Source organism: Pseudomonas sp. MWU13-2100, from assembly GCF_023242365.1.
Classification (GTDB): Bacteria; Pseudomonadota; Gammaproteobacteria; order Pseudomonadales; family Pseudomonadaceae; genus Aquipseudomonas.
The window spans coordinates 1-57,671 of sequence record NZ_JALLIX010000023.1 but is presented as its reverse complement, the minus strand read 5'-3'; the positions used below and the strand labels follow the sequence as shown (position 1 = coordinate 57,671).

General features: G+C 62.4%; 44 protein-coding genes (1 of these 44 running past the window's edge). 24 read left to right on the top strand and 20 right to left on the bottom strand.

What is annotated here, in order from left to right; all coding sequences use genetic code 11:
* From tssM to M5B99_RS17145, 3 genes are all read left to right on the top strand, one after another.
* Window positions 1-793, top strand: the 3' end of a protein-coding gene (tssM, locus tag M5B99_RS17155; RefSeq protein ID WP_248805155.1) for a type VI secretion system membrane subunit TssM. The gene continues 2,465 nt to the left of window position 1, outside the view; 793 of the gene's 3,258 nt are visible here — the last part of the coding sequence; its start codon lies off the left edge, out of view; it ends in the stop codon at window positions 791-793.
* Between the two features lie 316 nt (window positions 794-1,109).
* Window positions 1,110-1,805 carry a response regulator transcription factor gene (locus M5B99_RS17150; RefSeq protein ID WP_248805154.1) on the top strand — a complete coding sequence of 232 codons (696 nt, stop codon included), beginning with the start codon at window positions 1,110-1,112 and terminating at the stop codon, window positions 1,803-1,805.
* A gap of 104 nt (window positions 1,806-1,909) precedes the next feature.
* Window positions 1,910-2,881: a DUF2242 domain-containing protein gene (locus tag M5B99_RS17145; protein ID WP_248805153.1), complete on the top strand. Its 972-nt coding sequence runs from the start codon at window positions 1,910-1,912 to the stop codon at window positions 2,879-2,881.
* Window positions 2,882-3,401: 520 nt separating this feature from the next.
* On the opposite strand, the gene M5B99_RS17140 is transcribed toward M5B99_RS17145, so the two are convergent.
* Both M5B99_RS17140 and M5B99_RS17135 read right to left on the bottom strand, forming a co-directional pair.
* Window positions 3,402-4,442, bottom strand: coding sequence for an AraC family transcriptional regulator (locus M5B99_RS17140; RefSeq protein WP_248805152.1), 1,041 nt, complete (start codon window positions 4,440-4,442; stop codon window positions 3,402-3,404).
* Entirely contained in the window at window positions 4,439-5,578 is a 1,140-nt protein-coding gene (locus M5B99_RS17135; protein ID WP_248805151.1) for a carbon-nitrogen hydrolase family protein, read from the bottom strand. Before M5B99_RS17135 ends, M5B99_RS17140 begins: the two co-directional genes overlap by 4 nt.
* Window positions 5,579-5,790: 212 nt before the next feature.
* Here M5B99_RS17135 and M5B99_RS17130 point away from each other — a divergent pair, with 212 nt between their 5' ends.
* Window positions 5,791-7,827 (top strand): FAD-dependent oxidoreductase, encoded by a 2,037-nt coding sequence (locus M5B99_RS17130; RefSeq protein WP_248805150.1) that lies wholly within the window; start codon window positions 5,791-5,793, stop codon window positions 7,825-7,827.
* 202 nt (window positions 7,828-8,029) lie between these two features.
* Window positions 8,030-8,947 (top strand): 1-aminocyclopropane-1-carboxylate deaminase/D-cysteine desulfhydrase, encoded by a 918-nt coding sequence (locus tag M5B99_RS17125; protein ID WP_248805149.1) that lies wholly within the window; start codon window positions 8,030-8,032, stop codon window positions 8,945-8,947.
* A gap of 141 nt (window positions 8,948-9,088) precedes the next feature.
* Here the strand turns inward: M5B99_RS17125 and M5B99_RS17120 are convergent, their stop codons facing one another.
* Window positions 9,089-9,640 carry a cytochrome b gene (locus M5B99_RS17120; protein ID WP_248805148.1) on the bottom strand — a complete coding sequence of 184 codons (552 nt, stop codon included), beginning with the start codon at window positions 9,638-9,640 and terminating at the stop codon, window positions 9,089-9,091.
* A 185-nt stretch (window positions 9,641-9,825) separates the two neighbouring features.
* Here M5B99_RS17120 and M5B99_RS17115 point away from each other — a divergent pair, with 185 nt between their 5' ends.
* On the top strand, window positions 9,826-10,173 hold the full coding sequence (locus tag M5B99_RS17115; RefSeq protein WP_248805147.1) for a metalloregulator ArsR/SmtB family transcription factor: 348 nt from the start codon (window positions 9,826-9,828) through the stop codon (window positions 10,171-10,173).
* 40 nt (window positions 10,174-10,213) lie between these two features.
* Entirely contained in the window at window positions 10,214-11,500 is a 1,287-nt protein-coding gene (locus tag M5B99_RS17110) for an arsenic transporter (RefSeq protein WP_248805146.1), read from the top strand.
* Window positions 11,501-11,642: 142 nt separating this feature from the next.
* Here M5B99_RS17110 and M5B99_RS17105 read toward each other — a convergent pair whose 3' ends face one another.
* Window positions 11,643-12,593, bottom strand: a complete 951-nt coding sequence (locus M5B99_RS17105) for a DUF1853 family protein (RefSeq protein ID WP_248805145.1) — start codon at window positions 12,591-12,593, stop codon at window positions 11,643-11,645.
* Window positions 12,594-12,681: 88 nt separating this feature from the next.
* On the opposite strand from M5B99_RS17105, the gene M5B99_RS17100 reads away from it, so the two are divergent.
* The 10 genes from M5B99_RS17100 (at window position 12,682) to M5B99_RS17055 (ending at window position 24,031) form a co-directional block, all read left to right on the top strand.
* Entirely contained in the window at window positions 12,682-13,572 is an 891-nt protein-coding gene (locus M5B99_RS17100; RefSeq protein ID WP_103495792.1) for an NAD(+) kinase, read from the top strand.
* On the top strand, window positions 13,569-14,543 hold the full coding sequence (locus M5B99_RS17095; protein ID WP_248805144.1) for a metallophosphoesterase: 975 nt from the start codon (window positions 13,569-13,571) through the stop codon (window positions 14,541-14,543). The genes M5B99_RS17100 and M5B99_RS17095 overlap by 4 nt, the downstream gene beginning before the upstream one ends.
* Complete coding sequence (locus M5B99_RS17090) at window positions 14,540-15,412, top strand: rhomboid family intramembrane serine protease (RefSeq protein ID WP_248805143.1); 873 nt, start codon at window positions 14,540-14,542, stop codon at window positions 15,410-15,412. The genes M5B99_RS17095 and M5B99_RS17090 overlap by 4 nt, the downstream gene beginning before the upstream one ends.
* A gap of 26 nt (window positions 15,413-15,438) precedes the next feature.
* Window positions 15,439-15,699, top strand: coding sequence for a YeaC family protein (locus tag M5B99_RS17085; RefSeq protein ID WP_248805142.1), 261 nt, complete (start codon window positions 15,439-15,441; stop codon window positions 15,697-15,699).
* Entirely contained in the window at window positions 15,696-16,526 is an 831-nt protein-coding gene (locus M5B99_RS17080; protein WP_248805141.1) for a DUF2797 domain-containing protein, read from the top strand. The genes M5B99_RS17085 and M5B99_RS17080 overlap by 4 nt, the downstream gene beginning before the upstream one ends.
* Before the next feature lie 12 nt (window positions 16,527-16,538).
* Window positions 16,539-19,196, top strand: a complete 2,658-nt coding sequence (gene pepN / locus M5B99_RS17075; protein WP_248805140.1) for an aminopeptidase N — start codon at window positions 16,539-16,541, stop codon at window positions 19,194-19,196.
* A 546-nt stretch (window positions 19,197-19,742) separates the two neighbouring features.
* On the top strand, window positions 19,743-20,795 hold the full coding sequence (locus M5B99_RS17070) for a WD40/YVTN/BNR-like repeat-containing protein (RefSeq protein WP_248805139.1): 1,053 nt from the start codon (window positions 19,743-19,745) through the stop codon (window positions 20,793-20,795).
* 20 nt (window positions 20,796-20,815) lie between these two features.
* Window positions 20,816-23,200, top strand: a complete 2,385-nt coding sequence (locus tag M5B99_RS17065; RefSeq protein ID WP_248805138.1) for an efflux RND transporter permease subunit — start codon at window positions 20,816-20,818, stop codon at window positions 23,198-23,200.
* A gap of 172 nt (window positions 23,201-23,372) precedes the next feature.
* Window positions 23,373-23,648, top strand: coding sequence for a DUF5629 family protein (locus tag M5B99_RS17060; RefSeq protein WP_248805137.1), 276 nt, complete (start codon window positions 23,373-23,375; stop codon window positions 23,646-23,648).
* 203 nt (window positions 23,649-23,851) lie between these two features.
* Complete coding sequence (locus M5B99_RS17055; protein ID WP_103495784.1) at window positions 23,852-24,031, top strand: hypothetical protein; 180 nt, start codon at window positions 23,852-23,854, stop codon at window positions 24,029-24,031.
* Window positions 24,032-24,206: 175 nt separating this feature from the next.
* Here the strand turns inward: M5B99_RS17055 and M5B99_RS17050 are convergent, their stop codons facing one another.
* The 11 genes from M5B99_RS17050 to M5B99_RS17000 all read right to left on the bottom strand — a co-directional run bounded on the left by M5B99_RS17050 (window position 24,207) and on the right by M5B99_RS17000 (window position 38,014).
* On the bottom strand, window positions 24,207-24,815 hold the full coding sequence (locus tag M5B99_RS17050) for a glutathione S-transferase (RefSeq protein ID WP_248805136.1): 609 nt from the start codon (window positions 24,813-24,815) through the stop codon (window positions 24,207-24,209).
* Window positions 24,812-28,453, bottom strand: a complete 3,642-nt coding sequence (locus tag M5B99_RS17045) for an AAA family ATPase (RefSeq protein ID WP_248805135.1) — start codon at window positions 28,451-28,453, stop codon at window positions 24,812-24,814. Before M5B99_RS17045 ends, M5B99_RS17050 begins: the two co-directional genes overlap by 4 nt.
* The gene (locus M5B99_RS17040; protein ID WP_248805134.1) at window positions 28,450-29,694 is read right to left on the bottom strand and encodes an exonuclease SbcCD subunit D C-terminal domain-containing protein; all 1,245 of its coding nucleotides are present in this window, start codon (window positions 29,692-29,694) and stop codon (window positions 28,450-28,452) included. The genes M5B99_RS17045 and M5B99_RS17040 overlap by 4 nt, the downstream gene beginning before the upstream one ends.
* A 20-nt stretch (window positions 29,695-29,714) precedes the next feature.
* Complete coding sequence (locus M5B99_RS17035) at window positions 29,715-31,364, bottom strand: BatD family protein (protein WP_248805133.1); 1,650 nt, start codon at window positions 31,362-31,364, stop codon at window positions 29,715-29,717.
* Window positions 31,361-33,118, bottom strand: coding sequence for a tetratricopeptide repeat protein (locus M5B99_RS17030; RefSeq protein WP_412548744.1), 1,758 nt, complete (start codon window positions 33,116-33,118; stop codon window positions 31,361-31,363). Before M5B99_RS17030 ends, M5B99_RS17035 begins: the two co-directional genes overlap by 4 nt.
* Window positions 33,118-34,194 carry a vWA domain-containing protein gene (locus tag M5B99_RS17025; protein ID WP_248805131.1) on the bottom strand — a complete coding sequence of 359 codons (1,077 nt, stop codon included), beginning with the start codon at window positions 34,192-34,194 and terminating at the stop codon, window positions 33,118-33,120. The genes M5B99_RS17030 and M5B99_RS17025 overlap by 1 nt, the downstream gene beginning before the upstream one ends.
* Window positions 34,187-34,681, bottom strand: a complete 495-nt coding sequence (locus M5B99_RS17020; protein ID WP_248805130.1) for a DUF4381 domain-containing protein — start codon at window positions 34,679-34,681, stop codon at window positions 34,187-34,189. The genes M5B99_RS17025 and M5B99_RS17020 overlap by 8 nt, the downstream gene beginning before the upstream one ends.
* On the bottom strand, window positions 34,678-35,622 hold the full coding sequence (locus tag M5B99_RS17015) for a DUF58 domain-containing protein (protein ID WP_248805129.1): 945 nt from the start codon (window positions 35,620-35,622) through the stop codon (window positions 34,678-34,680). The genes M5B99_RS17020 and M5B99_RS17015 overlap by 4 nt, the downstream gene beginning before the upstream one ends.
* An 8-nt stretch (window positions 35,623-35,630) precedes the next feature.
* The gene (locus M5B99_RS17010; RefSeq protein WP_100942931.1) at window positions 35,631-36,590 is read right to left on the bottom strand and encodes an AAA family ATPase; all 960 of its coding nucleotides are present in this window, start codon (window positions 36,588-36,590) and stop codon (window positions 35,631-35,633) included.
* Between the two features lie 213 nt (window positions 36,591-36,803).
* The gene (locus tag M5B99_RS17005; RefSeq protein ID WP_248805128.1) at window positions 36,804-37,556 is read right to left on the bottom strand and encodes a CDP-diacylglycerol diphosphatase; all 753 of its coding nucleotides are present in this window, start codon (window positions 37,554-37,556) and stop codon (window positions 36,804-36,806) included.
* Window positions 37,557-37,657: 101 nt separating this feature from the next.
* On the bottom strand, window positions 37,658-38,014 hold the full coding sequence (locus M5B99_RS17000; protein ID WP_248805127.1) for a hypothetical protein: 357 nt from the start codon (window positions 38,012-38,014) through the stop codon (window positions 37,658-37,660).
* A gap of 352 nt (window positions 38,015-38,366) precedes the next feature.
* Between M5B99_RS17000 and M5B99_RS16995 the strand changes: the two genes are divergently transcribed.
* Window positions 38,367-43,226, top strand: coding sequence for an NAD-glutamate dehydrogenase (locus M5B99_RS16995; RefSeq protein ID WP_248805126.1), 4,860 nt, complete (start codon window positions 38,367-38,369; stop codon window positions 43,224-43,226).
* A gap of 217 nt (window positions 43,227-43,443) precedes the next feature.
* A complete protein-coding gene (locus M5B99_RS16990) occupies window positions 43,444-48,507 on the top strand; it encodes an NEL domain-containing protein (protein ID WP_248805125.1) in 5,064 nt (1,687 codons plus the stop codon).
* Between the two features lie 63 nt (window positions 48,508-48,570).
* Here the strand turns inward: M5B99_RS16990 and M5B99_RS16985 are convergent, their stop codons facing one another.
* Both M5B99_RS16985 and M5B99_RS16980 read right to left on the bottom strand, forming a co-directional pair.
* On the bottom strand, window positions 48,571-48,834 hold the full coding sequence (locus M5B99_RS16985) for a DUF4404 family protein (protein WP_248805124.1): 264 nt from the start codon (window positions 48,832-48,834) through the stop codon (window positions 48,571-48,573).
* 124 nt (window positions 48,835-48,958) lie between these two features.
* Entirely contained in the window at window positions 48,959-49,570 is a 612-nt protein-coding gene (locus tag M5B99_RS16980; RefSeq protein ID WP_248805123.1) for an HAD family phosphatase, read from the bottom strand.
* Window positions 49,571-49,767: 197 nt separating this feature from the next.
* Between M5B99_RS16980 and M5B99_RS16975 the strand changes: the two genes are divergently transcribed.
* Window positions 49,768-50,454: a VacJ family lipoprotein gene (locus M5B99_RS16975; protein WP_248805122.1), complete on the top strand. Its 687-nt coding sequence runs from the start codon at window positions 49,768-49,770 to the stop codon at window positions 50,452-50,454.
* Window positions 50,455-50,516: 62 nt separating this feature from the next.
* Here the strand turns inward: M5B99_RS16975 and M5B99_RS16970 are convergent, their stop codons facing one another.
* Window positions 50,517-50,813, bottom strand: coding sequence for a PilZ domain-containing protein (locus tag M5B99_RS16970; RefSeq protein ID WP_248805121.1), 297 nt, complete (start codon window positions 50,811-50,813; stop codon window positions 50,517-50,519).
* A gap of 277 nt (window positions 50,814-51,090) precedes the next feature.
* Here M5B99_RS16970 and rssB point away from each other — a divergent pair, with 277 nt between their 5' ends.
* Window positions 51,091-52,272 (top strand): two-component system response regulator RssB, encoded by a 1,182-nt coding sequence (gene rssB / locus M5B99_RS16965; RefSeq protein WP_248805120.1) that lies wholly within the window; start codon window positions 51,091-51,093, stop codon window positions 52,270-52,272.
* Window positions 52,272-52,754: an anti-sigma factor antagonist RssC gene (rssC, locus tag M5B99_RS16960; RefSeq protein ID WP_248805119.1), complete on the top strand. Its 483-nt coding sequence runs from the start codon at window positions 52,272-52,274 to the stop codon at window positions 52,752-52,754. The genes rssB and rssC overlap by 1 nt, the downstream gene beginning before the upstream one ends.
* Before the next feature lie 188 nt (window positions 52,755-52,942).
* Here rssC and dusA read toward each other — a convergent pair whose 3' ends face one another.
* Window positions 52,943-53,944 (bottom strand): tRNA dihydrouridine(20/20a) synthase DusA, encoded by a 1,002-nt coding sequence (dusA, locus tag M5B99_RS16955; RefSeq protein WP_248805118.1) that lies wholly within the window; start codon window positions 53,942-53,944, stop codon window positions 52,943-52,945.
* A 503-nt stretch (window positions 53,945-54,447) separates the two neighbouring features.
* On the opposite strand from dusA, the gene M5B99_RS16950 reads away from it, so the two are divergent.
* Window positions 54,448-54,726, top strand: a complete 279-nt coding sequence (locus M5B99_RS16950; RefSeq protein ID WP_248805117.1) for a DUF3077 domain-containing protein — start codon at window positions 54,448-54,450, stop codon at window positions 54,724-54,726.
* 69 nt (window positions 54,727-54,795) lie between these two features.
* Here the strand turns inward: M5B99_RS16950 and M5B99_RS16945 are convergent, their stop codons facing one another.
* On the bottom strand, window positions 54,796-55,440 hold the full coding sequence (locus M5B99_RS16945) for a hypothetical protein (protein ID WP_248805116.1): 645 nt from the start codon (window positions 55,438-55,440) through the stop codon (window positions 54,796-54,798).
* Between the two features lie 522 nt (window positions 55,441-55,962).
* Here M5B99_RS16945 and M5B99_RS16940 point away from each other — a divergent pair.
* Window positions 55,963-56,529, top strand: coding sequence for a hypothetical protein (locus M5B99_RS16940; RefSeq protein WP_248805115.1), 567 nt, complete (start codon window positions 55,963-55,965; stop codon window positions 56,527-56,529).
* Window positions 56,530-57,671 lie beyond the last annotated feature (1,142 nt).

Here is a 57,671-nt window from a genome sequence, read left to right as displayed (position 1 = left end):
GCAAGCGTTGGCAACGGGCTTGCCGAGCCCGTCGGTAGATGCCCTGGAACAGTTGAAACGTCAGGTCGACAGCCTGCCGCCGATATTGCAACCGCTGTTCGCCGATATCGTCAGCGTTGGCCGGCAACACCTGCACCAGCAGGCAGTGACGACGGTCGGCGCCAGCCTGAACCTGCAACTGGGCCCTGAGTGTTCGCGACTGCTCGCCCAGCGCTATCCCTTTGATCGGCAGGCCCGAGAGCAACTATCGCTGGTCGACTTCAACCGCTTGTTTGCCCCCTCCGGGTTGTTGGAGGATTTTCAACAGCGTCATCCGGACGTCACTTTACTGGAAGGTGCGGTGGCTACACAGTTCCGACGTGCGGAGCAGATTCGTCGGGCGTTTTTCCCCGGAAGGTCCGACGTCGCCCGGGTCGATTTCGAGCTCAGCCCCGTGTCCATGAATGAAAGCATCGCTCAGGTGCGCCTGACCCTGGACGACTTGCAACTCAACTATTCCCACGGCCCGATCCGCCCCAGCCTGTTTACCTGGCCGACCCGAGCCCTGGGCAGTCAGCTGAGAATGGTGGTCACGCTGATCGACGGCCGGACCCTGGTGCGCTCGGCTGAAGGACCCTGGGCCTGGTTCCGCTTTATGGAGCAGGGGCGCCTGGTGCCGGCCCCGAGCGGCGAGGGTTACTGGTTGACCCTGGGCTTCGAGGACATTGAGGTCGTGCTGCAGTTGCGCAGCGCCAGCCTTGACCACCCATTCGGTCGCAAGATTCTCAGCGATTTCCGATGCCCATCGACGTAGTGACTGTAGGTATTTGGTCTGTCCCGCAAGATGAAGGTCGGTTTCATAAAAGGCTTGTGGAAATGTCCTATGTCGGATGTGCCGAAGACTGTTTAGCATGACCTCCGATAGCCCACTCTTGGGGCGCCGGTTGCCACCGCGTCGAGGCTGGCCTGGTGGGAATCTGGCGCAGGGAGAGGGGCCCTGCGGATCAGGGGATGTATCGGTTGGGCAGGATGCCATTGTGAAGGGGTGGCGGTCCGCACAACGATTTTGCGTCGGTCGGACCTGACCACTGCCGAGTCAGTTTTTCATTGGCAGTTGTGCAGGAGAGTTCATGCTCGAGAAAAAGCCTACCCGCCTCATGATTCTGGACGACCACAGCCTGGTCCTGTGCGGCATGGAGATCAAGATCCAGGCCGAGACCGATCTCCTGCTGCTGGGCAGTTTCAGCCGTGGCGCGGCCCTGATGGCCGCCTTGCGCGAGCAGGACGTCGACCTGGTGGTTATGGACTACTCGTTGCGCTCGGGCGAGGTCGACGGCCTGAACCTGATTCGCATCTTGAAGATCCGTTTTCCGAAGCTGCGACTGCTGATCATTTCGTCCCTGTATGTGCCGGCGACGGTGGCCCTGGCGCTGCGCTGCGGGGCCAGCGGTTTTATTGGCAAGGAGCTGAATTCCGACGAGTTCGTTCTGGCCATTCGTCAGGTGGCGGCCGGTAAGGTCTACCTGCACCCGGACATGGTCGAGGCGTTGCAGGTGCATGAGGTGTCGCGGCTCGATATCGCCACGCCGGCCTCGGAGTCCGAGGTCGCCAGTCTCGACGTCCTGGCCAGGACCTCCGAATTGACGGTACGCGAGCACGAGGTGCTGCGCTGTTGCCTGGATGGCTTGTCGGTGACCCATATTGCGCGCAAGTTCTCGCGCAGCATCAAGACCATCAGCACCCAGAAGCAGGCGGCATTTCGCAAGCTGGGCCTGCGTGGCGATAACGAGTTGTACAAGGTGCGTTATCAGATGGAGGGGCGCTGATGTGCATTTTCCTGAAAATTTGCTGTCACAACCTGTTCAGTGTGCGCTCAGCGATATCGATCTGATGCACAATACGCCCCGGACTGTTTTTCTCAGGATTTTCAATGTCGACATCATTCCACTTGCGTGCCGTTGCATTGGCACTGATGCTGGCGGGCGCCGCGGGTTGCTCGTCGACCACCAAGACCACCGTTTACGAACGGGAAAATTTCGACGACGCCGGTACGTTCTCACGCAATTACGGTGTGAGCGACGCCGCGTCCTGTGAAGCGGCCCGGCGTGCCTTGCTCAGCCAGGGCTATATCATCACCAGCAGCGACCCGAAGCTGATCAGCGGCAACAAGAGCTTCCAGCAGACCGGCGATACCCATATGCAGATCAGCTTCAGCGTGGTCTGTGCGGCGGATGGCACGGCCAATCATCGCTCGACCATGTTTGCCAACGCCCTGCAGGACCGCTATGCCCTGAAGAAGGTCAACAACTCCGCGAGCCTCGGCGTCGGCGTGCTGGGCTCGGTGTCGATGCCGATCGGCTCGACGGATGACTCGATGGTCAAGGTTGCCAGCGAGACCGTGTCCTCGGCGACCTTCTATGACCGTTTTTTCACCCTGGTGGAACTGTTCCTGCCGCCTGAGGTGAAAAAAGAGAAACATACCGACGAGAAACCCAAGGTCGATCTGGGCATGCCTGAAGTGACGCCGGCCAAGGCCCTGAGCGACAAGGCGGCGGATCCCAAGCCGGCGGAACACAAGGCCGCCGATGTCAAAGCGGTAGAACCGACGCCTGCGCCGGCAGTGAAGGCGTTGGACGCTGTGCATAGCGTTCCTGCGGCCCCAGCCGCTCCTGCTGCTCCTGCTCCTGCCACGTCCGAACCGGTCGCCGCGCCCGCCGACGCCGCGCCGGTCACGCCGCTCGAAAAGACCCCCACAACTCCAGTCGCCCCGGCAACCCCTGCCGAGCCGACGCCTGCCCCGGCGCCTGCCCCGGCAACCCCTGCCGAGCCGACGTCTGCCCCAACGCCTGCCCCGGCGCCAGCGGCCAGCGAGCCGGCCGCTCCGGCGACTCCGGCTCAGTAAACCCGGCACAAGGTGGCGCGATCGGGTTTGTCGACCTCGATCCGTGACCTTGTGACGGGGGACGCCCCTGCAAAATAAAAGTGGGTAAATCCTGACCGTTCTGCTAGTTTTTTATTTCAGGCCCCTATTCAGGTGCCTGGGCAGACGGGGTGCTTCATTTTTCCTTCACATGGGACCCCTATGCTGGACCCAGCCCCGCTGCTGCTTGCAGGAGCCGGCTTCGGGGGGCGTGTGGCAATATTTTGCGCCGAGCCCCGATTTGTAGGCGCCGGCTTGCTGGCGATGACGGCCGAACAGTCGCCGAAAGACTCACGGGCCTGATCGTCAGCGAGCCGGCTCTACAAGGATCGTGTTGACCTGATAGAAATGGTGAGCAAGACAGCGGTTTTACCCATAAGCGAAAAAAGGAGTTTGACGATGGATGAGTATCAAGAAGAGCTGTTGGAGTTCAGTGCTTTCGAGCTGGACCCGGTTGAGCCGGCTGAAGACGCGACCGAGCTGTAAACGCCGGTTTCTCGGCTCAGGCCGAATGCCGCTGGCTGCGGCGGAACTCGCCGGGTGTCTGGCCGTTCCAGCGTTTGAAAGCCCGTTGAAAGGCCTCGGCTGAGGCAAATCCGAGCAGGTAGGCGATTTCGCCAAAGGCCAGTTCGGTGTCGCGGATATAGGTCATCGCCAGGTCACGGCGAGTGTCATTGAGAATGGCGCGAAATTGCGTGCCTTCCTCGGCCAGTTTGCGACGCAGTGTCCAGGTCGGCAGCTTCAGGCGTGCCGCCACTTCTTCCAGGTCGGGTTCCCGACCGCCATTGAGCAAAGGCCCCAGCAACTGAGTGATACGTTCACGCAGGCTGCGGGTGCGCGTCAGTTGTTCCAGTTCCCGTTCGCACAGTTGCAGCAGGTGCCGCCAGGTGCCCGGGCAATGTTGCGGGTTGCGCAGGCCCAGGCTGGCGTGGCTCAGGCGCAGTTGATTGTGCTCGGCGGCGAAGTGCACCTGGCAGTCGCCCAGGCCCTTGTAGGCCGCGACGTAGTCCGGTTCGGCGAATTCGATGTCGATACGCTCGGCGTGCAGCGCTTCGCCGCCGACACTGGCCAGTTGCTGCAGCCAGCCGGCGATGATCGAGTCCACCACGAAACGGTTGTAGGCGTTGTAGGGGCTGATGGAGTAGAAACGCAACCAGGCGCCGTCGGCGTCCTCGTGGAAACTCGACTGCCCGCGATAGTTGGAGCCGTAGAGCGCCTCGAAGCGGATCAGGGTTCGCGCCGCTTCGCGCACCGTCGGTGCCTGGGCGGCAGTGACGCCGGCGAGGCCCGCCTGGCTGAGCCGACTGAGGCGTCCCATGCGCAAGCCCAGGGCCGGGTCGCCGGTCAGTTGGATCGCCGCGTGCCCCAGGCGCATATAGCGCGGAATCGACAGTCGGGCGCCGGGCTCGGCCAGGCGTGCCGGGTCCAGCCCATATTGCTCCAGCAGCGCCCCCGCGTCCTGGCCGTGACTGCTCACCGCCTCGGCGAGGCTGTGGGCGAAGCTCACGGACAGGTCGCCCAGGCGCATCGATACCGGCTTCATGGCAGCCACAGGTTCAGCAGGCGGGCGCCGCGATCGCTGCCGTCCTGCCCGTCGATGGAGCGCCCGTCGTGGCTGATAAAGCTCTGCCCCGAATAACGCTGGTTCCAGAACTGGCCACGGAGAAACACGGTCATGCCGGCCGTGGACTGGCTGGTGGGGGGGCGGCTGACCAGGGTCAGGCGATGCCAGGCTTCGCCTTCGCCGAGTTCGCCGGGCCTGAGGTTGATCTGCGCCGGCGTGGCGGCGTTCTTGAAGCCGCGCCAGGACTGCTCCCAACTGTTCTTGCCGGGTAGCGAGGCGCTCACGGCGATCAGTGATACGCCGAGTTCGTCAAACCGGCGGTAGTTGTCCGGATACCAGCTGTCACTGCCGATCAACACGCCGAGGCGCCCGGCCGGGGTTTGCACGGCATTCAGCTCCTGGCGTCCACCGCCCTTGATATAACCGCGTTCGTCGAAGCTCGGGTAGAGCTTGCGTTGGGGCTGACCGAGGGGGCGTCCGTCGGCGGCGAAGACCAGGCTGACGTTGTACAGCGCGCCCTTGCCGATTTTCAGGGTGCCTTGCTCGACGCTGGGGTCCGGCAGGACGATGGAGCCGGCCACCAGGGTGACGCCGAACTCCTTCGCCAGGCCGCCGAACACCGCCTGGTAATCCTGGGCCATGCTCTTGGCCTTCATGCGCAGGCGGGCGTCTTCGAGGAAACTGCGGCCCTTGGCATTGAACAGGGCGCCGAGCAGCTTCAGCGGGTTGCCGAGCATCAGCCAGTTCATCGCCTCCTGCTGGTCGAGGGCCTGGTAGAGGTCGTCCTTTTCCCCGCGTAGCAGCAGCCAGGTGCCGATGTGCTCAGGCAGCACGACGATGGTTTTCTCGTTCAGCAGCCCGAGGCCGCGGGCCTGCTGCAGATAGGCGGCCAGCTTGCGGTGCAGCCGGGAGGTGCTCTGGTAGTCGTTGGGAAACAGCTCCGGTTGCAGGCCCAGCAGGTTGCCGTGGCCGCCCGCCACGCCCTGGTTCACGGTCAGGCGGATACGCAGGTCCGAGAGGTAGTGGCCGCTGCTGCGTTGTTGGGTCCACACGCCATAACCGGCGAGGGTGGCGAGCAGCAGGACCAGCAGGGAAAAGAGCAGGAATTTGCGCATGGGGGCGGATAACGAGCGACCGAGTGCGGGAGTCGTCGACTAGGGTAGGGCCCGCGGGCGTCCTTGCCAAGGGCCGTTGCACATTTGGATCAATAAGTTGTCAGTTTCGGTCATTGAGCCTGGGCCGGGGCGTCTTTAATGTGCCAGTCATACCACTGACGGGGGCCGAAGAGCTTCCCGCATCCCGTGATCTTGCTCGTTGTGGAGTTTCTATGACCGCCGCCCGTTACCCGCACCTGCTGGCCCCGCTCGACCTGGGTTTCACCACGTTGCGCAACCGCACCCTGATGGGCTCGATGCACACCGGCCTTGAGGAAAAGCCCGGCGGTTTCGAGCGCATGGCGGCCTACTTCGCCGAGCGTGCTCGTGGCGGCGTCGGTCTGATGGTGACCGGCGGCATTGCGCCGAACGACGAGGGCGGCGTGTATTCCGGCGCGGCCAAGCTGACCAGCCAGGCCGAAGCCGACCAGCATCGTATCGTCACCCATGCGGTGCATGCGGCCGGGGGCAAGATCTGCCTGCAGATCCTCCATGCCGGGCGTTATGCCTACAGCCCGAAACAAGTGGCGCCGAGCGCGATCCAGGCCCCGATCAACCCGTTCAAGCCCAAAGAGCTGGATGAGGAAGGTATCGAGAAACAGATCGCCGACTTCGTGACCTGTTCGACCCTGGCCCGGAATGCCGGGTACGACGGCGTTGAAATCATGGGCTCGGAAGGTTACTTCATCAACCAGTTCCTCGCGGCCCACACCAACCATCGTACCGACCGCTGGGGCGGCAGCTACGAGAACCGCATGCGCCTGCCGGTGGAGATCGTGCGCCGGGTGCGTGAGGCGGTGGGTGCGCAGTTCATCATCATCTTCCGCCTGTCGATGCTCGACCTGGTGGAAGGCGGCAGCACCTGGGACGAGATCGTCCAGTTGGCCAAGGCCATCGAGCAGGCCGGCGCGACCATTATCAACACCGGCATCGGCTGGCACGAGGCGCGGATTCCGACCATCGCCACCAAGGTGCCGCGCGCTGCGTTCAGCAAGGTCACAGCCAAGTTACGCGGTTCGGTGGGCATTCCGCTGATCACCACCAACCGTATCAACACCCCGGAAGTGGCCGAGCAGATCCTCGCCGACGGTGATGCCGACATGGTTTCCATGGCCCGGCCGTTCCTGGCCGATCCGGAGTTCGTCAACAAGGCGGCACAGGGACGTGCCGACGAAATCAATACCTGCATCGGCTGCAACCAGGCCTGCCTGGACCATACCTTCGGCGGCAAGCTGACCTCCTGTCTGGTCAACCCGCGGGCCTGCCACGAGACCGAACTGAATTACCTGCCGGTCACCCAGGTGAAGAAAGTCGCCGTGGTTGGCGCCGGGCCCGCCGGTCTGTCGGCGGCCACCGTGGCGGCCGAGCGCGGGCACCAGGTGACGCTGTTCGATTCGGCCAGTGAAATCGGTGGCCAGTTCAACGTCGCCAAGCGGGTACCGGGCAAGGAAGAGTTCTTCGAAACCCTGCGTTACTTCAAGCGCAAACTGCAGACCACCCATGTCGAAGTCTGCCTCGATACGCGGGTGGATGTGGCGCAACTGGTTGCTGGTGGGTACGACGAAATCATCCTGGCCACGGGCATCGCGCCGCGGTTGCCGGCGATTCCCGGTATCGACAACCCCAAGGTCCTCAGCTACCTGGATGTGCTGCTGGAGCGCAAGCCGGTAGGCCACAAGGTCGCGGTGATCGGGGCCGGCGGTATCGGCTTCGACGTTTCGGAGTTCCTGGTGCATGAAGGCGTGGCCACCAGCCTGGATCGCGAGGCGTTCTGGAAGGAGTGGGGTATCGACACCCGGCTTGAGGCGCGTGGCGGGGTGGCCGGAATCAAGGACGAGCCCCATGCGCCGGCTCGTGAGGTGTTCCTGTTGCAGCGCAAGGCTTCCAAGGTCGGCGATGGCCTGGGCAAGACCACCGGCTGGATTCACCGCACCGGCTTGAAGAACAAGCGGGTGCAGATGCTCAACAGCGTCGAGTACCTGAGCATCGACGAGGCGGGCCTGCACATCAGCATCGCCGGTGGCGAGCCGCAGTTGCTGGCGGTGGACAATGTGGTGATCTGCGCCGGGCAGGACCCGTTGCGCGAGTTGCAGGACGGGTTGCTCGCGGCCGGGCAGAGCGTGCACCTGATCGGCGGTGCGGACGTGGCGGCGGAGCTGGATGCCAAGCGGGCGATCAACCAGGGTTCGCGCTTGGCGGCTGAGCTGTAGTTTTTCGGGTCGACCGCGTTATCGTTCTTCGCGGCGCTGCGGCGTCCCGACAAGCTCCGCTCCCACAGATCTTGCGCCACACACAAAGTTCTGTGGTTGCCCTCAATCCTGTGGGAGCGGAGCTTGCCCGCGAAGAGGCCCTCGAACCCCCACAAGCCCCGAACTGTTAAACTGGCAGTCCCCTCCCAGCGGACTGCCTCGAATGCTCCCCCCCGCCGACTGGCACCCCCACGCCCCCCTCGAACCGCTGCACCTGGACTGGTTGACCCGGTCTGATGTCGAGGTGGCCGTGCTGCGCCTCGACCTGATCGATCCGCTGATCAGTGGCAACAAGTGGTTCAAGCTCACCGGACATCTGGCGGCGGCCCGGCAAGCCGGCGCCGAGGGCCTGATCAGCCTGGGCGGGGCGCATTCCAATCATCTTCACGCCCTGGCGGCGGCGGGCAAGCGTTTCGGTTTCCCCACCGTCGGCCTGCTGCGTGGGCATCCCGTGCAAACCCCTACCGTTTGCGACCTCCAGGCCTTCGGCATGGAGCTGCACTGGCTCGGCTATGGTGGTTATCGGGCGCGGCATGCGCCGGACTTCTGGGCATCGTGGCACTCACGCTATCCACACCTGCACGGTGTGCCGGAGGGTGGTGGTGGCTTGATAGGCGCGCGCGGTTGTGACGTCTTGCTGGATCAGGTCAGGGAGCAATTGCCGGCGCTCGGCTGGGGCGATTATCACGGCTGGTGGCTGGCTGCCGGAACCGGGACCACCCTGGCCGGGCTGGTGCTGGCCGAAACCGGACGTCGACCGGTGTACGGCGCCCTGGCGGTGCCGGCCGACCATGGCGTGGCGCCGCTGGTCACGACGATCCTGACGGAGGGTGGGGCGCTAAGCCCGGCTTTTGAACTGATCGACGCCTGCCGTGGCGGTTTTGCCAAGGTCGATCCGGCGTTGCTGGATTTTATCGAGCAAAGCGAGCAACAGAGCGCTGTGCCGTTGGAACCGCTGTATACCGGCAAGGCCTTGCTGGCGCTGCGGGAGCAGGTGAGCGCCGGACGCTTCGCACCGGGTACGCGCCTGGTGTTCGTGCATACCGGCGGTTTACAGGGTCGCCGGGGCGCGACTCTGTAAACCGATCCTTGTAGGAGCAGAGCTTGCTCGCGAAGGGCTCCTCACGATCGCCAAGAGCTTCGCCGGCAAGCCCGGCTCCTACAGGTTTCAGGGCGACAGAGACTCCGCGTTACCGTTGGCGTCCATTGTGAGCAAGAGGGCTCAAGTACGACGCTTGGGCAACATGCGCAGCAGGGTGTTATCCCCTACGAAATAGTGATGAAACAGCCCGGCCAGGGCGTGCAGGCCGATCAGCCAGTAACCGGTGCTGGCCAGCAGTTCATGCCAGCCCTTGACCTCTTTGGCATACGCCGCGTCCTCGGCCACCAGAGCCGGCAGCTCGATGCCGTAGAACATCACCGAATGCCCCTGCGCACTGACGGCCAGCCAGCCCAGGAGCGGCGTGCCGATCATGAACAGGTACAGCGCCCAGTGCATCAACGTCGACAGCAGCATCTGCCAGGTCGGTGGCGCGGGGACGATCTTCGGCGCCACACCGAGGGTGCGGGCCAGCAAGCGCAGCCAGACCAGCACGAACACGGTCAGGCCGAACATGTAGTGGGCCTCGACGATCAGCGTGCGGCCGCCGCTGCCTTTGGGGAATATCCCGCGAAACTCGATACAGGCGTAAACCACCGCCAGCAGCACCAGCATCAGCCAGTGCAATGCGATCGACAGGCTGCTATAGCGGCTGTCGGTATTCTTCCAGGGCATAGCGTATTCCTCGGTTCATCAGGGCTGGAACCTCCATTCTTGAGCGACGGAGTTTTTACACTTTAATGGTTTTTCCAGCGTTTTGTCTGCGCTAAGTCAGGGATTGTCTTGTGTTGTTCATGATTGGTACTTGCTTTCATATATGACTAGCCATATATTCGATTTTCCATATGTGAGGTGCCGCGATGTCCTGTTTTGCCTCCCCTGTGGAACTCTTCAAATGCCTGGCTGACGAAACCCGTAGCCGGATCGTGCTGTTGGTAGCCCGTGAAGGTGAACTCTGTGTGTGCGAATTGACCGCCGCCCTGGAGCTGAGCCAACCAAAAATCTCCCGGCATCTGGCGCAACTGCGTCAGGCTGGGCTGCTGGCCGATCGTCGTCAGGGGCAGTGGGTGTTTTATCGCCTGCACCCTGAGCTGCCCCAATGGGTCTCGACCTTGCTGCAAGGCACCCTGCAGGCCAGCGGACACTGGCTGGCCGCGGATATCCAGCGCCTGCAGGCCATGACCGACCGACCACAGCGCTGTTGCTGAACCTCCGTCCCCCTCTTGCTAACCTTGAAGGTTGTTGTGCATGTTGATTGCCGCGTTGATTTTCCTGCTGACCATTACCTTGGTGATCTGGCAGCCCAAGGGCCTGGGCGTGGGCTGGAGCGCCTGCCTGGGGGCTTTGCTGGCCTTGCTCTGCGGCGTGGTTCACCTGGCTGATATTCCGCTGGTCTGGGAGATCATCTGGAATGCCACCGGCACTTTTATTGCCCTGATCATCATCAGCCTGTTGCTGGATGAGGCCGGTTTCTTTGCCTGGGCGGCGCTGCATGTGGCGCGGTGGGGGCAGGGCAGCGGACGCAAGCTGTTCGCCGCCTTCGTGTTGCTGGGGGCGCTGGTGTCGGCGTTGTTCGCCAATGACGGCGCGGCGTTGATTCTCACGCCGATTGTCATCGCCATGCTCCTGGCCCTGCGCTTTTCCAAGGCGGCGACCTTGGCGTTCGTCATGGCCGCCGGCTTTATCGCCGACACCGCGAGCCTGCCGCTGGTGGTCTCGAACCTGGTGAACATCGTCTCGGCCGACTATTTCAAGATCGGCTTCAATGCCTATGCCTCGGTGATGCTGCCGGTGAACCTGGTCAGTGTGGCGGCGACCTTGCTGGTGCTGCTGTGGTTCTTTCGCCGCGACATTCCCCGTGACTACAATCCGCAGCAGCTGGAACTGCCGGCCAGCGCGATCCACGACAAGGCGACTTTCATCGCCGGCTGGTGGGTGCTGATCATCCTGCTGGTGGGGTGCTTTGCCCTGGAACCGCTGGGGATTCCCATCAGTGCGATTTCGGCGGTGTGTGCGGCCTTGCTGCTGGGGATCGCCGCGCGCGGTCACAAGATCTCGACCCGCAAGGTGCTGAAAGAGGCACCGTGGCAGATCGTGATTTTCTCCCTGGGCATGTACCTGGTGGTCTATGGCCTGCGCAATGCCGGGTTGACCACCCACCTGGCCGGCTGGCTGGATCACTTCGCCGGCTACGGGGTCTGGGGGGCGGCGATGGGGACCGGGCTGTTGAGCGCCTTCCTGTCCTCGGTCATGAACAACCTGCCCACGGTGCTGATCGGTGCCTTGTCCATCGATGCCAGCCAGGCCAGTGGTGTGGTGAAGGAAGCGATGATCTACGCCAACGTTATCGGCAGCGACCTGGGCCCGAAAATCACCCCCATCGGCAGCCTGGCGACCTTGCTCTGGCTGCATGTGCTGGAGCGCAAGGATATCCGCATCGGTTGGGGTTACTACTTCAAGGTCGGGATTGTCCTGACCCTGCCGGTGCTGCTGGTGACCCTGGCGGCCCTGGCGTTGCGTTTGTCGCTGGTTTGATGTTGTAGGTCTGTGCCGACGCTTTCGCGGGCAAGCTCCGCTCCCACATGGAGTTGTGCGTCGCACGCAAGTGTTGTGATCGACACATAACCTGTGGGAGCGGAGCTTGCCCGCGAAGAGGCCCGAAAGGACACCGCAGTCTTTAACCGGTACCCGGCACATTCGGCCAGAGATCGGCCACCAGGAACAATCGCTCGGCCTCTTCCCAGTCGCCTTGCGCATTCTGGGTCAGGCGCACCAGCAACTGCGCTGGCGCGTGCGGATCGAGTTCCTTCAGCCAGTGTTCCAACTGTTCCCGTGGCCAGGCGTGCGCCTCGGCATAGTGCGCCGGCGCCAGCCAGGCATGGCGGGGCAGCGGTTGCCAGCGGCCCGCCTGGCTGAGCTTGATGAAATCCACCCAGTCGCGCTGATGCAACCAGCGCCCGTGCAGATGCTGCGGATGAGCCCCCCGCGGAGGAAGTGCCGTCCCGGGCCACGGATACAACAGGTACCCCCCCAACCACAATTGCGCACTGAACTGGTGGATATCCAGCGTCGCCAAGGCCTCGCGGCTCTCCGGTCGGGCGGAAATCGGCAACTGGTGCTCGCTCAGGTGCGCCAGCTTGCGGTCCAGCCGGTCATGGCAACCCGGGCCGAGCCAGCGCGCCGGGTCTTCGCCGCCGCCATGCTGTGGGCCCAGGTACAGCTTGATTGCCAGCTCCAGGTGATGCACGCCATCGCGATCGCGCAACAGCAGATCCAACTCACCCAGGGTATGGCCCTCGCGACGGATCGGCAGGTTGGCGCCGATCAACTCGATCCCGGGCGCCTGTTGCACGGCGAACTGCCACAACCGTTCGTAATACAGGCCCAGTCGCCGGGTCGCCCCGCGCACCAGCCAAGCCTGCAGCTCGGCCGGATCGCGATCCAGCGTATGCAACCACTGCTCCAGCCGCTCCGGCGCCTGCACCCAGTCACTGCCGGCCAACGGGTGGCGTTGCGGCCACGGCGTGTCTGCCAGCATCGGTGGTGCCAGGATGACCCAGGCCAGGTCGCGCACTTCGGGATGGCGCAACTGTCGGGGCAGGTTGAGCAAGTCGGGGAAGAGGATCATCCTGCGAGCATAGCTGAAAGGGTTTTGTCTCGGGCCGGCTTTCGCCCATAATCTCCCCTTTGCCCGTCCCAGACCCCGCAGGAGCCCCATGGAGCAATTTCGCAATATCGGCATCATTGGCCGCCTGGGCAGTTCGCAGGTGCTGGAAACCGTTCGCCGGTTGAAGAGATTCCTCCTGGCGCGGCACCTGCACGTCATCCTCGAGGACACCATCGCCGAGGTCCTGCCGGGCCATGGCCTGCAAACTTCGTCGCGCAAGATGCTCGGCGAAGTCTGTGACATGGTCATCGTCGTCGGCGGCGACGGTAGCCTGCTCGGCGCCGCCCGCGCCCTGGCCCGGCACAATATTCCGGTACTGGGGATCAACCGCGGCAACCTGGGCTTTCTCACCGATATCCGCCCGGACGACCTCGAGGTCGAAGTGGCCAAGGTCCTCGACGGCCACTACCTGGTGGAAAACCGCTTCCTGCTGCAGGCCGAAGTGCGCCGGCATGCCGAAGCCATCGGCCAGGGCGATGCACTCAACGACGTGGTCCTGCACCCCGGCAAGTCGACGCGAATGATCGAGTTCGAGCTGTACATCGACGGCCAGTTCGTCTGCAGCCAGAAAGCCGACGGCCTGATCGTCGCCACGCCCACCGGTTCCACCGCCTATGCGCTGTCCGCCGGTGGTCCGATCATGCATCCCAAGCTCGATGCCATTGTGATCGTGCCCATGTACCCCCATACCTTGTCCAGCCGCCCCATCGTGGTCGACGGCAACAGCGAGTTGAAAATCGTGGTGTCCAAGGACATGCAGATCTATCCGCAGGTTTCCTGCGACGGGCAGAACCATTTCACCTGCGCCCCCGGCGATACGGTGACCATCAGCAAGAAACCGCAGAAGCTGCGGCTGATTCACCCGCTGGATCACAACTATTATGAAGTCTGCCGCACCAAGCTCGGCTGGGGCAGTCGGTTGGGCGGTGGAGGCGATTGATGCTCGATCCCGCGCGTGGCTACGATCTGATCGGTGATGTGCACGGTTGCGCCCATACCCTCGAACATCTGCTGGACATGCTCGGCTACCAGAAGCTGGGTGGCACCTGGCGTCATCCGTCGCGCATGGCGGTGTTCCTCGGCGATATCATCGACCGTGGCCCGCGCATCCGCGAAGCCCTGCATATCGTCCATGACATGGTCGAGGCCGGGCAGGCCCTGTGCATCATGGGCAACCATGAGTTCAACGCCCTGGGCTGGAGTACGCCGGCAGCGGCGGGCAGCGGCAAACAGTTCGTCCGCGAGCACACACCGCGGCATGCCCGGCTGCTCCAGGAAACCCTGACGCAGTTTGAACAGCACCCGGCCGACTGGCATGACTTCCTCGCCTGGTTCTACGAGCTGCCGCTGTTCGTCGATGCCGGACGTTTCCGCGTGGTGCATGCCTGCTGGGATGGCGGCTTGATCGCGCCGCTGCGGGCGCAGTACCCCGACGGGCGGATCGACGAAGCGTTCCTCAAGGATTCGGCGCTGCCCGGCAGTTTTGCCGCGACGGTGTTCGACCGCCTGTTGCGCGGCACCGATATGCGCCTGCCGGACGGCCTGACGCTGACCGGTGGCGACGGCCTGACCCGGGCGTTCTTCCGCACCAAGTTCTGGGAAGACGACCCACAGACCTACGGCGATATCGTCTTCCAGCCGGATGCCTTGCCTGAGCGGGTGGCGAGCAAACCGCTGTCCTCGACCGAAAAGAATGCCTTGCTGCGCTATGGCCTCGAAGAGCCGATGCTGTTCGTCGGTCACTACTGGCGCAGCGGCAAGCCCGCGCCGATCCGTCCCAACCTGGCCTGCCTGGATTACAGCGCCGTGCTCTACGGCAAACTGGCGGCTTACCGGCTGGACCAGGAAACCACCCTCGACCCGCAGAAATTCGTCTGGGTCGACGTCGAACGTCCCGAGGCTTTGCGATGAGTGCCACTGCTATCTTACGCCTGCCGTTGACCACTGATCTGAGTGGCTTCGTCAAACTGCTGGAGCGCATGCAGGTGCCGCACCGGGTCAACGAGGAGTCCGGCGAGCAGGTGTTGTGGGTGCCCGAGTCGATCAGCGCCGACGTGCTGTCGCTGTACCAGCGTTTCCCCGCCGGCGATCCGGATAACCAGCTGGAAGTCCCCGACAAGCCGCTGGCCATGACCCGGCCGAACTTTCTCACCCAGGTGCGTCAGAGCCCGACCACCGCCGGCATCCTCTTGTTGAGCCTGATCATCGCCGGCGTGACCCTGCTCGGTGACAACCTGCAGACCCTGCACTGGTTCACCTTTCTCGACTTCCAGGTCCGCGGCAACTACGTCCAGTTCACCCCCCTGGCCGACGGCCTGGCGGCGGGGCAGTGGTGGCGGTTGGTGACGCCGATGCTGATCCACTTCGGCATCCTGCATATCGCCATGAACGGCATGTGGTACTGGGAACTGGGTCGGCGCATCGAGCTGCGTCAGGGCAGCATCAACCTGCTGGGGCTGACATTGCTGTTCAGCCTGGTTTCGAATTACACGCAGTATTACGTCAGCGGCCCGACCCTGTTCGGCGGCCTGTCCGGGGTGCTCTACGGTTTGCTCGGGCATTGCTGGATCTACCAATGGGTGTCGCCGAACCCGGTCTATCGTCTGCCGCGCGGTGTGCTGGTGATGATGCTGGTCTGGCTGCTGTTGTGCCTGTCGGGCCTGGTCTCGATGATCGGCTTCGGCGAAATCGCCAATGGTGCCCATGTCGGCGGACTGCTCATCGGATGTTTCAGCGGTTTGTTGGGCGGCCTCTGGTCTCGTCGTAAACTGGCCATCTAGTCGAATTTTTCAAGCGTGGAGCGCGCATGTCCTCTTTTATCGAAATGATTGAAAACATCACCCCCGACATCTACCAGAGCCTGAAACTGGCGGTGGAAATCGGCAAATGGTCGGACGGGCGCAAGCTCAGCGCCGAACAGCGCGAGCTGTCGTTGCAGGCGATGATCGCCTGGGAAACCCAGAACCTGCCGGAAGACCAGCGTACCGGTTACATGGGCACGCAGGAATGCACCTCGAAGTCGGCCCCGGTGCCGAACATCCTCTTCAAGTCGGATGCCATCCATTGATCGAGCTTGGCCGCGGTGCAATCAGCAAAATGGCGACGCGCCTTGAAGGCGCGCAGGTGCAGTACGCCTTTCGCCTGGGTGACAGCGAGGTGCCGGTCAATCCGTTGATCGGCCAGAAGTTGCGCCTGGAGTTCCTCGGGGCGATTCATTGCACCCACTGCGGACGCAAGACCAAGACCAGCTTCAGCCAGGGCTATTGCTACCCGTGCATGACCAAGCTGGCCCAGTGCGACACCTGCATCATGAGCCCCGAACGCTGCCATTACGACGCCGGCACCTGCCGCGAGCCGTCCTGGGGCGAAAAATTCTGCATGACCGAGCACGTGGTCTACCTGGCCAATTCGTCGGGAATCAAGGTCGGCATCACCCGCGCGACCCAGTTGCCGACCCGCTGGCTCGACCAGGGCGCCAGCCAGGCGCTGCCGATCGTCCGTGTGGCGACCCGCCAGCAGTCCGGCTTCGTCGAGGACCTGTTTCGCAGCCAGGTGGCCGACAAGACCAACTGGCGCGCCTTGCTCAAGGGCGATGCGCCGGCGGTGGATCTCAAGGCGGTGCGCGATCAACTGTTCGAATCCTGTGCCGAGGGCCTTGCCGCCTTGCAGGCGCGTTTCGGCCTGCAGGCGATCCAGCCGGTGCATGATCTCGAACCGCTGGAAATCCGCTACCCGATCGAGCACTACCCGACCAAAGTGGTCAGCTTCAACCTGGACAAAGACCCGATTGCCGAAGGCACGCTGATGGGGATCAAGGGCCAGTACCTGATCTTCGACACCGGCGTGATCAATATCCGTAAATACACGGCCTACCAGCTCGCCGTGCATCAGTAAAAGGACGCCCTCATGCGCACCGAACAACCGAAGATGATCTATCTGAAGGACTATCAGGCACCGGACTACCTGATCGACGAGACGCACCTGACCTTCGAGTTGTTCGAGGACCATACCCTGGTCCATGCGCAGCTGGTGATGCGCCGCAACCCGGCCGCTGGCGCGGGTCTGCCGCCGCTGGTACTGGACGGCCAGTTGCTGGAGCTGCTGTCGGTGCAACTCGACGACCGTGTGCTGTCGGGCAACGACTACCAGATCGACGACAGCCACCTGACCCTGCACCCGGCCAGCGAGCGCTTCAGTGTCGACACCAGCGTGAAGATCCACCCGGAAACCAACACCGCCCTGGAAGGCCTGTACAAGTCCGGCGCGATGTTCTGCACCCAGTGCGAGGCCGAAGGCTTTCGCAAGATCACCTACTACCTCGACCGTCCGGATGTGATGAGCAAGTTCACCACCACGGTGATCGCCGAGCAGCATCGCTATCCGGTGCTGTTGTCCAACGGCAATCCGGTGGGCAATGGTCCGCAGGACGACGGTCGGCACTGGGCGACCTGGGAAGACCCGTTCATGAAGCCGGCCTACCTGTTCGCCCTGGTGGCGGGCGATCTGTGGTGCGTCGAAGACAGTTTCGCGACCATGAGCGGTCGTAACGTCGCGCTGCGTATCTACGTCGAGCCGGAAAACATCGACAAGTGCCAGCACGCCATGAACAGCCTGAAGAAGTCCATGCGCTGGGATGAGGAGGTCTATGGTCGCGAGTACGACCTGGACATCTTCATGATCGTTGCGGTCAACGACTTCAACATGGGGGCCATGGAGAACAAGGGCCTCAACATCTTCAACTCCAGCGCCGTGCTGGCCCGCGCCGAAACCGCCACCGACGCTGCGCACCAGCGGGTCGAGGCGATCGTCGCCCACGAATACTTCCACAACTGGTCGGGCAACCGCGTGACCTGCCGCGACTGGTTCCAGCTCTCGCTCAAGGAAGGCTTCACGGTGTTCCGCGATGCCGGTTTCTCCGCCGACATGAACTCGCGCACGGTCAAGCGGATCCAGGATGTCGCCTACCTGCGTACCCACCAGTTCGCCGAAGACGCCGGTCCCATGGCCCACGCGGTGCGTCCGGACAGCTTTATCGAGATCTCCAACTTCTACACCCTGACCGTGTACGAGAAAGGCTCGGAAGTGGTCGGCATGATCCACACCCTGCTCGGTGCCGAAGGTTTCCGCAAAGGCAGCGACCTGTATTTCCAGCGCCATGACGGCCAGGCCGTGACCTGCGACGATTTCGTCAAGGCCATGGAAGATGCCAACGGCGTCGATTTCACCCAGTTCAAGCGCTGGTACAGCCAGGCCGGTACGCCGCGTCTCGCCGTCAGTGAAAGTTACGATACGAGCGCCAGGACCTACAGCCTGACCTTCCGCCAGAGCTGCCCGCAGACTCCGGACAAGCAGGAAAAACTGCCATTTGTGATTCCGGTGGAGATCGGTCTGCTGGATGCCCGGGGTGCTGAAGTCGCCCTGCAACTGTTGGGTGAAGCGACCCCCGGCACTAGCAGCCGCGTGTTGTCGGTGACCGAGGCTGAGCAGACCTTCACCTTCATCGGCCTTGATGCCAAGCCGTTGCCGTCGCTGCTGCGCGGTTTTTCGGCGCCGGTGAAGCTGAGCTTCCCCTACGACCGTGACCAGTTGATGTTCCTGATGCAGCACGACAGCGACGGCTTCAACCGTTGGGACGCCGGCCAACAATTGTCGGTGCAGGTGTTGCAGGAATTGATCGGCCAGCATCAGAAGGGTGAAGCGCTGGTGCTTGATCCGCGTCTGGTCACGGCCTTGCGCAGCGTGCTGGGCAACGAGCAGCTTGATCAGGCGATGGTCGCCGAAATGCTTTCGCTGCCGGGTGAGGCCTATCTTACCGAGATCAGCGAAGTGGCGGATGTCGAGGCGATTCACAGCGCTCGCGAGTTTGTTCGCCGGCAGTTGGCCGAGCAGTTGTTCGACGGCTTGTGGCAGCGTTACCAAGTCAATCGCGCGGTATCGAAAACCACCCCTTACGTGGCCGAGAACGAGCATTTTGCCCGGCGCGCGCTGCAGAACATTGCGTTGTCATACCTGATGCTCAGTGGCAAGCCTGAAGTGCTGGCGGCGACGTTGGAGCAGTTCGAGACGGCCGACAACATGACCGAGCGCCTGACCGCCCTGGCGGTATTGGTGAACTCGCCGTTCGAGGCCGAGAAGGCGTTGGCGCTGGCCAGTTTCGCCGAGCACTTCAAGGACAATCCGCTGGTCATGGACCAGTGGTTCAGCGTCCAGGCCGGCAGTCCGTTGCCCGGTGGCTTGCAACGGGTCAAGGCGTTGATGGCGCACCCGGCGTTCACCATCAAGAACCCGAACAAGGTGCGGGCGCTGATTGGTGCGTTTGCCGGGCAGAACCTGATCAACTTCCATGCGGCGGACGGTTCCGGTTACCGCTTCCTGGCGGACCTGGTGATCCAGCTCAATGCGTTGAATCCGCAGATCGCCTCCCGGCAGTTGGCGCCGCTGACCCGCTGGCGCAAGTATGACGGTGCTCGCCAGGCGCTGATGAAGGCTGAGCTGGAGCGGATTCGCGGTTCCGGTGAGTTGTCAGCCGATGTGTACGAGGTTGTCAGCAAAAGCCTGGCTTAAGCTGTTTGCCTGCGGGCGCCCTGTAGGGCCCCTTCGCGGGCAAGCTCCGCTCCCACAGGATTTGGGTCGAGCCTGAGTGTTGTGGGCAATCCAAACACAGGATTTGGGTCGAGCCTGAGTGTTGTGGGCAATCCAAACACAGGATTTGGGTCGAGCCTGAGTGTTGTGGGCAATCCAAACACAGGATTTGGGTCGAGCCTGAATGTTATGGACGACCAAAATAACTGTGGGAGCGGAGCTTGCCCGCGAAGGCGTCGGCACAAGTACCCCTGAAATACCTGACTCACCTCGACAAAGGCCACTCCCGTGGCCTTTGTTCATCACCTCACCTGATACCCCATCATTCAGGCTTCCCCTCAACGCCCCGGGTTAACAAAAGATAACGTGGCGTCGATTGTCAGACGATTCCAAAGCCCGATAGGATAGCCCCAGCTTTAGAAGGGGCTCTAGATTGCCGGTTTCAGACGACCCGGCAGTCATGAAACGCCCTCGAAGGCGCCCTGAAAGGTTGGACGACCTGACAATAATAAATGGGGAGAAAGGTCTATGAATGAGCCTGTGAGGCCTACGGGTTCTTGCTGTCCGCCGACATGGCGCGGCACGGCATTGCTGGTGACGGCGCTGGCGCTGTCGGGACTGGCGGGACTGCCGGCCAGCGCATACGCGACAACGCCCGGCACTGCCGACACTGTCTACTCCATCGAATCCTCCAAGGCCATCAAGGGCCTGCTGCTCGACGTGGTCCACGCCGGCAAGCGGCTGGTAGCCGTCGGCGATCGCGGGCACATCCTTTTCTCCGACGACCAGGGCGGCCACTGGACCCAGGCCCGGGTCCCGACCCGGCAGATGCTCACCGCGGTCTATTTCGTCGATGACCAGCACGGCTGGGCCGTCGGCCACGACGCGCAGATTCTCGCCAGCACCGACGGCGGCGCCACCTGGACCCGCCAGTTCCAGGACCTCAAGCGTGAAGCACCCTTGCTCGACCTCTGGTTCAAGGACGCCAGCACGGGGTTTGCCGTGGGCGCCTACGGGGCCCTGCTGGAAACCACCGACGGCGGTCAGCACTGGAAAAACGTCAGCGAGCGCATCGACAACCCCGACCAGTTCCACCTTAACGCCATCGCCGCGGTCAAGGATGCCGGACTGTTCATCGTGGGCGAGCAGGGCAGCATGTTCCGCTCCGCCGACTGGGGCCAGACCTGGGAACACGTCGACGGCCCCTACCAGGGCTCGCTGTTCGGCGTGATCGGTACCGCTCAACCCTCCACGCTGCTGGCCTACGGTCTGCGCGGCAACCTCTACCGCTCCAGCAACTTCGGCAGCAGCTGGGAACCGGTGGCACTCAAGGCCGCCCGTGGTGCCCTGGAGTTCGGCCTGTCCGGCGCGACCTTGCTGGCCGATGGCTCGCTGGTGATCGTCGGCAACGGCGGCAGCGTGATCCGCAGCACCGATGACGGCGTGACCTTCAGCGTATTCAACCGTCCCGACCGGATTTCCCTGTCGGCGGTGACGGCGGCCGGCAACGGCAACCTGATCCTCGTCGGCCAGGGCGGCGCCCACACCACCACGCCAACGGGCGCTGAGCTGGGCCAATAACAAGAAAGGCGGGAATCTTCATGAGCAGTCAGCAAAGTCATCATCAAGACAAGGCGACGTTTCTCGAGCGCCTGATTTTCAACAACCGCCCGGCAGTGATCGTCATCTGCCTGCTGGTCAGCACCTTCCTGTTCTGGCAGGCCACGCTGATCCGGCCGTCCACCAGCTTCGAGAAAATGATTCCGCTCAAGCATCCGTTCATTGAAAAGATGATGGAGCACCGCAACGACCTCGCCAACCTGGGCAACACCGTGCGGATTTCGCTGGAGGCCAAGGACGGCGATATCTTCACCAAGGACTATATGGAGACCCTGCGTCAGGTCAACGACGAGGTGTTCTACATCCCCGGCGTCGACCGCTCCGGCCTCAAGTCGCTGTGGAGCCCCAGCGTGCGCTGGACCGAGGTGACGGAGGAGGGCTTTGCCGGCGGCGAAGTGATCCCGCAGAGCTACAACGGCTCGGCCGACAGCCTGGAAAAACTGCGAAACAACGTACTCAAGTCCGGCCAGGTCGGACGTCTGGTGGCCAACGACTTCAAGTCGAGCATCGTCGATATCCCGCTGCTGGAGTCCTACCCGGACCCGCAGGACCAGGGCAAGTTGCTGGCGCTGGACTACCAGAAGTTCTCCCACCAGCTCGAAGAGAAGATCCGCGACAAGTTCGAAGCGCAGAACCCCAATGTGAAGGTGCATATCGTCGGCTTCGCCAAGAAGGTCGGTGACCTGATCGACGGCCTGGTCATGGTGGTGCTGTTCTTCGGCGTGGCCTTCGTCATCACCCTGGTGCTGCTGTACTGGTTCACCTGGTGCATCCGCAGCACCATCGCCGTGCTGATCACCACCCTGGTGGCGGTGGTCTGGCAACTGGGGCTGATGCACACGTTCGGCTTCGGCCTGGACCCGTATTCGATGCTGGTGCCGTTCCTGATCTTCGCCATCGGCATCTCCCATGGCGTGCAGAAAATCAACGGCATCGCCTTGCAGTCCAGCGATGCCGACAACGCCCTGACGGCGGCCCGGCGGACCTTCCGGCAACTGTTCCTGCCGGGGATGATCGCCATCCTCGCCGACGCCGTGGGCTTTATCACCCTGTTGATCATCGACATCGGCGTGATCCGCGAACTGGCCATCGGTGCCTCCATCGGCGTGGCGGTGATCGTGTTCACCAACCTGATCCTGCTGCCGGTGGCGATCTCCTATGTCGGCATCAGCAAGCGAGCGGTCGGGCGCAGCAAGAAGGATGCGACCCGCGAGCACCCGTTCTGGCGCCTGCTGGCGAATTTCGCCAGCCCCAAGGTCGCCCCGGTGTCCATCGTCCTGGCCCTGCTGGCCCTGGGCGGCGGCCTCTGGTACGGGCAGAACCTGAAGATCGGCGACCTTGACCAGGGCGCGCCGGAGCTGCGTCCCGACTCGCGCTACAACAAGGACAACCGCTTTATCATCAACAACTACTCCACCAGTTCCGATGTGCTGGTGGTGATGGTCAAGACGCCGCCCGAGGGCTGTTCGCACTATGAGGCCATGGCGCCCATCGACGAGCTGATGTGGAAGATGCAGAACACCGAGGGCGTGCAGTCGGCGATCTCCCTGGTGACCGTGTCCAAGCAGATGATCAAGGGCATGAACGAGGGCAACCTGAAATGGGAAACCCTGTCGCGCAACCCCGATGTGCTGAACAACTCCATCGCCCGCGCCGACGGCCTGTACAACAACAATTGCTCGCTGGCCCCGGTGCTGGTGTTCCTCAACGACCACAAGGCCGCGACCCTCGACCGCGCGGTGCATGCGGTGCAGGACTTCGCCAAGGAGAACAACAAGGACGGCCTGGAATTCCTCCTCGCCGCCGGCAACGCCGGGATCGAGGCGGCCACCAACGAAGTGATCAAGGAGTCGGAACTGACCATCCTGATCCTGGTGTACCTCTGCGTGGCGACCATGTGCATGATCACCTTCCGTTCCTGGGCGGCGACCTTGTGCATCGTCCTGCCGCTGGTGCTGACCTCGGTGCTGGGGAACGCGCTGATGGCGTTCATGGGCATCGGCGTGAAGGTCGCGACCTTGCCGGTGGTGGCGCTGGGCGTGGGGATCGGCGTGGACTACGGCATCTACATCTACAGTCGCCTGGAAAGCTTCCTGCGTGCCGGGCTGCCGTTGCAGGAGGCCTATTACCAGACGCTGAAATCCACCGGCAAGGCGGTGCTGTTCACGGGGTTGTGCCTGGCGATCGGGGTCTGCACCTGGATCTTCTCGGCGATCAAGTTCCAGGCCGACATGGGCCTGATGCTGACCTTCATGCTGCTCTGGAACATGTTCGGCGCGCTGTGGCTGTTGCCGGCGCTGGCGCGGTTCCTGATCAAGCCGGAGAAGCTGGCGGGGAAGGTCGGTGGGTCGTTGTTTTCCCATTGAGAACAGCTGATGCGCAGGCGCTGAATCCCCCCTGTGGGAGCGGCGCTTGCCCGCGAAGAGGCCCTTGATGCCGCCAAAAGCTTCGCGGGCAAGCTCCGCTCCCACAGGTAGTGGCGCCGCTGCAGGGCAATATCGCCTATCATGGGGACTTCCCCAAACACGATAGAACATCATGACCGCTGCAACCGAAACCCTGCTCAGTGCCCTTGAAACCTGCAACATGCTTGAAGTCGACGGCCTGCACGCCTTCGATTTCACCCTCGACGACAGCCGCCTGCTGATCGAGTGCATGGATGGCCGGGCCGAGAAACGCTGGAGTTTCACCCGTGCCCAGCTTGAAGCGGCGACCTTCGACGAGGCCCTGCAGAGCTGGACCCTGAGCGACGACTCCAGCGAACACCGGCTGGTCTGCATGAGCGCCTTCACCGGGCGCGACGAAGAGGAGTAAGGCGTTTGCCGCATCGGTTCATCTCGTCGTCCGCGCTGCGACAATAGACCGCAGTCCCTGATGAATCAGGGACTTGCGCTTCTATTAATGACGCTGATATCCGCTACTGCTGCAATGAATTTCAACGATGCAAGCCCTCGGATGTACTTTTGACTCACGGCCTGAAAGGGCAAGCAAGCCAACTGACATCGAGGGTTACCAGCATGAACTTCAATCTTTTCTCCATCATCGCCGCTTCCGCTGTTTCCGCCACCGTAGCCCTGCCTGCCAGCGCCAACGTGGAAATCAACAGCCCGAAAAGCCACACCCAGAGCTACACCCAGAAATACCTGCAACAGAGCGCCAACTTCTACGCCGCGCTGGATCACAAAGCCCAGCACTGAGCGTTAGGCCGGGACGCATACCTTGTGGGAGTTGGACCGCTGCGAAGAGGCCTTTGAGGCCACCAAAAGCTTCGTGGGCTGGCACCGCTCTCACACCACTCCCACAAGGTATGCGTCCTGGCTCAGGTTAAGTTGCGCGTTTCAGATTGAATGCGATTAAGTGAGCAAGCCCACATCAGCGCCTGGCCATGACCGCATTGAACAGTTCCGAAGCCAGGAACTGTTCCAGCCAAGCCTGTAGATGTTTGTACGGCGCTTGCGCAAACCACACCTGATCCACATGGGCAAATTGGCGCACGAAAGGTGCGACTGCAATGTCCGCCAGGCTCAGGTGTTCGGCCGACAGATGGCCGTTACGCGCAAGCAGACCGTCCAGCTTCAAGAGAAACTGCGCGCCCTGTTGCCGATAGTGCTCCATGGCAAACTCCGGGTAGCGCACTGCGTACTTGTAGCGGTCCAGCCACGGCTTGAAAACCCTGTCGTTCTCCTCGATCAGCAGTGCCGCGGCCTGTGCCGCCAGCGGATCGCGGCTGAGCAGCCAATCCTGCGGATCATGCCGGGCCAGTACCCAGTGCATGATCTCCAGACTCTGTTCGATCACCCGTCCATCCGCACACGCCAGCACCGGCACCGTGCCCTTGCTCGACAGCGCCAGCATCCGCGCCGGCTTGTCCTTGAGGCTGACTTCCTCGATATGCACCGCCACGCCGCCATACCGCAGCGCCATGCGTGCGCGCATGGCATAAGGGCAGCGCCGGAACGAATACAGCGTGGCCGGCGTCATTTCACCTCCAGGGTGCTCAGCCCGTTGCCCTGACGGCGTACCTGAATCTGCACCGGTATCCGCTCGTGCATTTCCTGCACGTGGGAAATCACCGCGACCTTGCGGCCCTGGGCCTGCAAGCCGTCCAGCGCATCCATCGCCAGTTGCAGGGATTCCGGGTCAAGGCTGCCGAAGCCTTCGTCGATAAACAGCGATTCGATTTTCAGCGTGCTCGAGGCCATCGACGCCAGCCCCAGGGCCAGGGCCAGCGAAACCAGGAAAGTTTCGCCGCCGGACAGCGAATGCACCGAACGCAGTTCGTCGCCCATCTCCGTGTCCATCACCAACAACCCGAGCATGCTGCCGCCGCGCTTGAGGCGATAACGCCGCACCAGCTGGCGCAATTGCGCGTTGGCATGGTGCACCAGCAGGTCGAGGTTGTAGGCCTGGGCCAGTTTGCGGAAGCGGTCGCCGGTGGCCGAGCCGATCAGCGCGTCGAGGCGCGCCCAGCGCTGATACTCGCTGTTGGCTTCGGCGATGCGTTGCTGCAGCTCCTGGTTGGCGTCCTGGCGGCGCTGGTCTTCGGCCTGTTGCGCGCGGAGTTCCGCACACTGCTGCTCGCTGGCGACCAGTTGGGTTTGCAGCTCGCCCAGGGCGGCGTCCAGCGCCGGGGCATCAAGGTTGCCGTTGTGCTGGGCCTGATGGTGCTGGAGGTGCTTTTCCCGTTCCTGCAACAACACCCTGGCCTGTTCGACGGCCTTTTCGCTGGCCTGCAATTGCTGGCGCAACTGGCTGACGTATTCGTCGTCGCAGGCCAGCAGTTGCTCAAGTCCGGCGTCGTCCAGCTGCGGGTGAAGGGCTCGCCAGTGCGCGACCTGTTGCGCCAGTTCCAGGCTTTCCTGTTCCAGGGCCTGCCGGCGTTCCTGGCGGGCCTTGAGGTCGGCGCCGAGCTGGATCAGTTGGCTGTCGAGCGCCTGCAACTGCTGGCTGGCCGATGCATCGGCTTGCCGTGCATGCTCCACCGCCTGGTCCATCTGCTGTTGCCAGGCTTCGACGCTGGCGTGTTCGCCGATCAGACCGACCAGTTTGAGCTGACTGGCCTGCTGCTGTTCAAACACTAGGTCGCCGCGTTGTTTCAGCTCTTCGTATTGCTGTTCGCGGGTCTGCTGACGGACTTGCTCCAGTTCGATCTTTTCCTGGCGCTCGCGCTGTTCCTGTTGCTCCTCGCGCTGTTGTTCCAACTGGCCCAGACGCTGCGCGACCTGTTGGTCGAGCTGCATGAAGGTCGCCGCCGGATCATTGCGCAGGCCTTGCAGGGTCTCGGTCGGCAACAGGCTGGCGAAGGCGCCCAGTTCCTCTTCCAGGCGCTCTTGATCGGTGCCCATCTGGCGTTGCTGATCAAGCAACTGCTGGTGCGCGGCCTGGCTGGCTTCGCTGGCCGCATGCAGTTGTTGCTGGAGCCGTGCGGCCTCCTGTTGCAGGGTGAGCAGGGCGGTTTGCCGCTGCTCGTCCTGATTGATGTTCTGTTGCAATTGTTGCAACTGCTGGCTGAGCCAGGCCTCGCGGCGAGCGCCATCCTGCGCCAGCAACGCGCTGTGCAAGGGGTGCGCTTGCAGGCTCGGCGCCAGTTCCTGATGCTGCTGGGTCAACTGTTCCTGCTGGCTGTGCAGTTCTTTTTGCTGGGCGATCAGCCCGCCGACCTTCTCCCGTAGCAGGTTGAGCTTTTCCGTCAGGGTGTCGACAGCCTGGCGTGCCGAGGCTTCTTCGCTCTCGTCGTGACGGCCGAGACTCTGCAACAGGGCCTCGGGTTGATGGTAGGGATGTTCTTGGCTGCCACACACCGGGCAGGGCTGGTCGTCCTGCAACTGCCCACGTAATTCCTCGACGCTGGCGCTGCGGGCCAGGCGCTGACGTTCGAGCAGTTGCCGGGTAATCGTCAGGGCCTGTTCGGCGACCTTGAGTTCATCCCGTGCCTGCAAGCCTTCGCGGTTGAGTTCATCGCGTTGCTGTTGGGCGCTCTGTTGTCGTTCCTGCAACTGCTGCGTGCGTTGGTCCAGCTCGCGCTGGCGACTCCACAGCCGTTGCAGCTCTTCGAAGGCACGCAGTTGCTTGCGATTGTCCTGCAGCAGGCTGCCGAGAATCTGGATCTGTTCGCCGACGGCAGCCGGCTCCGCCCCGGCTTCGCTGTACAGCACTTCGAGCGCGCCGCGCTGCTCGGCCAGTTGTTGGTCGGCGTGGACGACCCGTGCCTGCAACTGCGCCAGCTCGCGTTGACCCTGGTTCAGGCGATTGCCGATCAACATCAACTGCTGCAACCGATCGCGATAGGCGTTCCAGGCCTCGCTCAACGGGGCGAGGGCGGCGCTGTGCTGCAACTGTTCGGCGATCTGCTCCAGGCGCGTGGCGACCTGCTGTTGTTGCTCCAACAGTGAGGTGAGCTGTGTGCGCCCTTCGCTACTGGCCTGTTCTGCCGCTTGTTTCTGTCGCTCGGCGTCGCCCAGGTCCTTGCCCAGGTGGGTCAAGGTGGTCTGTTCATCAAAGGCCTGGCGCAGCAGAGGAGCGCTTGCGCTTTGTCGGGCCAGGGCCTCGGTCAACTGGGCGTGGGCGTTCGACTGGCTCTGTTCCAGCTGTTGCTGGCGGGTCTGCAAGTCGGTCTGCTGGTCAATATGCTGCTGGATCTGCGCGGCCAGCGGCGCAAGCTGCTCATTCAGCTGGCGCTGACGGGCGAACTGATGCCGCTGCGGCGCCAGTTGTTCCAGGCGGGCGAGCTGCTGACGCTGGTTCGCGCAGGCCTGCCAGTCCTGTTCGGCGCCGTGCAGTTGCTCGACGGCGGCCTGGTGTTGTTCCTGCCATTGCAGCAACTCCTTGAGCCAGGTGTGCTGCAACTCCAGTTGCTTGAGTTGGGCCTGCCGGGTCTTGAGTTGCTGCTGTGCCTCGGCAAATTGTCGATCAAGCTCAAGCCGGGCTTCAACGTCCATCGGCGCGACGCCACCGGCCTGGTCCAGCAACAGCTTGTGGGCTTCGCGGGCCTGTTTGGTCTTGTCGAAGGCGCGACGGCCGAGACGGGTGTAGAGCGCGGTGTCGGTGAGCTTTTCCAGCAATTCGCTGCGTTCGTTGTCGTCAGCCTTGAGAAAGGCGCTGAACTCGCTCTGGGCCAGCAACACGGCGCGGGTGAACTGTTCGAAGTTCAGGCCCAGGCGGTTTTCGAGCAGGGTCTTGTATTCGCCTTTCTGGCTCGCCAGCAATTGATCACTGTCCAGGTCGCGCAAGCTCTGGCGGCTGGCCTGCAACTTGCCGCCGGCCTTGTCCCGGGCGCGGTTGGCTTCCCAGCGGGCGCGGTAGCGGCGGCCATCGATGCCGACGAAATCCACCTCGGCATAGCCGGTACCGGTGCCACGGCGCAGCAGGGTGCGCGGGTCGCCGGTGCCGATCTCGCCGTCGGCGTCCGGCACCTTGGCATCGCGCGAGGCGTTGTTCAGCCGGGGCACGGCGCCGAACAGGGCCAGGCACAAGGCGTCGAGCAGGGTGCTTTTACCGGCGCCGGTGGGGCCGGTAATGGCGAACAGGCCGGCACTGGCCAGGGGCTCGGCGGTGAAGTCCAGTTCAAAGGGGCCGGCGAGGGAAGCCAGGTTCTTCAGGCGGATGGCGACGATCTTCATGGCTGTTCGCCCTCCAACTGGACTTCCTGCAACAGCAGGGCGAAGTCATCGAGGGTCGCTTCGTCCACTGGGTTGCCATAGCTGTCCTGCCAGGCGCGGCTGAACAGTTCCTGCGGGCTGAGCTGGTCGAGGTTGATCAGTCGCTCGTTGTCCGTTTCGCTTTCGCTACCGTTTGCCCCCGCGTATTCGGCGGCGATCCGCACCAGGCGCACGGCCTTGCCCTGCAAGGCGGTTTCCACTTGCTGGCGCAGGTCCGGTTGCGGTTCATCCAGGCGTACCCGCACTTCCAGCCAGGGTTGGCGTTGCAGGTCGGCCAGCAGGTCGACATCCGGCAGCTGCGCCAGCTGTTCGAGGATCTCGGCAAAGGGGGCTGGGCCCAGGCGCTGCAGGTTCACGGCGCGGGGGATCAGGCAGCTGTCGACACTGACCAGGGTTTCGCCGTCGAGGACGATGTCGAGGATCTGGTGCTGATAGGCGATTTCGGAAAACGACAGCGGAATCGGTGAGCCGCTGTAGCGGATGCGTTCCTCGCCGTTGACCTTCTGCGGCTTGTGCAGGTGGCCGAGGGCGACATAACTGACACTGGCGTCGAACAGGTTCGCCGGCAGGGCTTCGGCGCTGCCGATGATCAGGCTGCGTTCCGAGTCTTCGGAGACCGAGCCGCCGGCCATATGCGCATGGCTGACGGCGATCAGGGCCTGGCCCGGCTGGCGCTTGGCATTGGCCGCGGCGATCAGGCGCCGATGCACCTCGCCGATCCCCTTCAGGTAGTCGTCCCCCAGCTGTGTGCCGGTGACTTCGGCGGGGCGCAGGAAGGGCAGGGCCAGGCACCAGGCGGCGATCTCGCCGTTCGCGGCGGGTAACGGCAGCAGCAGGCGCTCGCTGTCCAGCTCGCCGTCGTCGAGCCACAGCACCCGGCCCACCGCATGGGTGCGCAGGCGCCGCATCAGTGGCGCGGGCAGTTCGATACGCGAACCGGAGTCGTGGTTGCCGGCAATCATCACGATGGTCAGCAGCGGCTGTTGTTCGTGGGCGCTGACGATAAAGTCGTAGAGGCGCTCCTGGGCTTTGACCGGCGGGTTGACGGTGTCGAAGATATCGCCGGCGATCAGCAGGACATCGGGCTGCTGTTGCCCGAGTCGGGCCAGCAGCCAGGTGAGGAAACAAGCATGTTCGAAATCTCGCTCCTGGCCATGAAGGTTCTGGCCAAGATGCCAGTCGGAGGTGTGAAACAGGCGCAAGGCAAACTCCAACTTATCGATTATTTGGGGTAGAGCGGCGGCAGGCTGCTGTCGCTGAGCGGGTCCTGGACGCGCTCGGCGACCGGGATCGCGCGGATCGCCCGCCACAGTTCCTCGCCTTGCCAATACTGGCCGGATTCGCTGTAGAGCGCGCCATTGAGGCCGTCCAGCGCATCGGACAGGGTGACGAAGCGCGCGGCCATGTCGGCCAGGGTTTCCGGTTGTTGCCGGGCCCAGGCATCCAGGGCCTGGCGGGTGGCCTGGGGATCGTTGGCCAGGCAGGTACGTTTGAGATCGTCGAGCAGCGTCCGTGGGCTCGGACCGGTCTGGGCGGCGCGGTGCACCGCCGGTTGCGAGCGGGCCCTCCACCACAGGCCGAAACCGAGCAGGGTGGTGCAGGCGAGGATCAGCGTGCTGAGCCTCCAGACCCACAGCAGCGGCGGTTGTGGCGGCGCGTTGTTGGCGGCGCTGCTCACCGGTGTGTCCACCGCCAGGCTCGGGTTGTTCGCCACTTGCAGGGTCCGCGCCGGCAGGCTGCTGCGTTCCATGTGGTCTTCGTGGGTGTTCCACCAGAGCACTTCCACCGCCGGCAGGTCGAAGCTGCCGCTGTGGGTCGGGACCAGCGCCTCGCGTTCCCCGCGGGTGCCGATCAGGCCGCGTTCGCTGTTCTGGTTGCTCAGTTGCGGTTGGTCCGGGTAGCGCCGCAAGCCATTGATCGTGGTCGCCGGCAGCGGCGGCAGTTGCCCGCTGGAGAGCCCTTCGGCCTTGAGGGTCAGGCTGCGGGTCAGGGAGTCGCCGACCTGGCTGTGATCCGGTTCCGGGCTCCAGCTTTCACTGAGACTCAGGCTGCGGGCCGGCAGCCATGGCACATCGACCGGCCAGGTGGTGGGCTGCGGCTTGACCTGCAAGAGCATCTGCGCGGAGCTGACGCGCATCAGCTTGCCGGGCTTGGAGCCCTGGGGCGCCTGGCCCTGTGTCTGATTCGGCTGGGCGTCGACCAGGGTCGCGGTAAACACCTGGGCGGGGATGCTCAGTTCGCCGCTGTGCTGCGGGTAGATTGCATAGCGCCACTCGATCACGCCATGGCGCACGCCGTTGATCAGCTTTTCGTAAGTGCGCGACTCACCCAACTGCTCGATACGGGCGTCAGGGATCTGCAGCGGGGTGAGGCTGCTGTCGTCATACAGCGACACCGAGTGATAGATGCGCAACGTCAGCACGGCCTGGGCCTGGACGTAGACGCTGTCCTGGTCGAGGCTGGCGTCGATGAACACCGGTGCCAGGTTGCTGGCCGTGGCCTGCTCCTCGCCTTGCACCACCTGCAGGGTGATCGGCTCGCTGCTGAGTTCGCCCAGGTGCAATGGCGGAATCACCACGCTGCCGTTTTCCCTGGGCGTCAGGGTGACGATCCAGCGCGTGGTGGACTGGCTCTCGCCGCCCAGGGTGGTCAACTGATTGACCTGGCGGGTGCCGCGCACTTCGAACTGCGGGTCCAGCGGGGCCAGGTCGGGCTTGCCGAACTGGGTGACATCCTTGGACTCGAGGGTCAGCTCCACCGACTCGCCTGAGTTCAGGCGCGTGCGGTCGACGCTGGCCAGCAAGCCCTCGGCCCGGGCCGACAGGTTGACGCAGAGCAGCAGCGTAAGGAACAGGGAGAAGCGCAGGGTCATCGGGTCTTGTCCTGATGGAGCTGTTGTTCGTACCAGAATTTGCGCCGCAGCAGTTCTCCCGGGTCATCGGGGATCTGCCGCAGCCATTGTTCCAACGCCTGATGGCGTTCACCGTCGATGATATCGGCGGCGGCCCGCAAGGGCGGGTGGGTGGTCTGTTCGTCGCCCAGCTCGCTGCCCGGTACCTCATTGCCGCCGGGTTGATTACCCGCTTGGCTGGCCTGGGCGTCCGGCGGCTGATTGCCGCTCGGTGGGTTCTGCTCCTGGGGCGCGGACTGCGTTGAGGCGGTGCTGGACGAATTCGTCCCCGCCGGGGCTGCTTGAGCGGCGCTGTGTGCGTTGCCGGTTTCGGCGGCGTCGGCGGGTTTGCTCGGCTCAGCCGGCGGTGTGGCCTGTTTTTCCCGGAGCAACTCTTCCACCAGTGTCCGGTTGCGCAAGGCCGGTCGCAAGTCCGGCTGACGTTCCAGGGCCTGTTCGTAAGCGTCCAGTGCCGCCTCCAGCTCGCCGCTGCGGGCCAGGGCGTTGCCCCGATTGTAGTGGGCGTTGGCATCGTCGCTTTCGGCAAACTTCTTCGCGGCGCCGCTGTAGTCGCCAGCTTCATAAAGGGCCAGGCCTTGCCATTGCGGATCGTCGAAATGTTGCGCGGCTTCGAGCGGGCGCTTTTGCTCAAGTAGCTGCTGGCCCTGTTGGTCCGGCCGCAACCACAGATCCCTCAGCTCAAAGGCCTGGCTCGGCTGCGGGAACAGGAAGAACAGCGGCAGGCAGAACAGCCAGCCACGCCGTCCGGCACAGGCGGCCAGCAGCAGGAGCGGCAGCAGCAGCCAGTAACCCTGGTCGGCCCAACTGTCGAGCTGCACGGTCTGGCCGTCCTTGCGCAGATGGCGCGGGCCGTCCAGCAGGCCGAGGCCGCGCAGGTCGCTATCGTCCAGACGGGCCTGGCGGTAGCGGCCGCCGATTTCGCCGGCGAAGTCTTTCAGGCTCTGGCTGTCGAGATGCGGCACCAGGATCATGCCTTGGGCGTCCTTGAGGAAGCCGCCGTTCTCCTGGGCCACGGGCGCGCCATCGCGGGTGCCGATTCCGAGGATCAGCAGGTTGTGGGGCTTGGCCTCCAGGGCCTGGCGAATACCTTGGCGCTCCTGCTCGCTGAGGGACGAGCCGATCAGCAGCAGTCGGCCCTCGCCGAGGGCGCCGCGTTCGAGCAGGGTCAGGGCCCTTTTTACCGCGAGGTCGGCGCGATGGCCCTCCTCGGGCATGATCGAGGGTTTGATGGCGTCCAGCAGATTGCGGCTGGTGCCCAGGTCATCGGACAGCGGCACCAGGGTGTGGGCGCTGCCGGCGTAGACGATGATTGCCGTCTGCGAGTCGCTGCGGGCGCGCAACAGGTCGAAGAGTTTGCGCCGGGCCTGTTCCAGGCGGTTCGGCGGCGTGTCGGTGGCGAGCATGTCCGGCGTCAGTTCGAGCAGCACCACCAGCGGGTCCAAAGGTTTCTGGCTGGACTCTTCGACCCGTTCCCAGCTCGGCCCGAGCAGGGCCAGGGCGGCCAGGGTCCAACCCAGGCCGAGGGCGATCAGGTGCAGTTTGCTGCTGTTGCGGCTGCCGCCATTGAGCAGGACCCGATGGAATGCCGTCGGCAGGATCATCTGCCAGCGGCCGGCGCGTTTCTGCCGGTGCCAGAGTTGCCAGAGCAGCCAGCCCAGCAGCGGCAGGACCAACAGCCAGGCGGGGCGGAACCAGTGCGGCCAGAAGGCTTCGATCATCGACGCCTCCGCAGGCGCAGACGTTCCAGGCGCTGGCGCCATTCCGGGCGCTGCGGCAGGAAATGTCGCCGGGCCAGCCAGCGTTGCAACAGGTTGTCCGGCCAGCGTTCGCGGATCGCCAGCAACACGCTGACCAACAGGGCCAGGCTCAGGGGCCAGTGATACAGCGCCCGGGCGGGGCGGGCCTGGGTCGGCTGCTGAGCGACAGGTTCAAGCTGGTCGAGGGTTTCCTTGACGGCTTTCAGCTCCTCGCCGTCGCGGGCCCGGAAATAACGTCCGCCGGTGATGCTGGCGATCTCCTTCAGCGCCGGTTCGTCGAGGTCCATGCTCGGGTTCAGGCCGAGCATGCTCAGGGTGCCGGTTTGTTGCGGATCGGCACCCATGCCGATGGTGTAGATCTTCACGCTTTCTTCGGCGGCCAGGCGCGCGGCGGTGATTGGGTCGATTTCGCCGGCATTGTTGGCACCGTCGGTGACCAGGATCAGCACCCGGCTTTGCGCCGGACGCTGGCGCAGGCGCTTGATGGCCAGGCCGATGGCGTCGCCGATGGCGGTGTTCTTGCCGGCGATGCCGATTTTCGCTTCATCCAGCCAGATGCGCACGGTGCGTCGGTCGAAGGTCAGCGGTGCCTGCACATAGGCCTTGCTGCCGAACAGGATCAGGCCCACGCGATCGCCTTCACGGTGTTCGAGAAAGTCGCCGAGCAGGTGCTGGACCAGGCCCAGGCGGCTGATGTCCTCGTCCTGCCAGCGCATGTCGGGGTATTCCATGGAGCCGGACAGGTCCACCGCCACCAGCAAGTCGCGACCGCTGGCGGCCACCGGCAGGGGGTCGCCCAGCCATTGCGGACGCGCGGCGGCGGACAGCAGCAGCAGCCAGAGCAGGATGAACGGCAGTTGCTGGCGCCAGCTCGGCAGGCTGACCCGGGCCCGGCGCCGGGCCAGGCTTTCCAGGTCGGCGAGAAAGCTGATCTTCAGCGAGGCTTCGCCGCTGTCGGCCACCGGCAACAGCAGGCGCATCAGCCAGGGCAGTGGCAGCAGGGCAAAGAGCCAGGGCCAGGCGAACTCAAACATGTTTGCGGATCCAGGTGTCGATCGCCTGGCTCAACCCGGCGATGGCCTTGTCGTCGAGCTTGCATTCGGGCTTGTAGGCGCCTTCCACCAGCACCATCCAGCGGGTCAGGCCGGCGGCCGGGCAGCGGTTGTCGAGAAAGGCCAGCCATTTGCGGCCATTGAGGGTGTGGCTCTGGCTGTAGGGGTAATGGTTGCGGCACAAGCGCTTGAGCAGGCCGTTGAGTTGTTGCAGCCAGGCCCCGGCCGGTGCGCCGTCATAGGGTTTGGGCAACTGCGCGAGTTCCGCCAGGGCGGCCAGGCGTACCGGGTCCAGGGGTTGTTCGGCGCGGGCGACGGGGCGCTTGGCCGGGAGGAAACGGCGCAGGTACCAGAGCCCGATGCCCAGCAGCGGAATCAGTCCCAGCAGCAGCCACCAGCCCGGTGCCGGTGGCCAGAAACCCTGGATCGGCGGGGTGATCAGCGGTTGTAGTTGCTCCAGGCTGCTCATGGCTGTTTCCCCGGTCGCTGGGGGTTCAGGTACTCGCGCAACTGCTCGACCATTTCGCTCTGGGTGCTCAAGGGCATCAACAGTACCCGCAGTTTCTGCGCCAGCAGCTCCCAGCGGGCAATCCGCGCTTCGCCCTGGGCTCGGTAGGCCTGGCGCAGTTCCAGGTTGAGGGTATCGAGCTCCAATTGTGCGCCGCGTTCGGCGAAACGCAACAGGCCGGCGGCGGGGAGGGCGTGGTCGAGGGGATCGGAGACCGGCAGCATCAGCAGGTCGCAATGGCGCGAGAGCAGGTTGAGCTGTTGTTCGGCGGCATCGCTCAGGGCCCGCTCGTCACAGATCACGATCACCAGGCTGCCGGGACGCAGCACCTTGCGCGCGCGGATCAGTGCCAGGCCCAGGGCATTGGGCTCGGCGGCGGCTTCGGTGTGCAGCGAGTGGTTGACCCGCACCAGGCGGTTGAGCAGTTGCAACAGGCTTTGCTTGCTGCGCCGCGGTTTGATTTCGTAGTGCTCGTTGTCGCCATAGACCAGGCCGCCGACCCGGTCGTTGTGGCCCAGGGCGGCCCAGCCGATCAAGCTCGCGGCCTGGGCGGCGAGCACCGACTTGAAGGTCAGCCCCGAGCCAAAGAACAGTTGGCGGCTCTGTTCCACCAGAATGAAGATCGGCCGTTCGCGCTCTTCGTGAAAAAGCTTGGTATGGGGTTCCTGGGTGCGAGCGGTGACGCGCCAGTCGATGGTGCGCACATCGTCGCCGGCCTGGTAGACCCGCACCTGGTCGAAGTCGACCCCCCGCCCGCGCAACTTCGAGTGGTGCAGGCCGATCAGCGGGCTGCGCTGGCTCGGCGTCGAGAACAGCTGCACTTCGCGCACGCGATGGCGCATCTCGATCAGTTCGGCGAGGGTGGTGCGGATGCCGGGTTCGGCGGGCAGGGGCGCGATCATGGTCCGGGTCAGGCGACGGCGACGACATCGAGGATGCGTTGCACCACCCGATCCTGGTCGATCCCGGCGGCTTCGGCCTCGAACGACAGGATGATGCGGTGGCGCAGCACATCGAACAGCACCGCCTGGATGTCCTCGGGGCTGACGAAGTCGCGACCGGCCAGCCAGGCATGCGCCCGCGCGCAGCGGTCCAGGGCGATGGAGCCGCGAGGGCTGGCGCCGTAGGCGATCCACTCGGCCATCTCCGGGTCGAACTTGGCCGGCGTACGGGTTGCCATCACCAGTTGCACCAGGTACTCCTCCACCGCATCGGCCATGTACAAGCCGAGGATTTCCTTGCGCGCGGCGAAGATCGCCTGCTGGCTGACCCGGCGCTCGGGCTTGGTTTCGCCGTTCAGGGCTTCGCCCCGGGCCTGTTGCAGGATGCGCCGTTCGACCGCGGCATCGGGAAAGCCGATCTTGACGTGCATCAGGAAACGGTCGAGCTGGGCTTCGGGCAGCGGGTAGGTGCCTTCCTGCTCGATCGGGTTCTGGGTCGCCATCACCAGGAACAGCGGCGACAGGTCGTAAGTGCTGCGGCCGACGCTGACCTGGCGCTCGGCCATGGCTTCGAGCAGGGCCGACTGGACCTTGGCCGGGGCGCGGTTGATTTCATCGGCCAGCACCAGGTTGTGGAAGATCGGGCCTTGCTGGAACACGAAGCTGCCGGTTTCCGGGCGATAGATCTCGGTGCCGGTGATGTCGGCCGGGAGCAGGTCGGGGGTGAACTGGATGCGATGGAACTGCGCTTCGATGCCTTCGGCCAACTCCTTGATGGCTTTGGTCTTGGCCAGGCCCGGGGCGCCTTCGACCAGCATGTGGCCGTCGGCCAGCAGGGCGATCAACAGACGCTCGACGAGCTTTTCCTGGCCGAGGATCTGCGCTGAGAGAAAGGTTCGCAGCGCAAGCAGCGCTTCACGATGTTCCATCGATGAGTGTTCCTGGAGAGGGTCGCCGGCGGCATTCGATGAATGTCACGGCTGGGGGCGTTACTTTAATGCATCGGGGGCGTTGACGACTAACGGCTATGGGGATTTTTATGGGTTTTGAGGAAAAGTCTTACCTTGTTGGGAATCATCTCCTGCAAGTAGCCCCGCCTTGGTGATCTTCCCCCGGGCGGGGCGGGGTGGGCACACTCCAGGTTATCTGGCCAGTGCGCAGCCATAGTCCTGGATCTCACCGGCCGAGCCGCGACTGAAACCGACCAGGCTCAAACGGTTGGCCAGCAACAACAGATCGCCACCCGGTGCGACCACCAGGGCCAGGCCATAGCGGGACAGGCTGTCACCCCGCTGTCGGGCATATTCAGCCAGCACCTTGAACGGGTTTTCCTGTTTCAGGTCCTGGCCGTTGAGGCGTTTGGCCAGGTACTCATGACCGTTCAGCCTGACGGCCAGTGGTTGCCACGCCTGGGTCACCTGCGGGGCCTGTGCGACCACTTGCTGGTAGACCTCGGGGCGCAGGCAGGCCAGATGGATATGCAACTGGCCCTGGGAGCGACCATACGGTGAGTTGATCGCCAGCGAGAGGAATTCGTCCTTGATCGGCTTGCCGGCTTCGGCGGACAGGCGCCCACGTTGCTGCCAGGCACTGGCGAAAAAGGCGTAGGCGTTGTCCTCGAGCAGCAGCGGACTCTCGATGCCGGTGACCCGGTCCGTCGGAATGGTCAGGTCATGCAGAGGGCCCTGGCGATCCTTGAGCAAGGCGACATGTTGCTGCAGATCCACCCTCAGGCACGGCGCTGGGTTCTGCGCGTCCTGCTGGTGGGGCACGCATTGCTGGCTGACAATCTGCCAGAGCGCGTTGCCTTTGCCGAGCCCCCAGATCAGCCAGGACCCCGCCGCCAGCACCATGACCACCAAGGCCAGCCCTACCATTTTCCGCCACTTGCTCATGCCACTTTCCTGATCAGAAGTAAAAACCCGGACACTCTAAACCAGCCCTTCGTGCATTTTTGTGTCGGTTCTGATCGCAAATGTTTCAAGCCGGGCCGCTGTCAGCCCAGTTCGCTGACATAGGTGCCGGTGCCGGCGAGAATGTTTTTCAGCGTTTGTTCGACTTCGGCCAGGTCGGCCGCGGCGGTCTGGTGCAGGATTTCGAGGTGATCGTCGCCATTGAGCGCATCGGCGTCGGCGGCGGCGATTTCGATCAGCAGGCGCGTGGCGCCGAGGGTGACCTTGATCCCGTCCAGTGTCGACGGCTCGCCATCGAGGGTGATCTCCAGCTCATCCTCGTCGGGGTAGCGGGTCATCAGGAACATTTCACCTTTGTCGCTATGGCAGCAGAGCATGGCCATGTTGTCTTCTTCATCGTCGCAGGGGTTGGCGATCAGGTGGGCGGTGCTGAGCTGCATGGGGGGAGCGTCCTGTCTGGGCGGGGGAGCGGTATTTTGCCTGGATTCAAGATATTTTTCAGGGCTTACCAGCCAATGTCCGAATATGTCGCAGCATCGCAAGCAGCGACATTCGCGCACTCGTTAAGCTGCGCAACGGAGCGTCGCCCGCGAAAATACGGCCTGTACACCCGGCCGTTGCCGTCGTGTGCGACTATCTTGAACGTGAATGTGACCCCTGGGTCGCGGCCAGCTTCATCAACCTGTCACTCTGTACTGCCCAGATTTACCCTGCAGAGTGATGCAGGTCCCCTTTTCCGGGGAAGAAAACGCGACGCTTCTCTCTATAACAAGCCCAAGCGGAGTACCACAGATGGCGTTCTTCACCGCAGCCAGCAAAGCCGACTTCCAGCACCAACTGCAGGCGGCACTGGCGCAGCACATCAACGAACAGGCACTGCCACAAGTGGCGCTGTTCGCTGAGCAGTTCTTTGGCATCATTTCCCTGGACGAGCTGACCCAGCGCCGGCTCTCCGATCTGGCCGGCTGCACCCTTTCGGCCTGGCGTCTGCTGGAGCGTTTCGACCACACCCAGCCACAGGTTCGCGCCTACAACCCGGATTACGAACGCCATGGCTGGCAGTCGACCCACACCGCCGTCGAGGTCCTGCACCCCGACCTGCCGTTCCTGGTCGACTCGGTCCGCACCGAACTGAACCGCCGCGGCTACAGCATCCACACCCTGCAAACCACCGTGCTGAGCGTGCGTCGCGGCAGCAAGGGCGAGTTGCTTGAAGTCCTGCCGAAAGGCACCCAGGGCGAGGGGATCGACAAAGAATCCCTGATGTACCTGGAGATCGATCGCTGCGCCAACGTCGCCGAACTGAGCGTGCTGTCCAAGGAACTGGAACAGGTCCTGACGGAAGTACGGATCGCCGTCGCCGACTTCGAACCGATGAAGACCAAGGTCCAGCAACTGCTGGCCGGTATCGACGCCAGCCAGTTCGCCATCGACCCGGAAGAAAAGGCCGAGATCAAGACTTTCCTGCAGTGGCTGGTGGACAACCACTTCACCTTCCTCGGCTACGAAGAGTTCGTGGTCCGTGACGAGCAGGACGGCGGTCATATCGAATATGACGCCGACTCCTTCCTCGGCCTGACCAAATTGCTGCGCGCCGGCCTGACCGCCGACGACACCCGCATCGAAGACTACGCCGTCAACTACCTGCGCGAACCGACGCCGCTGTCGTTCGCCAAGGCTGCGCACCCGAGCCGTGTGCACCGCAACGCCTACCCGGACTATGTCTCGATCCGTGAGATCGACGCCGACGGCAAGGTCATCAAGGAATGCCGCTTCATGGGCCTCTACACCTCCTCGGTGTACGGCGAAAGTGTGCGGGTCATCCCTTACATCAGCCGCAAGGTCGCCGAAGTCGAGCGCCGTTCGGGCTTCCAGGCCAAGGCCCACCTGGGCAAGGAACTGGCCCAGGTGCTCGAAGTGCTGCCCCGCGACGATCTGTTCCAGACCCCGGTGGACGAGCTGTTCAACACCGTGATGTCGATCGTGCAGATCCAGGAACGCAACAAGATCCGCGTGTTCCTGCGCAAGGACCCCTACGGCCGCTTCTGCTACTGCCTGGCCTACGTGCCGCGTGACGTCTACTCCACCGAAGTGCGGCAGAAGATCCAGCAAGTGCTGATGGATCGCCTGAAAGCCACCGACTGCGAGTTCTGGACCTTCTTCTCCGAATCCGTGCTGGCCCGTGTGCAACTGATCCTGCGGGTCGATCCGAAGAACCGTCTCGACATCGACCCGCTGCAACTGGAAAACGAAGTGATCCAGGCCTGCCGCAGCTGGCAGGACGACTACAAGAGCCTGGTGGTCGAAGGCTTCGGCGAGGCCCAGGGCACCAACGTGCTGGCAGACTTCCCGAAAGGCTTCCCGGCCGGCTACCGCGAGCGCTTCGCCGCACACTCGGCCGTGGTCGACATGCAGCACCTGCTGAGCCTGAACGACAGCAATCCGCTGGTGATGAGCTTCTACCAGCCGCTGGGCCAGGTCGCCGGCCAGCGCGAGCTGCATTGCAAGCTGTATCACGCCGATACGCCGCTGGCCCTGTCCGACGTCCTGCCGATCCTGGAAAACCTCGGCCTGCGCGTGCTCGGCGAGTTCCCGTATCGCCTGCGTCACAACAACGGTCGCGAGTTCTGGATCCATGACTTCGCCTTCACCGCGGCCGAAGGCCTGGACCTGGATATCCAGCAGCTCAACGACACCCTGCAGGATGCCTTCGTCCACATCGTCCGTGGCGATGCCGAGAACGATGCGTTCAACCGCCTGGTGCTGACCGCCGGCCTGCCATGGCGCGATGTCGCCCTGCTGCGTGCCTACGCCCGCTACCTGAAGCAGATCCGCCTGGGCTTCGACCTGGGTTACATTGCCAGCACCCTGAACAACCACACCGACATCGCCCGCGAGTTGACCCGGTTGTTCAAGACCCGTTTCTACCTGGCGCGCAAGCTCAGCGTCGAAGACCTCGACGACAAGCAGCAGCGCCTGGAGCAGGCGATCCTGACCGCCCTGGACGATGTCCAGGTCCTGAACGAAGACCGCATCCTGCGTCGTTACCTTGACCTGATCAAGGCGACCCTGCGGACCAACTTCTACCAGACCGACGCCAACGGCCAGAACAAGTCGTACTTCAGCTTCAAGTTCAACCCGCATGCAATTCCCGAGCTGCCCAAGCCGGTGCCGAAGTTTGAAATCTTCGTCTACTCGCCACGGGTCGAGGGTGTGCACCTGCGTTTCGGCAACGTCGCCCGCGGCGGCCTGCGCTGGTCGGACCGCGAAGAAGACTACCGCACCGAAGTCCTCGGCCTGGTAAAAGCCCAGCAAGTGAAGAACTCGGTGATCGTGCCGGTGGGTGCGAAGGGCGGCTTCCTGCCGCGTCGCCTGCCGCTGGGTGGCGGTCGTGACGAGATCGCGGCCGAGGGCATCGCCTGCTACCGCATCTTCATCTCGGGCCTGTTGGACATCACCGACAACCTGAAGGACGGCGCCCTGGTGCCGCCGGCCAACGTCGTGCGCCATGACGACGATGACCCCTACCTGGTGGTGGCGGCGGACAAGGGCACCGCGACCTTCTCCGACATCGCCAACGGCATTGCCATCGACTACGGTTTCTGGCTCGGCGACGCCTTCGCCTCCGGCGGTTCCGCCGGTTACGACCACAAGAAGATGGGCATCACCGCCAAGGGCGCGTGGGTCGGCGTACAGCGCCACTTCCGCGAGCGCGGCATCAATGTCCAGGAAGACAGCATCACGGTAGTGGGCGTCGGCGACATGGCCGGCGACGTGTTCGGCAACGGCCTGTTGATGTCCGACAAGCTCAAGCTGGTCGCGGCCTTCAACCACCTGCACATCTTCATCGACCCGAACCCGGAGCCGGCCACCAGCTTCGCCGAGCGCCAGCGCCTGTTCGACCTGCCGCGTTCGGCCTGGTCCGACTACGACGCCAGCCTGATGTCCGAAGGCGGCGGTATCTTCTCGCGTAGCGCGAAGAGCATCGCGATTTCCCCGCAGATGAAAGAGCGCTTCGACATCCGCGCCGACAAGCTGACCCCGACCGAACTGCTCAATGCCTTGCTCAAGGCCCCGGTGGACCTGTTGTGGAACGGCGGTATCGGTACCTACGTCAAGGCCAGCAGCGAAAGCCACGCCGATGTCGGCGACAAGGCCAACGATGCACTGCGCGTCAACGGTAACGAACTGCGCTGCAAGGTGGTGGGCGAGGGCGGCAACCTGGGCATGACCCAGCTCGGTCGCGTCGAGTTCGGCCTCAATGGCGGCGGTTCCAACACCGACTTCATCGACAACGCCGGCGGCGTGGACTGCTCCGACCACGAAGTGAATATCAAGATCCTGCTCAACGAAGTCGTGCAGGCCGGCGATATGACCGAGAAGCAGCGTAACCAGCTGCTCGGCAGCATGACCGACGAAGTCGGCGGGCTGGTCCTCGGCAACAACTACAAGCAGACCCAGGCCCTGTCCCTGGCGGCCCGTCGCGCTGTCGAGCGGATCGCCGAGTACAAGCGCCTGATGAGCGATCTGGAAGCCCGTGGCAAGCTGGACCGTGCCATCGAGTTCCTGCCGTCGGAAGAGCAACTGGTCGAGCGCGTCGCGGCAGGCCAGGGCCTGACCCGTGCCGAGCTGTCGGTGCTGATCTCCTACAGCAAGATCGACCTCAAGGCGGCGTTGCTCGAGTCCAAGGTACCGGACGACGAGTACCTGACCCGCGACATGGAAACCGCGTTCCCGCCGATGCTGGTGAGCAAGTTCGCCGAGGCCATGCGCCGTCACCGCCTCAAGCGCGAGATTGTCAGCACCCAGATCGCCAACGACCTGGTCAACCACATGGGCATCACCTTCGTGCAGCGCCTGAAGGAGTCCACCGGCATGAGCCCGGCGAACGTGGCCGGTGCTTATGTGATCGTGCGTGACATCTTCCACCTCCCGCACTGGTTCCGTCAGATCGAGGCCCTGGACTACAAGGTTTCGGCCGAGACACAACTGGAGCTGATGGATGAACTGATGCGCCTGGGCCGTCGCGCCACGCGCTGGTTCCTGCGCAGCCGCCGCAACGAGCAGGATGCTGCCCGTGACGTCGCGCACTTCGGTCCGCACCTGGCGGCCCTGGGCCTGAAACTCGACGAACTGCTGGAAGGCCCGACCCGGGAAGTCTGGCAGGCGCGTTACCAGGCTTATGTCCAGGCCGGTGTGCCGGAGTTGCTGGCGCGCATGGTGGCCGGTACCACGCACCTGTACACCCTGTTGCCGATCATCGAAGCCGCCGACGTGACCGGTCACGACGCCGCCGAAGTGGCCAAGGCCTACTTCGCGGTGGGCAGTGCGCTGGACATGACCTGGTACTCCCAGCAGATCAGCGACCTGCGTGTGACCAACAACTGGCAGGCCCAGGCCCGTGAAACCTTCCGCGACGATGTGGACTGGCAGCAACGTGCAATCACCATCTCGGTGCTGAAACTGGCCGACGCGCCGCAAGACATGGAAGCCCGCGTGGCCCTGTGGCTTGAGCGCAACGCGAGCATGGCCGAGCGCTGGCGTTCGATGCTGGTGGAGATCCGTGCCGCCAGCGGCACCGACTACGCCATGTACGCGGTGGCCAACCGTGAGTTGATGGACCTGGCGTTGAGCGGTCAGTCCGGGCTGTAATCGACTGATAGCGTAGCGTTGAAGAAAGCCCCGTCTCGTCAGAGGCGGGGCTTTTTTTTGGTTCTTCACGGATTACCGGGAAAGGGGCGGTGATGATCTGTTTTATAGGTGAACAATCCCGATGTGATATTTGTCGGTCTCGTTATTTATTTAAACTTTTTTGCGGGGGGGGGATGATTAACATAAAACCTATCGAGGTTCTCTAAGGTTTTCGAAGATGGCGGTTTCCATACTGGATGAAACGGATATTGCAGTGCCCCTTGAGGCGGAGGATTATTATGCGGCGGTAGAGGGTTGGTTGCCGGACTGGTTGAAAAAAGCCTCTGCCGGACTGCGGCGCTCTTACGTCGATGACATGCGCCGGCACCAGGTCGATAAAACCCGTCTGGCGCTGTATCTGGGCGGGCTGCAGACCCCGGAAGTGTTCGCTGAGCCGCTGTTGAAAGAGGCGCTGGACAATGCATTCGGGCCGGGCCTGGAGGTTCGTCGGGATAAGCTTCGGCATGTTCATATACTGGCTGCGCAAACGCTTTCCACGCCCTATCAGGAGAGCGTGACACAACAAACGTTATTGCAGGCGGCCCTGCAGAACTTCGAGAAGAGTGAAACTGTTGATTTGGGTTTCGATCGCGGCTCGCAGATCATTCGGGAAAGCCGCGGTGTTCTGAAAAAGCCAATCACCCTGCAGGATTTTGCCCTGTTGTGCCGACGCCTGGATCTGGGCGGACAGTACAGGAAACATATCGAGTCTTTCCTCTTGCGCCAGAACGCGTCCGGTCAACGGGAGGATGAATTTCGTCGATTGTTCGTCGCCAACGAGACCTCCGAGTTGGCGGTTCAGGCCGATATCGCCTTGATGAAAGGGCATATCGACGAAGCGGTCTACCGCATGCTCAAGGGGCTGGTCAGTGGAAACTCGCGTCCTGTCTGGGGCGCGGACGAGGTGGAGTGTCATGACATTAAAATGCTCGATGTTGCCATTCCGGACAGCGGGTATCGGGGGGCGTTGCTCAAGGGCGTGTTACTGACCTGCTCCGAGTCCCTGCAGCCGGCCAAGGCCCGTCCCTGCGTGGTGTACCTGTCCGGTGATCCGGAGCAGGCGCTCAAGCAATACCCGAACCTGGCGGCCTTCGAGGATGAGTTGCGCGGCAGGCTGCGCAAGCTGGAGTATCGGCACAGCTTCCGGCGTTATGTCCACCTGCGTACTCAGCCGATCTTTTTCACGGTCCTCGAAGAGCGGCTCAACCCCTTGCGTCCGGGGATGCGCCAGCGTGTGCCGGATGAGCGGGCGGACCTGCAGCTCCAGACCACGGCCCTACTCGGTGATCCCCTTTCTGAGCTCTATGAGCAGCATGTCGTCAAGATGTTGGACGATGCGCAGGTGCTGGCGGTATCGACCGATGCGGAGGACAAGAAGACCCGCCGCGCCCGTTGGCAGGCCTTCCTCAATTGGGGGACCAACCTGCTGTTTTTTGTGCCGGGTCTGGGCGAGGCCATGCTCGCGGTCGCCGGCGCCCAGTTGCTCGTGCAGCTCTATGAGGGCATCGAGGAGTGGGAGCATGGCGATAAAAAGCAGGCGGTGCTGAGTTTTCTCGGGGTGGTACTGACCCTGGAGCTGGGCGCCTTCATGCAGGGGCTGGCGCACGACCGTGACGCCACTGCGTTCATCAACAGCCTCAGGCGGGTCAAGGTGCCGGGCGGTGAAAGCCGCTTATGGAAAGCCGACCTCAAGCCCTACCGCCATGCCGCGGCGATGCCCGAAGGGCTCAAGGTCGATGAGTCCGGACTCCACTTGCGCAATGCCGGCACTTACCTGCCCTTCGAGGGCGGCTACTACAAGCTCAGGCCGGGCCGGATCGCCAACGAGTACCATGCCGAGCACCCGAGCCGTGCCACCTATGAGCCGCTTTTCAGTCACAACGGTTCAGGCGCCTGGGTGCATGAGCTGGAAGACCCGCTGAGGTGGAACGAATGCAGCTTGTTTGAGCGCCTGGGTGCCGAGTTCCGGAACATGACCTGGGAGCAGATCGGGTGGATCATGACGATCAGTGGCATCGAGGCCGATGCCATGCGCCCGGTTTACCTGGACCAGATGAGGACGCCGGCCCTGCTGCGCGATACGCTGACGCGCTTCAGGGTCAATGCCGATATCCAGCGCTTTATCGAGACCGGCAGCACCAACGACGGCCTGGTGGATTGGCGCATTCAGGAGCAACTGCTGGAGGCCCTGTGGCCCGCTTCGAAAGTTCTACGCTTCCTCGATGGCGAGGGGCGCGTGCTGAAGGAGTATGGCCCCGCGGACAAAACCGATCTGCCGGTGCTATCGATCCGCGACAGCCAGATCCGTGACGGTCAACTGCTGGAGGTGGTGCGGCAGGGGCTCGCCGCGCGGGAGATCGATACGCTGCTCGGGCGGCAAGTGGGTGAGCCGTTGTTGAGCGCCGAGCAGCAATCGGCGGCCCTGAGGCGGCGGCTGACGGACGAAGCGAAAAATCAGCGCAGTGCATTGTTCGAGAACTATTACGAGTTTCGGACTCGCTCGACAACCCCTTTCCTCGAGTTGTTCAGGCGTCTATTTCCTGGCCTGCCAACGGCGATGGTCGATGAGCTGGTCAATGCCGCCAATGCCTATGAAATCGAGTTGCTGGAGGCCGGCAAAGTGCCGTTGCGGCTGGCGGAGGAAAGCCACTGGTATTTGCAGCAGGTGCGTATTGCCCGGGCTTACGAGGGGATGTTCCTCGAGTCGTCGGTCAGCCTGGATGCCGATCGGCTGTTTCTGCATTCCCTGGAAAACCTGCCGGGTTGGTCGAGCTCCTTGCGTATCGAGCTGTACGAGCGCTCCAAGCTGGCACCAGGCGGTTTGCGCCTGATTGACAGCCTGGGGGCGCCGGCCTCGGCCGAAAACCGACTGGCGCTGGTCCGCCAGTCGAACGGTTATGTGACCGAGGGGGAGGCCGGCCTGCCGGCGCCGCCGTCGGACAGCCTTGAGGCCACGTTGCTGCGGGTCTTGCCGGACAAAGCGTTGCAGTCCGTGGGTTTTTCACGAGCCACCCGGCCGGGGCAGCTTAAACGAGCCGTGGTGCAACGCCTGAGGCTGTCCCGTGAACGGATCCGCACATTGTTGAAGATGCCTGTGATCAAACCCGGATTCCGCTCACCGATGAGATTGAGCGATGGGCGGGTCGGTTACCCGCTCGGTGGGCAGCAGACTGCCGAGCAGGTTTTGCCCAGCCATCTGATGCGCTGGGTCGACAAACTCTATCCCGGCCAGGACCTGGCGGCGGTTCGGCGGTTTCTGGCGCTGGAAGGGCGGGATGACAAGGTTTTCCTGGCGGCGCTCAAAAAGCGACACACCGACTACCAGAAGCTGAAGTTGGCGCTGCAGTACTGGCGCCTGAACCCCGAGTACGAAAGCGATCGTAGCGGGGTCGGTGGCTGGCACGTCAATAGTGTCTCTAAAAGAGCGGTGGTAGAGCGGATTAAACAGTGCTGGCGCCGGGAGTCGCCGCCAGTGCTCGATATGGCGGGGATGACGTTGGGCTATGAGCTGGACCTCTCGGGGGCGAACCTGCTGAAGTTGCCCGAGCTGGATGAGGATTTCGACCATGTGATCTCACTGCGACTGAACCTGGTGGGACTTCGTGAGCGCAATGACCTCAATGAGTTTCTCAAGCGTTTCCCCAAGTTGCGTCGGTTGCAGATTTCCGGCGGCCGGCTCAGGCATCTACCGCCCGGTCTTGGCCTGATGGGTGATCTGATCAACTTGCAACTGATGGGCAACCGCATCGCCTGGACCCAGATGCTGGGTGCGCAACTGCGCAGTCTGAGAGGCCTGCGGCGCTTGAACCTGAACGGTAATCCCCTGGGCACCTTCGATGCCCGGGGCATGCCCGGGCTGCGGGCCTTGCAGTTGCAGCGCAGCGAACTGATTTCCTGGCCGTTCGGGGCGCTGGAGTTGCTGGATCTGACGCTGCTCGATGTGCAGGGAAACCGCCTGACCGTGCTCCCCGGGGACTTTTATGCCTTGAGCAGCCAGAGAATGAGGACGGTGCTGCTCTACGGCAATCCACTGGATGAGGTGACCCGGCAAAACATCAGCATGTTCCGTGATCGACCCTCGATACGTTTTACCTTACCGGGAGAAACCGGGATCGAGGAAGGGGTACCGAGTCTGGTTCCCGTGGTGGAGAGTTGGCTGGACAGCAGCTTCTCGGTTGAGGAACAGGAGCGCAGACGGCTGTTGTGGGATCTGGTCGCTCATGAACCCGGAAGTGAGACTTTTCTATCGTCCATCACGGCGTTGCGTCAGTCGTCTGACTATCGCCTCGAATTCCGTGCGCAGTTGACTCGGCGGGTCTGGCGGATGATCGAGGCGGCAGCCCGTGACAGCCGCTTGCGCCAAGCCTTGTTTGAGTGGACGACGGATCTGGATACCTGTGCCGACGGCTTCACCGAGGTCTTCAGTCGGTTGGGGTCCGAGGTGCTGTTGTACGAGACCCGCGGATTGACCGGCCAAGCCCGGGAAACGGCGTATCTGCAATTGGCCGAGGGGCGTGCGCGACTGGGGCGTTTGAACGAAATTGCCAAAGTCGAGACCGCCAACCAGGAGATTGTCAGGGCCAGTCGGGTCGAGGCGGCCGGGGCAGAGGCCATGAACCTCGCCAGGGCCCGTCAAGCCGGTGCCGCCGAGATCGAGGAGGCAGGGCGCCTGGCGGCGGCTGCGGCGGACGAGCGCCGGCCCGATGTCGACGAGGTGGAGATTTTCCTCGCCTATCGGGTCGATCTGGCCAACCGCCTGGGGTTGCCCTGGCAGCCGTTGTCGATGCTCTATCGCGGGGCCAGCAACGTCAGTCGGGACATGACCCGGGAGGCCGGAACCCGGGTGCTGGCCGCCGAGGACTCCCAGGCCAAGCGGGTTGCGCTGTTGCTTGAGCAACCCCTGTGGCTGGAATACCTGGAGGGATTGCCCGAGGTGGCGAACTACGCCGGTGCCGCCGAGCAGCAGTTGCAGCGTCTTGAGGAATTGAGGGAGGCACTGGAGGGGCTGGCGCGGCAGCCGCAAGCGTCGCCGGAAGAGCAGCTCGGCTGGACGGCGACGGCGCAGGGTACGGCGGCGATCCTGGGGATCGCCCAGGTCGAAATTCCCATCGGCGAGGAAATGAGCGACGCCGTCTACACGCGGGCGCTCGAGGCCATCGCTCAGGAACGGAAAAATGGCCTGGAGCAGCTCACCCGCGAGGCCTTGGCGCGCGCGCAGGCGTTCGAGAGTACCGAGCTATAGCCGCCCGAGCCCCAGAAACCGTGCCCGGCGCCCTCAGCAAGGGGGCGCCGACCGCGGCGATGTTCAGATGCCGATATTGCCCAGGGTCTGGACGATATTGCGCAAGGTCACGGCGATGGCCGGGTGTTCGAGTTCGAAACGTTCCACGGCGAGATTGACGCCGTCCGCCAGGCTGCTGTCCTGGGTCGAGGTTTCCAGTTTGATTTGCGCGTCGATCTGTTGCATCAGCACTTGCAGGTGTTCACGCTCTTCCTGTGAGAGAGGTGGATTCTGCTCCAGTTGCTCGCGCAGGGTATTGAGTTGGTCTTGCAATTCGCGGGCAGGCATTGTGGTACTTCCTCTTTGGATAATCTCTGGCACATAGACCGCCATGTGGCGATAAAGGTCTGTACCTGGTGTCAGAGTAATCCACTCGCGCGCGGCGTGCATGACCTTGATCAAGATCGCCGTGTCAGGGCTTCTCGCCCTTGAGCCGGCGCAGGGCGATATCGTCCAGGCAGGTCGCCAGTTCACCCAGGTGATCGATCACCGAATGCACGCCCAGGCCGAACAGCTCGACGGTGGCCTTGCCGCGTTTGCGTTCGCGGTCCTTTTGCGGCAAAGCCTGCCACTCCATGGGCGACAGGCCGCACAAGGGCCCGCAGGAGGCCAGGCCGATGGTCCACAAGCCGGCATTCAGGCCCGATTGCAGCAGGCGCGGTTCGCCGCTGACCAGCACGCAGCCGTCCAGTTGGCCGACGCCGAGGGTCATCAGTGCATGCCAGCAGGCGTCGGGCGCCGGCCATTGCACGCAATTGGCGGGGGGGAGGGCGGCCTTTACCCAACTCGGCAAGGTCGCGGCGAGGAGGTGACTGACCGCGTGGGGCAATTCATCCAGCCAGGCGCAGGGTACGCCGCGTTGCTGTAGGCCCTGGAGCACTTCCAGCGCACCCGGTGTCGCGTGGTTGTGCTCGTCCGGGTTCAGATGAGAGCGGGCGCGGGCGCCGAAATCCACCAGGCAACCGCTCAGGCCGAAGAGCAGGGCGGTGGGCGCGGGCAGCGGTACGGCAGCGGGTAATGGCATGGCAACGTCCCTGAAATGACTCCGCAGGTTAAGACACTGCCATGACAGTTGGATGACGCCCGGTTTTGCCGGGGCGATCGGTAATTCTTTGCAGGACTTGCCCTGGCCATACTGCCTAATCGGAGTTATCCGCTTTATACTGGCCGCTTTTCGAGGGTGCGGTTGCCCAGCCCTGTATTATCCAAGGAGTTCTTTTTATGCGCTGGATCAATCGTCTAGCTCAACTGTCCCTGTGTGCCGGTGTTGCGCTGGTGCCTTTTGCCGCACAGGCGGCAGACGAAGATCCGTGGGAGAGCGTCAACCGCCCGATCTTCAAGTTCAACGACGTGCTGGACACCTACGCGCTGAAACCTTTGGCCCAGGGCTACCAGGCGGTGACGCCGCAGTTCCTGATCGACGGCATCCACAACATGTACCGCAACATCGGCGATGTGCAGAACCTGGCCAACGACGTGTTGCAGCTCAAGCCGCAAGCGGCCGGCGTCGATACGTCACGGATCTTCTTCAACACCATCTTCGGGGTCGCCGGTTTCTTCGATGTCGGCACCAAAATGGGGCTGCAGCGTAACGACGAAGACTTCGGCCAGACCCTGGGACACTGGGGCGTGGGCAGCGGTCCGTACGTGGTCATCCCGTTCTTCGGCCCGAGCACCCTGCGTGACGCGCCGTCCAAGTACGTCGACACCTATACCCAACCGTGGCGCTACATGAACGACATTCCGGCGCGCAACATGGCGCTCGGCGCGCAGGTGATCGACACCCGCACCAGCCTGTTGTCGAGCGAGAAGCTGATCACCGGCGACAAGTACATCTTCATCCGCAATGCCTACCTGCAGAACCGCGAGTTCAAGGTCAAGGACGGCAAGGTTGTAGACGATTTCTGATCGTCAGCGACCCCATGAAAAAGGCGACCTCGAGGGGTCGCCTTTTTTCTGCCTGGTCGCTCTCAACTCATCTTGAGGATATGCAACCCCAGGCGCTGGCCGCCTTCGTCGTCACGCACCCAGACCACCTCGGTCTCGGCCTCCAGGCCCTTGAGGGACGGGTGGTCGGACTCGATCCGCACCAGCAGCGAGTCGCCGGCCTTGAAGGCCCGTGGCGCGGCGATCTGCATGCCGCTGCTCGAGAGGTCCAGGCAGGTGGCGGAAATCTCCAGCCCCGCATGGATCAGCGTCACGTCGGCGTCGACGCGCATCCGGATGTAATCACGCTTTTCGCTGTAGTCATGATCGGTTCGGCTCATGGGGGGCAGTCCTTCAATTCCGTTGTGGTTTGCACTGTTCTTATAACTCCCGGTGATTTGAGGTGTAAAGACGTCAAGCGACCATCGGCATGAGCTTGAAACGCCCGGCGGATGGGAGTACCGTCTGCGCCTTAGAAGGGCACCTCTGATACCGATGCACCGGACGTGAACGTTCGACACAATCGAGACAGAGAGGCTAGAAAGCGAATCCAGTAGTACGAGTCGGGCACGTTGCCTTGCTGTCTACGCCAACCTAATTCTGGCGCCGTTTGCCCACATGCAAAAAACCAGTGCCACGCTGCTGATAATTGATGACGACGAAGTAGTGCGTGCAAGCCTTGCGGCCTACTTGGAAGACAGCGGATTCAGCGTCCTGCAGGCCGGCAATGGCTTGCAGGGGCTTGAGGTATTCGAGCGCTCCAAGCCCGATCTGATCATCTGCGACCTGCGCATGCCCCAGATGGGCGGTCTTGAGCTGATTCGTCAGGTGACTGAGCTTTCGCCGCAAACGCCGGTGATCGTGGTGTCCGGTGCCGGCGTCATGAACGACGCGGTCGAAGCGTTGCGCCTGGGTGCAGCCGACTACCTCATCAAGCCCCTCGAGGACCTTGCCGTTCTGGAGCACTCCGTGCGCCGGGCGCTGGATCGTGCTCGCCTGCTGCTGGAGAACCAGCGCTACCGCGAGAAGCTGGAAACCGCCAACCGCGAGCTCGAAGCCAGCCTGCACCTGCTCCAGGAAGACCAGAACGCCGGTCGCCAGGTGCAGATGAACATGCTGCCGACCAGCCCGTGGAGCATCGACGAGTTCCAGTTCGCGCACCAGATCATCCCGTCTTTGTACCTGTCGGGTGATTTCGTCGACTACTTCCGCGTCGATGAGCGCCGCGTGGCGTTCTACCTGGCGGATGTGTCCGGTCATGGTGCGTCATCGGCGTTCGTCACCGTGCTGCTGAAGTTCATGACCACGCGCCTGCTGTTCGAATCCAAGCGCAACGGCACCTTGCCGGAGTTCACCCCGTCGCAAGTGCTGGGTCATATCAACCGTGGCCTGATCAACTGCAAGCTGGGCAAGCACGTGACCATGGTCGGCGGCGTGATCGATGAAGAGACCGGATTGTTGACCTACAGCATTGGCGGGCACTTGCCGTTGCCGGTGCTCTATACCCCGGACAGCGTGCGTTACCTGGAAGGGCGTGGTTTGCCGGTGGGCTTGTTCAACGAAGCCACCTATGAAGATCACATCCTGGAACTGCCGCCGGCGTTCAGCTTGACGCTGATGTCAGATGGCATTCTGGACCTTTTGACGCAAGATACACTCAAAGAGAAAGAGGCTGCTTTACCTGAACTGGTAAAAACAGCCGGGGGCAGCCTGGATGGCTTGCGCCAGGTCTTTGGATTGGCCACGCTAGGGGAGATGCCGGATGATATCGCCCTGTTAGTGTTGAGCAGGAACATTTGATGAGTACCGGTAGAATCCAGTTCGCCGAGCAGGATGGCACCTTCGTTCTGAAGTTTGTCGGTGAAGTTCGCCTGACCCTCTGTTCAGCGTTGGATGCAACAATTGAAAGGATCTTCACGGCGCTGAATTTTTCGGCGATTGTGATCGACCTGACGGAAACCCGCAGCATTGACAGCACCACGCTGGGTTTGCTGGCCAAACTGTCGATCTTGTCGCGGCAGAAGGTGGGCTTGTTGCCGACCGTGGTCACCACCCACGACGATATCACCCGGTTATTGCAGTCCATGGGTTTCGACCAGGTCTTCAATATCGTCAACCACCCGATTCCGTGCACGGATTGCCTGACCGACCTGCCGTCGCAGGACCAGTCGGAAGAAGTGGTGCGGGTCAAGGTGCTGGAAGCGCACAAGATCCTGATGGGCCTGAACGACTCGAACCGCGAAGCCTTTCACGACCTGGTGAATGCGCTGGAGCGCACCTGACGGACTGACGCCACACGCGTACAAAAAAGGGCGACATCTAAGCGGACGTCGCCCTTTTTGCGCTGTTCTGTAGGAGCCGTCTTGCTGACGATGAACGCTAACGCCGCTAGTGGGGGGCTGGAACGCGGTCCCCTGTGGAAGCGGAGCTTGCCCGCGAAGAACGATAACGCGGTCTCTAGCCGATCACGCTACCGCCCCTCCAACAACTCCCCCGCCTGATCCAGCAACGCCAGCGGATCCTTGGCCTTGTGAATATCCACCGACAACAACTGCCGAAACCGCCGTGCCCCTGGAAACCCGGTACCCAGCCCCAAAACATGCCGAGTGATATGGTGCATCGCCCCGCCATCAGCAATATGCGCTTGCACATAAGGCCGCAACTGCGCCAACGCTTGCGCCCGTGAAATCACCGGCGCTGCACTGCCAAACAACTGCTGATCCACCTCAGCCAGCAGATACGGGTTGTGATACGCCTCACGGCCGAGCATCACCCCATCAAACGTCTGCAAATGCAAGTGACACTGTTCCAGGGTCTTGATCCCACCGTTAAGGATAATCTCCAGCCCCGGAAAGTCCTGCTTCAACTGAGCCGCCACGTCATACCGCAGCGGCGGAATATCCCGGTTCTCCTTCGGCGACAGACCTTCCAGAATCGCGATCCGCGCATGCACGGTGAAGCTGCGGCAACCGGCTTCCTGCACTTTACCCACGAAATCGCAGAGTTCGGCGTAGCTGTCACGGCCGTTGATGCCGATGCGGTGTTTGACCGTGACCGGAATCGACACGGCATCGCGCATGGCTTTCACGCAATCGGCCACCAGCTCCGGATGCCCCATCAGGCAGGCACCGATCATATTGTTCTGCACCCGGTCGCTGGGGCAGCCGACGTTGAGGTTCACTTCGTCGTAACCGGCGTCCTGGGCCATACGGGCGCAGGCGGCGAGATCAGCCGGCACACTGCCGCCCAGTTGCAGGGCCAGTGGGTGCTCGGCTTCGTTGTGACGCAGGAAACGCTCATGGTCACCGTGAAGGATGGCGCCGGTGGTGACCATTTCGGTGTAGAGCAGGGTGTGCTTGGAGAGCAGGCGTAGGAAGAACCGGCAATGTCTATCAGTCCAATCCATCATCGGAGCCACGGAGAAGCGGCGAGAGGGCTCGGAGCGTGAAGGTGTAGCGTCGTTCAAAGGCATGGAAGGTCTGTCGCTGTGGGCGCAGCCGGCGCGGATGGGGCAGGGCGCGGGCTTGAGTGGCGTGAGGCTGAATGGGGCGCAGTTTATCAGGAAATGGGGTTGCTCGCCGGGGCTGGCAAGGGCAGCTGGCTTTTGAAATGTTTCGCTTCAAATGCTGGCTTGAGTGCTTCGAATGCTCCGCTATCCTTGAATTGTCGCTGCCCATTCAGCGACCGGGCCTGAGAATCCGTGAAACAATAGGCGCACAGGCGCCACCATCCATTAGACTGCTGGCGCTATTTTTGTGCCCGCACGTCTGTGTCATGGCGGCTGTGCGCGGGAGGCCTTCGCGGTCTGCCGGGTTCCTATTGTCCCGGTTTCTCAGCCTGCGCACAGCTGCCACCCTTCGCCTGAGAACGAGTGTGGCAACTCCCAACATTAGGAGTTACGCGTATGGTCGTTTTTACGGAGTCATGTTTTCGGTTTGCAAGCCTCAGCACCCAAGCTGTTGCGGGAGGTGCCCAATGAGCAATCCACCTTCAAACAAAACGCTGGGCGTTATCACTTTTTCAACTTGCGGCTCTCAAGGTCGTGAGCTGTTCCGGGTCAATCCTGGTGTGCCGATTCTGGAAGCTATGGAGCATGCCTCGCTCTTGTTGTATTGCGCGAAGGCACTATCTTTGGATGCCGCGCTGGAAGCGGATGGAGAACGCTACGCTTGGGCATCGCATTACCTGGGAGAAATGGGTAAAGCGGTGATTGACGATCTGACGCAGGGGATGCTGCGTGGGCCATCGGTGTAGGCTGGCTTGTCAAAGGAAAGGGGACAGACCGGCTAATGGGTGTCCCGTCCCTTTTGGTACTTTGGACCGCTATGATAAAACCACCCTCTTGCTCTTTGTTCTCCATTTTTCTGCGGCATTAAGAATCAATCTTCTTTCCTTTACTCCTGCGGCCTCTCCACTGCCACCAAACGACTTGAATACACTTTTTGGCACTGTAGGAGTGGTATTGTCCCAAGGATCATAGTATGTGACGGTCGAATCTGCAGGGTCATGACCCAGCAAAACTACAAAATGTCCTTCAATGAATACCATGACGCCTTTAAAGATATGGAGAAAATCAATAAAAAGCTCATATCTTTCGTAATAATACATTTGCCTAACAATCGAGTAGCGTACCAGCGAGGAGGAGGAGGAGGAGGAGGAGGAGGAGGAGGAGGAGGAGGAGGAGGGCGAGCCAGTCGAAGGGACGAGAACATAGTGATTAAAAGAAATAGTGGAGAAGTACTTTTCATTCATCTTGTCAATTAATCTCTTCCATTGGGATGAGTTAATACCGTCTTTAGCAGCAAAGTCAGGGAATTCGTTTATGATGACTTGCTCTGATACATAAAAACCATTAAGACGCATCAGTACAGACATACAAGCTGCCCAGCAGCTATAATCTTGTGACTGGTACTCCAAGCCAGGGCACATTGCCATAAACTCAGATTTAGTAATTCCTGCATATGGCATGATTTATTCCTGTGCTTGTATATGGCTATTAACGCTACTTATTAAACCGCCTATGGCCTAAATACAGCTCGTTCAATGAGTCACAGCAACCGTCCTGCCATAGATCTAAAAAACAAGATTTTTCAGAACAGAACCCATTGTAGACCATCTTCAAGGTCCTGACGGAGCAGATGGAACACTTCGACAGGGCTGGTCAGTGGCTCTGAAAAAAAGGGGGGCGGCGGGCTCAACCGGTCGACGCAACGTCCCCTTTTCGTCCTCCTTGGATGCCGCGCTGGAAGCGGATGGCGGGCGCTACGCCTGGGCATCGGTGTGGGCTGACTTGCCGAGGGAAAAGGGCCGCGAGATTTAAAATTTGTCCTCCCCTTTTGCACAATGGAAGTAGTTGTAAGCGCCTATAGGTTGTGTTTTAAAGGAGGGGCCACGAGTCGAGGGATTCGTGGTGTGCTACTGGAGGGTGCGCTGGTCGTGTGAGGCGCAATGTCTCCAGGTCTTTTCGCAAAAACTAAAAGGATTTTAGTGATGACTCTGTCTCTTCAAAACATTAAACCTGAGCAGATCGATGGGCTCACAACGCAATCACAGGCAGCCTTCGACGCACAAATCAAACGGCTGCGAGCGCTTTCCAATGCGAAGCCGGCGCTGGAAGAGGTCCTCCATCAGAACGTACACCCGCAATCATTGTGTGGATGCGGAAGCCGACAGAACATTTGCGGTTACTTCTCCATCGAAAGTAGCGGTGGCGGTGCTTATCCCCAGACCGAAACCATCCAGATTGGTGCGTCAACCGCCGAGATTGGACCAAATGCCCCCCAGCAAGGAACCTCCGTGCGCTTCGTCGGCCAGGTGACGGGTACGGGGACCAATGTCAACATTCCCAACATCTACCTGCAGGGCACGGCACCTGATGCCGGGAACATCATTGGCGTCTCGTTGTTGCTGCAATTGTCGATTAGTTCAGGCTCTCTCGCCCTGTACCTTCATGACGGGCAGCGCCTGCTGGCCGTTCTGGTCCATCCATCACAAGATGGCGGGAGCATCAGCGGGCAGTTCTCCGGCAGTGGGACCGGCGTATTCCAGCGGGTGTGACGTAGTCGGCCAGGGAGTACTCAGGCCAACGCCAGACAAGAAAGCCCTGGCTCCAAATGCCAGGGCTTTTTTTGTTCTTGTTTCCTTTTCCCGCCTTTCCCCCAAAGACGTGATGGCTGGACGCATACCTAGAGGCGGCTTTTCCGATTGATCAGCACGCCGCCGTGAAAATCTCTTGTTTTTTGTGAAGCCCGGCGTTGGCGGAAGACTCTCAAAAAGCACTTTTCCACTGCGTCCCCTTTTCCACTGATGATTTGACGCAGGGAATGCTGCGTGGGGCGGTGGTGTAGGCTGATCGGTCAAAGGAAAAGGGCGGAGATCTCTAAATAAACCGGTCCTCCTTTTTCCATACGCCTCCACCACCAGCCTTCGGATAATATGGCTCGACCAACACCAGTAGGCCACCTCAGGTCAGCTATGCTGAGATGTCTGAGGACAATAAACATGGAGTTACAGAATGCCATATTTGGTTATACACAATGGCGATGATCAAGGACAAAATTTTCTTGTTGGGCTTCCTGGGATGCCAAATATTGTAGGCGTCGTACAAGCTCAATTCATAAATCAGGGCGCGGGATCCGTTATAGATCCGGCCACTTTTGCACAAGTCCAGGTTTTTGCAGGAAACTATGCTTCTCTTGATTTTATATGGGCTGGACATGGAGCGGGAAATGGGCAAAGAGGAACGCCACTAACTAATGACGCTCCGCCAAGGCGAATAGCTGTCTCAAGTTTCAGGCGCCTTATAGAGATTTTAAAGCCAAAGGTGGTAATCATGTTTTCTTGCAATGCTGGACAGTGGATAGAACGACAATCACCTAATCTTCTAAGTAATTATTCTGTTACGCCATCACGTCTAACCATACATGGCTCAAGATTTCCGCTTAACGGCATATTAAGACTTCATGCTCATGGCTATGTGACTGGCGCGCAACCAGCGCCACTGCCTGGGCCCAACATAGTATCCTGCACCATTTTCAATAATCAGCTACGTACCGGGCCGCACCCTGGCCTTCAAATCACGCAAGGACTTCCAAGCAGCCACTCTTATAGCCCCAGCGGATTCCACGAAATTTAACTTCGCAGCAATAGGCGGGCTCAAACGGTCGACGCAACATACACTATTCGTCCGTTGACTGGAG

Bases quoted from the DNA above. Each gene is read 5' to 3' on its own strand.
- M5B99_RS16990 (WP_248805125.1), top strand. From the start codon at position 43,444: ATGGCGGTTTCCATACTGGATGAAACGGATATTGCAGTGCCCCTTGAG.
- dusA (WP_248805118.1), bottom strand. From the start codon at position 53,944: ATGCCTTTGAACGACGCTACACCTTCACGCTCCGAGCCCTCTCGCCGC.
- M5B99_RS17115 (WP_248805147.1), top strand. From the start codon at position 9,826: ATGTCCTGTTTTGCCTCCCCTGTGGAACTCTTCAAATGCCTGGCTGAC.
- M5B99_RS17025 (WP_248805131.1), bottom strand. From the start codon at position 34,194: ATGTTTGAGTTCGCCTGGCCCTGGCTCTTTGCCCTGCTGCCACTGCCC.
- M5B99_RS17060 (WP_248805137.1), top strand. From the start codon at position 23,373: ATGACCGCTGCAACCGAAACCCTGCTCAGTGCCCTTGAAACCTGCAAC.
- M5B99_RS17090 (WP_248805143.1), top strand. From the start codon at position 14,540: ATGAGTGCCACTGCTATCTTACGCCTGCCGTTGACCACTGATCTGAGT.
- M5B99_RS17065 (WP_248805138.1), top strand. From the start codon at position 20,816: ATGAGCAGTCAGCAAAGTCATCATCAAGACAAGGCGACGTTTCTCGAG.
- M5B99_RS17100 (WP_103495792.1), top strand. From the start codon at position 12,682: ATGGAGCAATTTCGCAATATCGGCATCATTGGCCGCCTGGGCAGTTCG.
- M5B99_RS17110 (WP_248805146.1), top strand. From the start codon at position 10,214: ATGTTGATTGCCGCGTTGATTTTCCTGCTGACCATTACCTTGGTGATC.
- M5B99_RS16985 (WP_248805124.1), bottom strand. From the start codon at position 48,834: ATGCCTGCCCGCGAATTGCAAGACCAACTCAATACCCTGCGCGAGCAA.
- M5B99_RS17105 (WP_248805145.1), bottom strand. From the start codon at position 12,593: ATGATCCTCTTCCCCGACTTGCTCAACCTGCCCCGACAGTTGCGCCAT.
- M5B99_RS17000 (WP_248805127.1), bottom strand. From the start codon at position 38,014: ATGCAGCTCAGCACCGCCCACCTGATCGCCAACCCCTGCGACGATGAA.
- M5B99_RS16945 (WP_248805116.1), bottom strand. From the start codon at position 55,440: ATGCCATATGCAGGAATTACTAAATCTGAGTTTATGGCAATGTGCCCT.
- M5B99_RS17035 (WP_248805133.1), bottom strand. From the start codon at position 31,364: ATGACCCTGCGCTTCTCCCTGTTCCTTACGCTGCTGCTCTGCGTCAAC.
- M5B99_RS17005 (WP_248805128.1), bottom strand. From the start codon at position 37,556: ATGAGCAAGTGGCGGAAAATGGTAGGGCTGGCCTTGGTGGTCATGGTG.
- M5B99_RS16980 (WP_248805123.1), bottom strand. From the start codon at position 49,570: ATGCCATTACCCGCTGCCGTACCGCTGCCCGCGCCCACCGCCCTGCTC.
- M5B99_RS16975 (WP_248805122.1), top strand. From the start codon at position 49,768: ATGCGCTGGATCAATCGTCTAGCTCAACTGTCCCTGTGTGCCGGTGTT.
- rssB (WP_248805120.1), top strand. From the start codon at position 51,091: ATGCAAAAAACCAGTGCCACGCTGCTGATAATTGATGACGACGAAGTA.
- rssC (WP_248805119.1), top strand. From the start codon at position 52,272: ATGAGTACCGGTAGAATCCAGTTCGCCGAGCAGGATGGCACCTTCGTT.
- M5B99_RS16970 (WP_248805121.1), bottom strand. From the start codon at position 50,813: ATGAGCCGAACCGATCATGACTACAGCGAAAAGCGTGATTACATCCGG.
- M5B99_RS17015 (WP_248805129.1), bottom strand. From the start codon at position 35,622: ATGATCGCGCCCCTGCCCGCCGAACCCGGCATCCGCACCACCCTCGCC.
- M5B99_RS17145 (WP_248805153.1), top strand. From the start codon at position 1,910: ATGTCGACATCATTCCACTTGCGTGCCGTTGCATTGGCACTGATGCTG.
- M5B99_RS17010 (WP_100942931.1), bottom strand. From the start codon at position 36,590: ATGGAACATCGTGAAGCGCTGCTTGCGCTGCGAACCTTTCTCTCAGCG.
- M5B99_RS17055 (WP_103495784.1), top strand. From the start codon at position 23,852: ATGAACTTCAATCTTTTCTCCATCATCGCCGCTTCCGCTGTTTCCGCC.
- M5B99_RS17125 (WP_248805149.1), top strand. From the start codon at position 8,030: ATGCTCCCCCCCGCCGACTGGCACCCCCACGCCCCCCTCGAACCGCTG.
- M5B99_RS17135 (WP_248805151.1), bottom strand. From the start codon at position 5,578: ATGCGCAAATTCCTGCTCTTTTCCCTGCTGGTCCTGCTGCTCGCCACC.
- pepN (WP_248805140.1), top strand. From the start codon at position 16,539: ATGCGCACCGAACAACCGAAGATGATCTATCTGAAGGACTATCAGGCA.
- M5B99_RS17045 (WP_248805135.1), bottom strand. From the start codon at position 28,453: ATGAAGATCGTCGCCATCCGCCTGAAGAACCTGGCTTCCCTCGCCGGC.
- M5B99_RS16995 (WP_248805126.1), top strand. From the start codon at position 38,367: ATGGCGTTCTTCACCGCAGCCAGCAAAGCCGACTTCCAGCACCAACTG.
- M5B99_RS17070 (WP_248805139.1), top strand. From the start codon at position 19,743: ATGAATGAGCCTGTGAGGCCTACGGGTTCTTGCTGTCCGCCGACATGG.
- M5B99_RS16940 (WP_248805115.1), top strand. From the start codon at position 55,963: ATGACTCTGTCTCTTCAAAACATTAAACCTGAGCAGATCGATGGGCTC.
- M5B99_RS17140 (WP_248805152.1), bottom strand. From the start codon at position 4,442: ATGAAGCCGGTATCGATGCGCCTGGGCGACCTGTCCGTGAGCTTCGCC.
- M5B99_RS16950 (WP_248805117.1), top strand. From the start codon at position 54,448: ATGAGCAATCCACCTTCAAACAAAACGCTGGGCGTTATCACTTTTTCA.
- M5B99_RS17085 (WP_248805142.1), top strand. From the start codon at position 15,439: ATGTCCTCTTTTATCGAAATGATTGAAAACATCACCCCCGACATCTAC.
- M5B99_RS17020 (WP_248805130.1), bottom strand. From the start codon at position 34,681: ATGAGCAGCCTGGAGCAACTACAACCGCTGATCACCCCGCCGATCCAG.
- M5B99_RS17050 (WP_248805136.1), bottom strand. From the start codon at position 24,815: ATGACGCCGGCCACGCTGTATTCGTTCCGGCGCTGCCCTTATGCCATG.
- M5B99_RS17130 (WP_248805150.1), top strand. From the start codon at position 5,791: ATGACCGCCGCCCGTTACCCGCACCTGCTGGCCCCGCTCGACCTGGGT.
- M5B99_RS17120 (WP_248805148.1), bottom strand. From the start codon at position 9,640: ATGCCCTGGAAGAATACCGACAGCCGCTATAGCAGCCTGTCGATCGCA.
- M5B99_RS17150 (WP_248805154.1), top strand. From the start codon at position 1,110: ATGCTCGAGAAAAAGCCTACCCGCCTCATGATTCTGGACGACCACAGC.